57 protein-coding genes, 1 tRNA gene and 1 rRNA gene (1 of these 59 running past the window's edge) are annotated in these 57,671 nt (G+C 41.2%); 55 read left to right on the top strand and 4 right to left on the bottom strand.

Features of this window, described 5'->3' with window-relative positions; all coding sequences use genetic code 11:
- Nucleotides 1-89 (top strand): 5S ribosomal RNA (rrf, locus tag CSV80_RS14715); the annotation flags it as partial.
- A 462-nt stretch (nt 90-551) separates the two neighbouring features.
- On the opposite strand, the gene CSV80_RS14720 is transcribed toward rrf, so the two are convergent.
- Together CSV80_RS14720 and CSV80_RS14725 are read right to left on the bottom strand one after the other, a co-directional pair.
- On the bottom strand, nt 552-782 hold the full coding sequence (locus CSV80_RS14720) for a hypothetical protein (protein ID WP_099671439.1): 231 nt from the start codon (nt 780-782) through the stop codon (nt 552-554).
- Between the two features lie 234 nt (nt 783-1,016).
- Nucleotides 1,017-1,400, bottom strand: coding sequence for a helix-turn-helix domain-containing protein (locus CSV80_RS14725; RefSeq protein ID WP_158231923.1), 384 nt, complete (start codon nt 1,398-1,400; stop codon nt 1,017-1,019).
- A gap of 929 nt (nt 1,401-2,329) precedes the next feature.
- Between CSV80_RS14725 and CSV80_RS14730 the strand changes: the two genes are divergently transcribed.
- The 15 genes from CSV80_RS14730 (at nt 2,330) to rsmI (ending at nt 17,456) form a co-directional block, all read left to right on the top strand.
- Nucleotides 2,330-3,700: a polysaccharide deacetylase family protein gene (locus tag CSV80_RS14730; RefSeq protein WP_233201610.1), complete on the top strand. Its 1,371-nt coding sequence runs from the start codon at nt 2,330-2,332 to the stop codon at nt 3,698-3,700.
- An 18-nt stretch (nt 3,701-3,718) separates the two neighbouring features.
- The gene (locus tag CSV80_RS14735) at nt 3,719-5,038 is read left to right on the top strand and encodes a nucleotide sugar dehydrogenase (protein ID WP_099671442.1); all 1,320 of its coding nucleotides are present in this window, start codon (nt 3,719-3,721) and stop codon (nt 5,036-5,038) included.
- A gap of 15 nt (nt 5,039-5,053) precedes the next feature.
- Nucleotides 5,054-6,850, top strand: coding sequence for a glycosyltransferase family 2 protein (locus CSV80_RS14740; RefSeq protein ID WP_099671443.1), 1,797 nt, complete (start codon nt 5,054-5,056; stop codon nt 6,848-6,850).
- Nucleotides 6,851-6,882: 32 nt separating this feature from the next.
- Nucleotides 6,883-8,610: a polysaccharide deacetylase family protein gene (locus tag CSV80_RS14745; protein WP_099671444.1), complete on the top strand. Its 1,728-nt coding sequence runs from the start codon at nt 6,883-6,885 to the stop codon at nt 8,608-8,610.
- Nucleotides 8,611-8,643: 33 nt separating this feature from the next.
- A complete protein-coding gene (locus tag CSV80_RS14750; protein ID WP_099671445.1) occupies nt 8,644-9,918 on the top strand; it encodes a helix-turn-helix domain-containing protein in 1,275 nt (424 codons plus the stop codon).
- 419 nt (nt 9,919-10,337) lie between these two features.
- Nucleotides 10,338-11,762, top strand: coding sequence for an aminotransferase class I/II-fold pyridoxal phosphate-dependent enzyme (locus tag CSV80_RS14755; protein WP_099671446.1), 1,425 nt, complete (start codon nt 10,338-10,340; stop codon nt 11,760-11,762).
- A gap of 15 nt (nt 11,763-11,777) precedes the next feature.
- On the top strand, nt 11,778-12,419 hold the full coding sequence (gene tmk / locus CSV80_RS14760; protein ID WP_099671447.1) for a dTMP kinase: 642 nt from the start codon (nt 11,778-11,780) through the stop codon (nt 12,417-12,419).
- 53 nt (nt 12,420-12,472) lie between these two features.
- Nucleotides 12,473-12,802: a cyclic-di-AMP receptor gene (locus tag CSV80_RS14765; protein ID WP_029054849.1), complete on the top strand. Its 330-nt coding sequence runs from the start codon at nt 12,473-12,475 to the stop codon at nt 12,800-12,802.
- A gap of 17 nt (nt 12,803-12,819) precedes the next feature.
- Nucleotides 12,820-13,260, top strand: coding sequence for a YaaR family protein (locus CSV80_RS14770; protein WP_029054850.1), 441 nt, complete (start codon nt 12,820-12,822; stop codon nt 13,258-13,260).
- A 68-nt stretch (nt 13,261-13,328) separates the two neighbouring features.
- A complete protein-coding gene (gene holB, locus CSV80_RS14775; RefSeq protein WP_099671448.1) occupies nt 13,329-14,339 on the top strand; it encodes a DNA polymerase III subunit delta' in 1,011 nt (336 codons plus the stop codon).
- Nucleotides 14,332-15,159 (top strand): PSP1 domain-containing protein, encoded by an 828-nt coding sequence (locus CSV80_RS14780; protein WP_029054852.1) that lies wholly within the window; start codon nt 14,332-14,334, stop codon nt 15,157-15,159. The genes holB and CSV80_RS14780 overlap by 8 nt, the downstream gene beginning before the upstream one ends.
- 13 nt (nt 15,160-15,172) lie before the next feature.
- Entirely contained in the window at nt 15,173-15,532 is a 360-nt protein-coding gene (gene yabA / locus CSV80_RS14785; RefSeq protein WP_029054853.1) for a DNA replication initiation control protein YabA, read from the top strand.
- Between the two features lie 55 nt (nt 15,533-15,587).
- A complete protein-coding gene (locus CSV80_RS14790; protein ID WP_099671449.1) occupies nt 15,588-16,331 on the top strand; it encodes a tRNA1(Val) (adenine(37)-N6)-methyltransferase in 744 nt (247 codons plus the stop codon).
- The gene (locus CSV80_RS14795; protein WP_099671450.1) at nt 16,318-16,581 is read left to right on the top strand and encodes a GIY-YIG nuclease family protein; all 264 of its coding nucleotides are present in this window, start codon (nt 16,318-16,320) and stop codon (nt 16,579-16,581) included. The genes CSV80_RS14790 and CSV80_RS14795 overlap by 14 nt, the downstream gene beginning before the upstream one ends.
- Nucleotides 16,581-17,456, top strand: a complete 876-nt coding sequence (rsmI, locus tag CSV80_RS14800; RefSeq protein ID WP_099671489.1) for a 16S rRNA (cytidine(1402)-2'-O)-methyltransferase — start codon at nt 16,581-16,583, stop codon at nt 17,454-17,456. The genes CSV80_RS14795 and rsmI overlap by 1 nt, the downstream gene beginning before the upstream one ends.
- Before the next feature lie 45 nt (nt 17,457-17,501).
- Here rsmI and CSV80_RS14805 read toward each other — a convergent pair whose 3' ends face one another.
- Nucleotides 17,502-17,777 (bottom strand): transition state genes transcriptional regulator AbrB, encoded by a 276-nt coding sequence (locus CSV80_RS14805; protein ID WP_029054857.1) that lies wholly within the window; start codon nt 17,775-17,777, stop codon nt 17,502-17,504.
- Between the two features lie 267 nt (nt 17,778-18,044).
- On the opposite strand from CSV80_RS14805, the gene metG reads away from it, so the two are divergent.
- From metG to CSV80_RS14965, 32 genes are all read left to right on the top strand, one after another.
- Nucleotides 18,045-20,039, top strand: a complete 1,995-nt coding sequence (metG, locus tag CSV80_RS14810) for a methionine--tRNA ligase (protein WP_099671451.1) — start codon at nt 18,045-18,047, stop codon at nt 20,037-20,039.
- 457 nt (nt 20,040-20,496) lie between these two features.
- Complete coding sequence (locus CSV80_RS14815; protein WP_099671452.1) at nt 20,497-21,264, top strand: TatD family hydrolase; 768 nt, start codon at nt 20,497-20,499, stop codon at nt 21,262-21,264.
- A gap of 132 nt (nt 21,265-21,396) precedes the next feature.
- A complete protein-coding gene (locus tag CSV80_RS18120) occupies nt 21,397-22,662 on the top strand; it encodes a G5 and 3D domain-containing protein (protein ID WP_304442301.1) in 1,266 nt (421 codons plus the stop codon).
- Between the two features lie 133 nt (nt 22,663-22,795).
- Nucleotides 22,796-23,362, top strand: a complete 567-nt coding sequence (gene rnmV, locus CSV80_RS14825; RefSeq protein ID WP_099671454.1) for a ribonuclease M5 — start codon at nt 22,796-22,798, stop codon at nt 23,360-23,362.
- Nucleotides 23,355-24,248, top strand: a complete 894-nt coding sequence (gene rsmA / locus CSV80_RS14830; protein WP_099671455.1) for a 16S rRNA (adenine(1518)-N(6)/adenine(1519)-N(6))-dimethyltransferase RsmA — start codon at nt 23,355-23,357, stop codon at nt 24,246-24,248. Before rnmV ends, rsmA begins: the two co-directional genes overlap by 8 nt.
- 143 nt (nt 24,249-24,391) lie before the next feature.
- Nucleotides 24,392-24,658, top strand: coding sequence for a biofilm formation stimulator Veg (gene veg / locus CSV80_RS14835; RefSeq protein ID WP_029054863.1), 267 nt, complete (start codon nt 24,392-24,394; stop codon nt 24,656-24,658).
- Nucleotides 24,659-24,799: 141 nt separating this feature from the next.
- Nucleotides 24,800-24,973 (top strand): small, acid-soluble spore protein, alpha/beta type, encoded by a 174-nt coding sequence (locus CSV80_RS14840; protein WP_029054864.1) that lies wholly within the window; start codon nt 24,800-24,802, stop codon nt 24,971-24,973.
- A gap of 358 nt (nt 24,974-25,331) precedes the next feature.
- Nucleotides 25,332-26,378 (top strand): S-layer homology domain-containing protein, encoded by a 1,047-nt coding sequence (locus tag CSV80_RS14845; RefSeq protein WP_099671456.1) that lies wholly within the window; start codon nt 25,332-25,334, stop codon nt 26,376-26,378.
- A 127-nt stretch (nt 26,379-26,505) separates the two neighbouring features.
- The gene (locus tag CSV80_RS14850; protein ID WP_233208492.1) at nt 26,506-26,739 is read left to right on the top strand and encodes a hypothetical protein; all 234 of its coding nucleotides are present in this window, start codon (nt 26,506-26,508) and stop codon (nt 26,737-26,739) included.
- A gap of 29 nt (nt 26,740-26,768) precedes the next feature.
- Nucleotides 26,769-27,836 carry an NAD(P)H-dependent flavin oxidoreductase gene (locus CSV80_RS14855; RefSeq protein ID WP_099671458.1) on the top strand — a complete coding sequence of 356 codons (1,068 nt, stop codon included), beginning with the start codon at nt 26,769-26,771 and terminating at the stop codon, nt 27,834-27,836.
- Nucleotides 27,837-27,850: 14 nt separating this feature from the next.
- Nucleotides 27,851-28,201: a DUF2200 domain-containing protein gene (locus tag CSV80_RS14860; protein ID WP_029054868.1), complete on the top strand. Its 351-nt coding sequence runs from the start codon at nt 27,851-27,853 to the stop codon at nt 28,199-28,201.
- A gap of 191 nt (nt 28,202-28,392) precedes the next feature.
- The gene (ispE, locus tag CSV80_RS14865) at nt 28,393-29,259 is read left to right on the top strand and encodes a 4-(cytidine 5'-diphospho)-2-C-methyl-D-erythritol kinase (RefSeq protein WP_099671459.1); all 867 of its coding nucleotides are present in this window, start codon (nt 28,393-28,395) and stop codon (nt 29,257-29,259) included.
- A 58-nt stretch (nt 29,260-29,317) separates the two neighbouring features.
- Nucleotides 29,318-30,160 carry a pur operon repressor gene (purR, locus tag CSV80_RS14870; RefSeq protein ID WP_099671460.1) on the top strand — a complete coding sequence of 281 codons (843 nt, stop codon included), beginning with the start codon at nt 29,318-29,320 and terminating at the stop codon, nt 30,158-30,160.
- The gene (locus CSV80_RS14875; protein ID WP_099671461.1) at nt 30,148-30,522 is read left to right on the top strand and encodes a RidA family protein; all 375 of its coding nucleotides are present in this window, start codon (nt 30,148-30,150) and stop codon (nt 30,520-30,522) included. Before purR ends, CSV80_RS14875 begins: the two co-directional genes overlap by 13 nt.
- A gap of 254 nt (nt 30,523-30,776) precedes the next feature.
- Nucleotides 30,777-31,064 (top strand): septation regulator SpoVG, encoded by a 288-nt coding sequence (gene spoVG, locus CSV80_RS14880; RefSeq protein WP_099671462.1) that lies wholly within the window; start codon nt 30,777-30,779, stop codon nt 31,062-31,064.
- A 476-nt stretch (nt 31,065-31,540) separates the two neighbouring features.
- A complete protein-coding gene (gene glmU / locus CSV80_RS14885; protein WP_099671463.1) occupies nt 31,541-32,899 on the top strand; it encodes a bifunctional UDP-N-acetylglucosamine diphosphorylase/glucosamine-1-phosphate N-acetyltransferase GlmU in 1,359 nt (452 codons plus the stop codon).
- A 27-nt stretch (nt 32,900-32,926) separates the two neighbouring features.
- Nucleotides 32,927-33,880 carry a ribose-phosphate diphosphokinase gene (locus tag CSV80_RS14890; protein WP_099671464.1) on the top strand — a complete coding sequence of 318 codons (954 nt, stop codon included), beginning with the start codon at nt 32,927-32,929 and terminating at the stop codon, nt 33,878-33,880.
- Nucleotides 33,881-33,961: 81 nt separating this feature from the next.
- On the top strand, nt 33,962-34,591 hold the full coding sequence (locus CSV80_RS14895; protein ID WP_099671465.1) for a 50S ribosomal protein L25/general stress protein Ctc: 630 nt from the start codon (nt 33,962-33,964) through the stop codon (nt 34,589-34,591).
- 80 nt (nt 34,592-34,671) lie between these two features.
- Entirely contained in the window at nt 34,672-35,238 is a 567-nt protein-coding gene (pth, locus tag CSV80_RS14900) for an aminoacyl-tRNA hydrolase (RefSeq protein ID WP_099671466.1), read from the top strand.
- 53 nt (nt 35,239-35,291) lie between these two features.
- Complete coding sequence (locus tag CSV80_RS14905; RefSeq protein ID WP_099671467.1) at nt 35,292-35,510, top strand: anti-sigma-F factor Fin; 219 nt, start codon at nt 35,292-35,294, stop codon at nt 35,508-35,510.
- A 103-nt stretch (nt 35,511-35,613) separates the two neighbouring features.
- Nucleotides 35,614-39,147: a transcription-repair coupling factor gene (gene mfd / locus CSV80_RS14910; RefSeq protein WP_099671468.1), complete on the top strand. Its 3,534-nt coding sequence runs from the start codon at nt 35,614-35,616 to the stop codon at nt 39,145-39,147.
- Nucleotides 39,148-39,230: 83 nt separating this feature from the next.
- Entirely contained in the window at nt 39,231-39,767 is a 537-nt protein-coding gene (gene spoVT, locus CSV80_RS14915) for a stage V sporulation protein T (protein WP_029054878.1), read from the top strand.
- Nucleotides 39,768-40,342: 575 nt separating this feature from the next.
- The gene (locus CSV80_RS14920; RefSeq protein WP_099671469.1) at nt 40,343-41,548 is read left to right on the top strand and encodes an NAD(P)-dependent malic enzyme; all 1,206 of its coding nucleotides are present in this window, start codon (nt 40,343-40,345) and stop codon (nt 41,546-41,548) included.
- 109 nt (nt 41,549-41,657) lie between these two features.
- Nucleotides 41,658-41,927 (top strand): hypothetical protein, encoded by a 270-nt coding sequence (locus CSV80_RS14925; protein ID WP_099671470.1) that lies wholly within the window; start codon nt 41,658-41,660, stop codon nt 41,925-41,927.
- Nucleotides 41,928-42,060: 133 nt separating this feature from the next.
- Nucleotides 42,061-42,654, top strand: coding sequence for a sporulation membrane protein YtaF (gene ytaF / locus CSV80_RS14930; protein WP_099671471.1), 594 nt, complete (start codon nt 42,061-42,063; stop codon nt 42,652-42,654).
- Nucleotides 42,655-42,705: 51 nt separating this feature from the next.
- Nucleotides 42,706-44,298, top strand: a complete 1,593-nt coding sequence (locus CSV80_RS14935) for a putative polysaccharide biosynthesis protein (protein WP_233201612.1) — start codon at nt 42,706-42,708, stop codon at nt 44,296-44,298.
- 5 nt (nt 44,299-44,303) lie between these two features.
- Nucleotides 44,304-45,764 carry a bifunctional methyltransferase/pyrophosphohydrolase YabN gene (gene yabN / locus CSV80_RS14940; RefSeq protein ID WP_099671473.1) on the top strand — a complete coding sequence of 487 codons (1,461 nt, stop codon included), beginning with the start codon at nt 44,304-44,306 and terminating at the stop codon, nt 45,762-45,764.
- Entirely contained in the window at nt 45,761-46,051 is a 291-nt protein-coding gene (locus tag CSV80_RS14945) for an RNA-binding S4 domain-containing protein (protein WP_099671474.1), read from the top strand. Before yabN ends, CSV80_RS14945 begins: the two co-directional genes overlap by 4 nt.
- A gap of 164 nt (nt 46,052-46,215) precedes the next feature.
- On the top strand, nt 46,216-46,512 hold the full coding sequence (gene yabP / locus CSV80_RS14950; RefSeq protein WP_029054884.1) for a sporulation protein YabP: 297 nt from the start codon (nt 46,216-46,218) through the stop codon (nt 46,510-46,512).
- Nucleotides 46,509-46,994 (top strand): spore cortex biosynthesis protein YabQ, encoded by a 486-nt coding sequence (yabQ, locus tag CSV80_RS14955; protein ID WP_099671475.1) that lies wholly within the window; start codon nt 46,509-46,511, stop codon nt 46,992-46,994. Before yabP ends, yabQ begins: the two co-directional genes overlap by 4 nt.
- 29 nt (nt 46,995-47,023) lie before the next feature.
- Nucleotides 47,024-47,437: an FtsB family cell division protein gene (locus CSV80_RS14960; protein WP_099671476.1), complete on the top strand. Its 414-nt coding sequence runs from the start codon at nt 47,024-47,026 to the stop codon at nt 47,435-47,437.
- A 121-nt stretch (nt 47,438-47,558) separates the two neighbouring features.
- Nucleotides 47,559-47,984, top strand: coding sequence for a S1 domain-containing RNA-binding protein (locus CSV80_RS14965; protein WP_029054887.1), 426 nt, complete (start codon nt 47,559-47,561; stop codon nt 47,982-47,984).
- A gap of 532 nt (nt 47,985-48,516) precedes the next feature.
- On the opposite strand, the gene CSV80_RS14970 is transcribed toward CSV80_RS14965, so the two are convergent.
- Nucleotides 48,517-48,590: transfer RNA gene (locus tag CSV80_RS14970), tRNA-Met, on the bottom strand.
- Nucleotides 48,591-48,798: 208 nt separating this feature from the next.
- Here CSV80_RS14970 and CSV80_RS14975 point away from each other — a divergent pair.
- The 7 genes from CSV80_RS14975 to cysK all read left to right on the top strand — a co-directional run.
- The gene (locus CSV80_RS14975) at nt 48,799-51,198 is read left to right on the top strand and encodes a SpoIIE family protein phosphatase (protein WP_051210614.1); all 2,400 of its coding nucleotides are present in this window, start codon (nt 48,799-48,801) and stop codon (nt 51,196-51,198) included.
- 35 nt (nt 51,199-51,233) lie between these two features.
- Nucleotides 51,234-52,643, top strand: a complete 1,410-nt coding sequence (tilS, locus tag CSV80_RS14980) for a tRNA lysidine(34) synthetase TilS (protein ID WP_099671477.1) — start codon at nt 51,234-51,236, stop codon at nt 52,641-52,643.
- Between the two features lie 19 nt (nt 52,644-52,662).
- Complete coding sequence (gene hpt / locus CSV80_RS14985; protein WP_085132333.1) at nt 52,663-53,205, top strand: hypoxanthine phosphoribosyltransferase; 543 nt, start codon at nt 52,663-52,665, stop codon at nt 53,203-53,205.
- Between the two features lie 131 nt (nt 53,206-53,336).
- Nucleotides 53,337-55,349 (top strand): ATP-dependent zinc metalloprotease FtsH, encoded by a 2,013-nt coding sequence (ftsH, locus tag CSV80_RS14990; RefSeq protein ID WP_099671478.1) that lies wholly within the window; start codon nt 53,337-53,339, stop codon nt 55,347-55,349.
- Nucleotides 55,350-55,488: 139 nt separating this feature from the next.
- The gene (locus CSV80_RS14995) at nt 55,489-56,253 is read left to right on the top strand and encodes a type III pantothenate kinase (protein WP_099671479.1); all 765 of its coding nucleotides are present in this window, start codon (nt 55,489-55,491) and stop codon (nt 56,251-56,253) included.
- Nucleotides 56,254-56,265: 12 nt separating this feature from the next.
- Nucleotides 56,266-57,135, top strand: a complete 870-nt coding sequence (hslO, locus tag CSV80_RS15000; RefSeq protein ID WP_099671480.1) for an Hsp33 family molecular chaperone HslO — start codon at nt 56,266-56,268, stop codon at nt 57,133-57,135.
- 300 nt (nt 57,136-57,435) lie between these two features.
- On the top strand, nt 57,436-57,671 hold the beginning of the coding sequence (gene cysK / locus CSV80_RS15005) for a cysteine synthase A (protein ID WP_099671481.1). Its footprint extends 691 nt past the window's final position; the window shows 236 of its 927 coding nt (coding positions 1-236); the start codon lies at nt 57,436-57,438; its stop codon lies off the right edge, out of view.

The following is a 57,671-nucleotide window of genomic DNA, read 5'->3' on the forward strand; positions in this document are numbered from 1 at the left end:
CCCGTTCCCATACCGAACACGGAAGTTAAGCTCTTCAGCGCCGATGGTAGTTGGGGGTTTCCCCCTGTGAGAGTAGGACGTTGCTAGGCACGAAGCCATTCCCTTTGGGGAGTGGCTTTTTTGTGTTTTATAATAGTGGAAAGAGATTGAATTGAGGATGATGTATTTGTACTTTACTCACTCATAGATCTGGGTTACTCGCTCTATTTATCATGATTAACGCTCTATTGTACTGCTTAACTGCTCAATGTATCAGGGGTAGTGCTCTATCGTTCCACTTAACCGCTCAAAGAGTCACGACGAGCGCTCAATCACTCTGCATAATCGCTCAATGAATAATAACCACCGCTCTATCACCCCGCTATACCACTTAATAAACCTCATCAACTACTCTACCGCTCGAGCACCATCCTCCATAACCATTACCAGTATTCTAATATGAAGTAAAACAGGCTAGAGAATTGAAACAATAATAATAGAATCCATGTCATAAAGCCCATGGATTAGATGGTAAATATCTCTATTCAATTAGATTGAAGCTGGCTCACTAATCATACGGAATAGTATATATCATCTTCACTTTCATAGCGTACAGCAATGGAATGCCCATTGTCTGATTGGAATTTAAGTGCGGTAGTGTCTAGGTCACCAGTAAGTATAGAAAACGAATGTCGATCTTGTTGGGAGGGTAGAAGAGAATAGTGGATAATATCATGGATAAGAGAAGACATTTCTTCGTACGATGTAAAAATATAATACCCATTGACCATATATGCCGGCATACTGCTCATCTCCTAAATAAATAGAATGAAGACACGAGCGACGGGAAAGGAAAAGTAAATAATTATCTATTCAGCAAGTACTAGAGCGCTGACTTCAAAGTATAAAGCCCGAAGTATACTATATGAATCAACAACTATACATGTGGATAGAAAAATCATTCTACAGTTATTATATAGTAGACTTATATAAAATACTATTGAGTATTGTCGGAAAATTTAAAATGGTAAAATAGATTATTTTTTTAAATTGTACATAGTTTGCATGAATGCTAACAATGCATTTTTATCTGTGTCAGATAACCTTATACCGTTGAAGGATATTTGTTCTTGCAATAAATTCTCTAGTTCAAGTTCTTGAGACGGCTTATTATTTTTAGATGAAGAGATAGCTTGATTTACTGTTCCATTAGGCAGATAACCTGCCAATATTAATAACTCATTTTTATCTGCTTCTAACGCTGCCGCTAGTGCACAAATCGTTTCACGAGAAGGGTTATATCTACCTTTTTCCAATGAAGCGATGAAAGAGTAGCTCAGATCAGCTAGGTCTGCCAAATAACGTAAAGTCATTTGTCTCTGTTCACGTAATTTTCGTAGGCGTTTTCCAAATTCGTTCAAATAGATCCTCTCCTTAGCCATTTGTAATTTAATATTGAAGAGTATGTACTACTATCATAACCTATATATTGATAAATAACAGAAAATACTGGAATGAATTTTTTAGGTAAAAAGACTTCACTTGAAAATGCACAAAACGTTGAAAAAAATAAATTTGAAAGACTATACTACCAAAAAACTAAGTAGAAAAGAAGTTGAATATTTCACTACTACTAAACCGTATTTTATGCTATATAACCATTTTACACAATTTCTATATGTACTTCTATACTCCATGTACCTCAGTTTAGTAATTTATAGAGTAATATCCAACATATTAACCGAAATTAAAGAATAACAAACTTCTCTGTTCATTTCATATTAAAATAATTGGTGCAATTAACTAATAAATGTGTTGACAAAAAGTACAAAACAACATATTATGTGTTGTGAGGCTGAACAAAAGTTTTTTTGCTCAATTTGTTTAGAAAAACAACACATAATTAATTACTGAAGAGGGGGTAATAAATAACCTTATTAAAATTGAAAACAACCTTGTACTATGTGAATGTCTATTCTTACATCTATCTGAATGTACTAAGTTCACAGTTCAGTTCCAATGAAGAGCTAGTGGTCTAAGGCATGAACGATAGGTATTGCAATGAAATAATAGTTATAAGATCTGTAACATAAATCAAATGTACTAATAAAATATTATATTAGCAGCTCTGAATTTCCTATTAACATGAGTCGATTAGAATACTTCCTACAAACTCTGAACTATATATTCAAGTCTTACGTATAAAAGTCTCAAAATTATGATGATACAGAAAGTGTAGGTGTTGAGAATGCGTTATGAAAATTGGAAATCTCATAGGCTTAGCAAATTAAAATCTACTTCGCTACTGTTACTTCTCAGTTCTTTATTAGTGGTAGGAGGATGTTCACCATTGTTTGGTGGTGAAAAGAGCGGTGATTCAGCAGCGGTTGCGCTAGCCAGTGAAAAGATAGATCCATATGTGGGTGAGAAAAGTGAAGTTCTTTCTTATGTATGGACTACTAGGAAGGAATTATCTCTTACATTTAACGGAATGGCTGACAAAAAGACGATGGTTTCACTTTTGGATGCACTAGAGCAAAACAATATTCCAGCCACATTCTTTTTGCCGGGCATTCGGGTAGCAGAAGAGCCTGAAATCGCCAAAATGATTTTAGATCGTGGCCATGAAATTGAAAACAACACACTAAATCAAAAGGATCTTCGCAATATAAGTTATGAGCAACTGTATAGAGAAGTCAAGCTCAGTAATGAAGTAATTCAGAAGGAAACCGGTATAACGCCTCGTTATGTCAGAACGAGGTCAGGTGAATACAATGAGGATCTTCAAGCCATAACAGCACAGCTTGGCATGGATGCGGTTATCAATTACACGATCAACCCACGGGAAGGGGATATGCAGAGTGCTAAATCAATCGGCGAATATATTGAAAGGTATATAACACGCGGGTCTATCATTTCCATGCATACGGATATTAATCCTGAAGTTGTTGGTGCTATTCCGTATATCGCGAAAGCCGTTGAAAAAACAGGTTATAAATTAATCCCACTAAAAGAACTTGTTGATAGAGGTACTAAGCGTAAGCCACTTGAACAAATCGCAGGTTATGATGAAATTAAAATTAATCCAAACTATAGAGATGTTAAACCAAATATCTTCTCTGATGCTCCTACGGAAGAAAAAGTGATCGCACTTACGTTTGATGACTGGGCAAGCGATTACACAGTAACAAAGATTCTCGATATTTTGAAAAGGGAGAAAGTGCCTTCCACGTTCTTCTTGATTGGTAAAGGTGTAGAGAAGAATCCAAACTTAGCACGCGCTATTTATGAGCAAGGCCATGAAGTTGCAAGTCACTCTTACGGCCATGAGGTAGTAACAGGGATGACACCTGAAGAACTACAAGAGGATTTGGTTAAAGCGCATAAAGTGATTACAGAAGCGATTCAAGCGAAACCGACTATGCTGTTCCGTCCTGCTACTGGTGAAATAGATGAAAATACAGCAAAAATTGCAATGGCGACAGGTTATAAAAGCATTGCGTTATACGATGTCACACCATTTGACTGGGATACAGCAAACGATGCCGATGAAATTGTCAAACGTATTGTCAACAAACGGGGAGATGGAAGTGTCATTGTACTTCACATCTTGGATGGCACGCAGACGATTGAAGCCCTTCCTAAAGTTATCCATACATTACGCGAACAAGGCTACACATTTAAACACATGACAGAATTAATGCGAATGAAGAATAACTAAAAGATGGAGATGGTATGAATGGCTAATTCATTATACGAGCAAATTATGTATAAACAAGAAAAGATTGCAGTCGTTGGTTTAGGTTACGTCGGACTGCCAGTAGCTATCGCTTTTTCTGAAGTGGCTGATGTAATAGGATTCGATGTCAGTGAAAAAAAGATTGAACAGTTACTTGCTGGAATTGACGTAACAGGTGATGTTGGAGATGAACGAGTCCGTGATACGAGCATGTTATTCACATCAAATGAAAAGGACTTGCAAGAAGCCAAGTTTTTTGTCGTGGCAGTTCCAACACCTATTCAGGCTGGAAATCTTCCCGACTTGAAAGCTCTTCAGTTGGCCAGCCAGGTGGTAGGACGAAATATGAGGAAGGGATCAGTCGTAGTCTATGAGTCAACTGTATATCCCGGAGTTACAGAGGAAGTGTGCATACTTGAACTTGAAGCTGCATCCAACCTGAAATTTGGTACGGATTTTACAGTAGGATATTCACCAGAGCGCATAAATCCAGGTGATCAAGTCCATCGATTGGAAAACATTATTAAAATTGTCTCTGGCAGTGATGAGGAAACACTAAATACTGTAGCAAGTGTATATGAAATGATTATAAATGCTGGCGTATACCGTGCGGAATGCATCAAAGTAGCGGAAGCTGCAAAAGTTATCGAAAATGCACAGCGGGATATTAACATCGCTTTTATGAATGAACTCTCCATGTTGTTCAATCAAATGAAAATCGATACGCAGGCGGTACTGCGTGCAGCAAAAACGAAGTGGAATTTCCTACCGTTTTCTCCCGGATTAGTAGGCGGTCACTGCATAGGAATTGATCCTTATTATTTAACGTATAAAGCAGAGGATTGCGGATATCGATCTAAAATACTACTAGCAGGGCGCCATATCAATGATTCTATGGCAGCGTATATTTCCCAGCAAATACTCAAGACTCTTGTACAGCAGAAAGTGAATATGAACACCATCAGGGTAGGTGTACTAGGTCTTACTTTTAAAGAAGATTGTCCTGACTTCCGTAACACAAAAGTACTCGATATTATCAAGGAATTAAAGGAGTACGGAATCGATCCAATTGTCGCAGATCCATTGGCGGATCCCCAGGCGGTCAAAGAACAATGTGACATCACACTTGCCTCCATTGATGAATTCAAAGACTTGCACGCAGTGATCGTGGCAGTACCACATGAAACATACAGGGGGCTTATGTTGGAAGATTTTCAGCAAATGTTCAAAACAGAATCTACTCAATTACTGGTAGATATAAAAGGTATCTTTAATAAAAAAGAATTTGAAGACCAGAATATTCGGTATTGGAGTCTATAAGAAAGGTGTGGAATTATGGTGAAAGAAATATCAAATGCCAAAACAATAGGTAGATACACTAGTGAATCGACCCTTCTTCCAAACATTCCAATACTGCAAAGAGATGAAGAAGGAAAAATAATCCAAGCAAATCGACTGTTGAAGGATTCCTACTCATGTGATTTCAACGTAATAATGAAAGATAAAAAAGTCGGTAGCAAAATGAAAGTGAAAGCTATTGAAATATCCAAAAAAGAGCTGATTGTGGACTTCGACTCGTCCATGAATTCACTGAAGGCCGGCGATGTCGTAAACTTACGTTTTAAAATACCTAAAGGAACGATGGAGGAAGAATACGAGTCGACGGTGAGAATTCGAGGAACAGTTAGTTGGCGGGAAGTGAAGATGCCGAATGACGAAATCACTTGGAAGCTGGTCTTCAAATTCGTTCAGTCACTGGATTCTTACTTCCAGCGAGTAAAGTGGAGATTTATTACTACCTTCACACTTGCCAGTCTTTTACTTGTCTCATTCTTTATTGTATTAATGCGCTTTGAAAGTCTAGTCTATTTCAAGTTTAATAAGTTCATTTATTTCTATAGTCTGATTGCAGCTACATTTTTGCTAACCCGGTATATATTTGGTGCTTTCTATAGGAATGTACCAATTAACTCTAATTATCGTCCAGGTGTTTCTATTATTATTCCGGTTTTTAATGAAGAAGAGTGGATTCAAAAAACGATATACGGTTGTCTGAATCAAAACTATCCAATCGATAAACTAGAAGTAATCGTCGTCGATGATCAGTCTACGGATCTCACGGTAGAAAATATTTGGAAGGCAGTAGAAAAGTTAGAAAGTGAAGACGAAGTATACAGAATTAAAGAACGCTTACAAGTATACGTGATGCCGAAAAATGGGGGGAAACGGAAGGCATTAGTAGATGGTGTCGCAATGGCCAAACATGATCTCGTCGTTTTTGTCGATTCGGATAGTATCTTGAAACCTAATGCTATTTTGAATTTAGTCCAGCCGTTTCAAGATCCTAAAATGGGGGGAGTCGCAGGGAGGACAGATGTTGAAAATAAATATACAAACAGTATTACTAAATTACAAGTCGTACGTTATTACATTGCTTTCCGCGTCATGAAAGCAGCCGAATCATACTTTGACTGTGTCACTTGTTTATCGGGTCCACTGTCTTGCTATAGAAAGTCTTTAATTATCGAAAACCAAGACAATTGGCTAAATCAAACTTTCTTAGGACAGCCAGCAACATTTGGTGATGACCGCAGTATGACCAACTATATTCTACAAACACATCGCACGGCATACCAAGACAAGGCAATTTGTTCAACAGTTGTACCTGATAAATTTGGTGTGTTTTTAAAGCAGCAAATGCGCTGGAAACGCTCTTGGTTGCGTGAATCACTACGAGCAGGAACATTTATTTGGAAGAAGGAAGTATTGATGGCTCTGTTCTTTTATGTGGGTCTGATTGTACCAATTGCAGCACCGGTTGTCGTACTATACAACTTAGTCTATGTGCCGCTGTTTCATGGAATAGTGCCCACAACTTTCCTGATGGGACTATTTCTTATGGCCTTTATGATGAGCGCCACCTACTTGTTCTTTAAGAAAAGCAGTCTGTGGGTCTTCGGATTTGTCTTTGTTTTGATGTATGAGGCTGTTCTATTGTGGCAGATGCCTGTTGCATGGGTGACATTTTGGAAGTCAACTTGGGGAACGCGCGATACGCCACAGGATATTGAAGCGCGTGAGAAGAAGTTGGGAAAGAAGCAGAAAAAGGATCCTCTAACTATCAAATCATAACTATATGTATTTGTAGACAAGGAGAATGACATATGAAACGAAAAAGTAATGAAATATTAGATTATGAAAAGAAGAATCGACATAAAGTCAGACGATCAATTTTTCAATTGTGTATTTTGTTGGTTATTGTTTTCCTTGTGTTCCAAACGTTTGTCGAAATGAATCATTATGATGCATCAGACACTAAAGAGTGGAAGAACAAGCGAGGTTTTATTGCTCTTTCGTATCCAGGAGTATCAAGGGATGGGTCTGACTCTCTATTTGCAAAAAAACAATTGCAACAACAACTGGAAGCATTGATGGAACAAGGATACGAGACAATCTCTCAACAAGATATTCTAAATTTCTACAATAACAAGAAACCGTTGCCTGAAAAAGCATTGTTCCTTGCCTTCGAAGATGGACGTACGGATACGAGTGTATTCGTTAATCCACTGTTGAAGAAGTATAACTACAAAGCGACATTGCTCTCTTTTACCAACAAATTAGACGAGAACGATAAGCGTTTTCTTCAACCTTCACATCTAAAACAGATGCAAAATAGTGGCTTTTGGGAATTAGGTAGTAATGGTAACCGTTTAACATACATTAATATCTTCAATAAAGAGGGGACATTCTTGAATATTCGAGATGACGAAGAAATACTGAGTAAAGACGAAATCAATTCGTACAATCACTTTTTAATGGACTTCATTCGCGACCAGAACTTGATTCCGAGTGAGAACCGAGTGGAAATGGAGAAGCGCATTACAAATGACTATGAAGAGATGCGTAATGTGTATCAAAAACAATTGGGTACTATGCCTGGCGTCTACATGATTATGCATGCAAACGGTCTGTATAATACAGCAAATAAATTGGTTACAGAAGTCAATGACAAAGAGATTAGAAAGACATTTGATATGCACTTCAATCAAGAAGGGGATGCATACAACACAAGAGATAAAGAACTATATAATCTAAGCCGCGTGCAGCCAAAGACATCTTGGTCAACGAATCATTTACTCATGAAGATTCTAAGTGATACAAATCAAAAAGTAGATTTCGTAAAAGGTAATGAGAAACAAGCCAAACAGTGGAAGACAATTGAAAGCGCAGCGGAGTTTCATGATAATACAATCACTCTTACTTCAAAAGCAAGAAAGCATGGAAAGTTGGTACTGACAGAAAGCACCAACAAGGATATACAGTTCACAGGAAAAGTGGGAGGTACTGCTGAAGGCCAACAATCCATATACTTACGACGTAGTGATAATGGCGATTCATATGTAAAAATAGCATTTGAAAACGATCAACTAGTGATTGAAGAAAAGGTGGCAGGGCAGTTGAAAGAGTTACTTGCAACAAAACCAATTCCGAAAGTCACAATGAAGCAAATAACGGATCAAGATAAAACTACCTCAGAAATAGAAGATAAAGCACAACGACAAAAATTATTTAATGAAAAGAAATTAATAATTGAACTTCAAGATAATAAATTAAACATCTGGCTGAATGACAGAAAGGTCGTCAATAAGCTAGTCGTCAATCGAGAGATCCAAGCTGGAAAACTAGCACTAGGTTCTACATCGATACCAGGAGAATTTAATGATCCAATTCATGATGCACAGTTCAGTGATGTGACGATTGCTTCTTTGGCTAACAGCGATGTTGCGCAGACGATATTATTTACAAATGAAATACAAAAACCACAGCAACTAATGTATACGTTTGTTGGATCAATTAAGTCGGCAATGAACTGGGTAGTTGATAATTTCTAATATCTGGCATGAACTGAAAAGGCGGAGATTTCATTGCTTACTAATAAAAAAATATTACTCATTGTAATTTCCTGTTTCTTTGTTAGTGGATGCCAGGAAAAAAAGCAGCAAACTATGGATGTATCAGTTCTAGATGAATTGGAATTTTCAGCTTGGGTGACGGAATGGCAATGGCAAAGTGGTGTGGAAGACCTCCGACAAGTTCAAGGTGTAGATAGGGCACAGGTTTTTGCAGCCTATTTTGATGAAGAGGATCACGTGTACTTGCGAGACAAAATGGACGATGCTATTGACGCTATGAAGAAACTATCAAAGGAACGTAATATACCTCTCGATTTAACGATTGTAAATGACCAGTTTCTACCTGATGGAACAGTCGTGCACAAAGATTCTGAGTTAATTGGACGCTTGGTAGAAACACCAGAAAGTCGCAAAAGACATATTGATAATATTTTGGAATATGTCGATGCCTATCAATTTGAAGGTCTAGAAATAGACTATGAAAATATAAGTAAAGAAGACCTACCCAACTTGCTTCAATTTTATAAAGAGCTATATGACGTTCTTCAAGCACAAGGAAAACCGTTACGTATTCTATTGGAACCAAATTTACACGTGGAACAATATAATTTTCCGGTAGGACCAGTCTACGTCATGATGGCATATAATTTATATGGAGGCCATTCGGAGCCGGGTCCGAAAGCAGATGACGAATTCATCCGAATAGTAGTGAATAAAATGAAAACTCTACCTGGCCAACCGGTTATCGCCCTATCAACTGGCGGTTTTAGTTGGCTGCACGGAAAAGATGAGATGAAAACCCTAACTGAAACAGAGGCAGAAGATCTTGCTGAGAAAAGCAAAGTTATACCTATGAGAGATCCATCCAGTGGCGGTATGTACTTTGATTACCAGGATAAACATGGTGAAACGTTCACTGTTTGGTACGGAGATCGGCAGACTTTGTACCAATGGATGAAAATTGCAGCCGAAGAGGGGCAAATGAGGGTTTCATTATGGCGAATGGGTGGAATGGAAACATCCACATTGGAGTTCCTGAATAAAGCAGTCAATTACAAAGCGAGAGTGAGAGGAGAAAATGGGATGTTTGCCAATCATATAAAAGAACTCAGGAAAGAAATGAACCTGACGCAGGCTGAACTGGCTGAGCGGGTAGGCATCGGGCGTACAGCATTATCCAAAATAGAGAATGGAGCTTACTATCCAAGCGCTAAAACAATGAAGAAAATTTCAGATGTGCTCAATAAACCAATCGGAGAAATATTTTTTAATACAAATATTTCGTGAGGATACACAGATCGCTATGAATGCTTTAACAAAAGATATGTGGAGCAACTTTTCAAGCACCATATATCTTTTATTATGGCGGCATCGATCCTAGATACAACGAATCAAAGAATATACGACACATTTCTAGTGAATTAGGAAAGTCTCGTTCGCTTGAAGAATCTGAAGGGGATTTTTTATAGAGAGTGATATAGAAGGAGATATACATTATCACGATCCTTCCTTGTCGCTGTCGTGTTACAAGCAATATTACAGAAAACACATTCAGAGAAGTCTGTAGTAGTACTACATAAAAAATAACCGAAATACACTTACAGCAATTACAGCTGTAAGTATGGGTTCATACAAATAGCGATTCTCCTTTACTCAGGAGTGTCGCTTTTTGCTATACTGAATGAAAGTAAAGGAGTGCGTAATAGATGAAGTATCAAGAGCGTCCACTTGTGCAAGCTTTGCAGAATTTCCATGACCGGAGTCCTGTGTCATTCCATGTGCCTGGACATAAAGGTGGCGCATTATCCGATTTGCCAGTTGCTGTGCGTCAAGCCCTTGCATATGATTTGACGGAACTGACAGGACTCGATGACTTGCATGAAGCGACAGGAGCGATTAAAGAAGCAGAAGACAAGTTGGCATGTCTTTATGGAAGTGAACGGAGTTTCTTTCTGGTGAATGGTTCGACTGTAGGAAACCTGGCTATGCTGTATGCAACAGTTCAGCCTGGAGACTTGGTAATGGTACAACGTAATGCACATAAATCTATATTCAATGCACTGGAACTGACAAGTGCGAATCCAGTGTTTCTATCGCCAGATTGGGATGAACAGACGCAAACCGCTGGAACGGTTTCCTTGAAGACTGTAAAAGAAGCACTCGCACAGTATCCCGACGTAAAAGCAGCCGTTTTTACCACGCCTACTTATTACGGAATAATAAATAGAGATCTTAGACAGATTATAGAAGTATGTCATAGCTATAGTATACCAATTCTCGTTGATGAAGCGCATGGAGCACACTTTATAGTACATGACGCATTTCCAAAGAGCGCACTTGAACTCGGAGCAGATCTGGTCGTTCAGTCTGCGCATAAAACATTACCGGCGATGACGATGGCATCATTTTTACATATACGTTCAAAATTTGTAAAGGTAGAAAGAGTAGCACATTACCTCCAGATGTTACAGTCAAGCAGTCCATCTTATTTAATGATGGCATCTTTGGATGATGCAAGGTATTATGCAGAGACGTATGATGAAAAAGACTATGATAGCTTTCAATTGTATAGAAGGAATTTAATTCAAGGTCTATGCAACATGGCGCAGGTCGAAGTTGTGGAAACTGACGATCAACTGAAGTTGCTCATACGCGCAGCAGGTCATACGGGATACGTCTTGCAAGAGGCATTGGAGCAGCAGGGCATTTATCCTGAGTTGGCGGATCTATACCAAGTGTTGCTTGTACTGCCATTGGTGAAAGCAGGGGATGAAGAATATTTCGGTGACGTGGTGGACAAATTTAAGAAAGCGATGGACTGCGTAGCGAAGAAAGAGATTACCTCAGTACGGATCAATAACTCTTTGTCAAACAGTTCTCCATCATCGGTAGTATATACAGCAAATCAGCTTCATACGATGGATATGGAATGGGTAAGTATGCAGAGCGCAATTGGAAAAGTGGCAGCGGCCGCAATTATTCCGTACCCGCCAGGCATTCCACTTTTATGTGCTGGAGAGCGTATTAACCAAGAACACATGGTACAAATATACGATCTATTAATGGCCGGTTGTAGATTTCAAGGAGCCATCAATCGAGAGATGAAACAAATAAAAGTAGTTTTTGAATAGATAGGGGAAAAGAAGATGACAGGATTATTCATTAGTTTTGAAGGGCCGGAAGGGGCTGGTAAAACTACCGTATTGCAAAAAGTAGCAGAGCGCTTAATGGCACATGGAGAAGATGTGGTTATGACACGAGAACCGGGTGGAATTCCTATTGCAGAAAAAATTCGAGAAGTCATCTTGGATTCAACTCACAGTGCGATGGACGGCAAGACGGAAGCGTTGCTGTATGCGGCTGCGCGTAGACAACATTTAGTAGAGAAAATTATACCTGCTCTGAAACAAAATAAAATTGTATTATGTGATCGTTTCATTGACAGTTCATTAGCATATCAAGGATTTGCACGTGGACTAGGCGTAGATGAAGTACTAGCAATCAACTTGTTCGCGATTGAGGAATATATGCCCGATTGCACAATATTCTTCGATGTGCCACCTGAAGTAGGATTAACTCGGATATGGAAAGACAAAGATCGTGAACAGAACCGTCTGGACTTGGAAACGCTGGAGTTTCATGAGAAAGTGTACAAAGGCTATCTGGAAGTGATACTAGGGAATGAAGGGCGAATCCAGGTGGTGGATGCACAACTATTACCAGCACAAGTAATTGAAAATGTTTGGCAAATTGTAAGTTCAGAAGTCAACTTACATAAGAATCCATGATATAATAAAGAAGAAATATATTTTTTTAAGAAATCGGAAAAGGGGAGAGTACTTTGAAACTGATTGTAGCAGTGGTACAGGACCAGGATAGTAACCGATTATCTTCTGCATTGACTAAAAGTGATTTTCGGAATACAAAATTAGCCAGTACAGGTGGATTTCTTCGCGCAGGTAACACAACGTTTCTAATGGGTGTGGAGGATGACTTAGTCTCCAAGGCATTGGATTTAATTCGTGATAATTGTCGTTCTCGCGATCAAATGGTCGCACCAGTTTCACCAATGGGTGGTAATGCTGATTCATATATTCCGTACCCAATCGAAGTTGAAGTAGGGGGAGCTACTGTATTTGTCTTGCCAATTGAACAGTTCCACCACTTTTAATCTAGAGGTGAATGCTGATGAAAGTCAATGGTGAATACCGTACAGGATTGGATAAGTTACCTCCTGATCCCCTTCGGCATACACAAGGTAATGCCAAATTTGGACAAATGGTAGAAAAACAAGGATTGCGTCTGCAAGGAGAACAGATTACACGGTTGTTTGGGGACATCTCAAGTGCCGGGGATCGACTCGCAAGATCTCGGAATTTACGTGATATGGCGAAGTACAAGATGCTAATCAAACGTTTCTTGAAAGAAGCAGTAGATTCAGGTATTGAGTTAACACAATCTCATACATGGAACCAATTCGGTGAAGGTCGCCGGTTGAATCTTGTCCAAACAATAGATGAAAAACTAATCGCGTTGACGGAAGCGCTGTTGGATGAAGAAGAATCATCCATTGATTTACTTGCCAAAATAGGTGAAATCAAAGGTCTTCTTGTCAATTTATATACGTGATCCCGTGCCGCAATCATATGTAGCACGGGGTTTTTTGCAACATCTTTACCAACTAAGGAGGGGCTTGCATGTCACAGAAGTTGCACGACCATGCATTGCAGTCTCAGAAGCAAGTTATTGATAGACTAACTATGATTCACAAAAGACAGCGTATTGGACATGCCTATATATTTGATGGTTCAAATGGTGCAGGAAAAGAAGCGGTTGCGCAATATTTTACGAAATTATTATTATGTATGGATCCAAAAGAAAATGTTCCATGTGAAACATGTCACTCGTGTAAACGTATAGAATCGGGTAATCATCCAAATGTAGTACTAATCAGACCCGATGGACAGGACATCAAAAAGGATCAAATGTCTGAGTTGATTATGAAAATGACGAAAAAAGGATATGAAGAAGGACGGAAAGTATATGTGATTGTGAATGCGGAAAGAATGAATTCTTCAGCAGCCAATACATTGCTGAAGTTTCTAGAAGAACCTGAAGGAAACGTCACAGCTATTTTGCTTACAAACTCCTATCCATCCATATTGCCGACAATTCAATCACGTTGTCAGCGGATTTCACTACAGTCGATGAATCGTCAAAATAGTATTGAAAGTCTCGTAGAAAAAGGAGTTACAGCCTCTATGGCATCCACTGTAACGATGATGACAGCAAATGTCGAAGCGGCTTATGAAATGGCACAAGAAGATTCCTTTGTACAGAGACGGAGATTAGTGTTAAAATTAGTAGAGGCAATTGAACAGCGAACTCCAGGTGAGGCATTGTTGTTCATTCAGACAGATTGGATGCCTTTCATGAAGGAGAAAAGTGATTGTGAACAAGGACTCGATTTACTTCTCTTTGCATACCGTGATATTGTGGCGGTCAAAGCAGGGTTGCAGTCGACTATATCCTATCCCGATCAATTGGAAGTCTTCACAGGACATTCTGTCAAAAATACTTATAGCAGTTTAACTGTTAAAATAGATGCCGTCTTGCAGGCGAAAAAACGATTGCATCAAAATATGAATCGTACGCTTTTACTAGAACAATTGGTGCTTACTATGCAGGAGGGGTTATTGTTTGTTTAAAGTCGTAGGCGTCCGCTTTAAAAAAGCGGGAAAGTTATATTATTTTGACCCATTGGATATGCCGATTGAAATTGGCGACTATGTTATTGTGGAAACCGCAAGAGGCGTAGAGTACGGTAAAGTAGCCAGTCGAAGTAATGAAATAGATGATGAAGATGTCGTCTTGCCACTGAAAAAGATCATTCGTCTTGCAGATGAGGGTGATCGTGAACGTGTGAAAGAAAATGAGCAAGAAGCAAATGAAGCATTTGATGTCTGCGTAGAAAAAATTACAGAACATCAATTGGATATGCGTTTAGTAGATGTAGAATATACATTTGACCGAAATAAAATTGTGTTTTACTTCACTGCTGAAGGTCGTGTGGACTTTCGTAATCTAGTGAAGGATCTTGCCGCCATTTTCCGGACGAGAATTGAATTGCGCCAAATTGGTGTACGAGATGAGGCAAAAATGCTAGGCGGTATTGGACCGTGTGGTAGAATGCTTTGCTGTTCAACATTTTTAGGTGATTTTGAGCCGGTATCCATTAAGATGGCAAAAGATCAAAACCTTTCGCTGAACCCATCGAAGATTTCCGGTCTATGCGGTCGCTTGATGTGTTGTCTGAAGTATGAAAATGACGCATATGAAGAAGCAAAAGCGTTAATGCCTGATCTTGGTAAACAAGTAATTACACAAGATGGAGTAGGAAAAGTAGTCGGACTGAACTTATTGGAGCGTGTGCTTCAAGTGAATATACCAGCATTTGAACGAGTAGTAGAATATGCGTGGAGCGAGATTGAGGACTTACAGAAAGAAACAGCTCAATTGACTAAATGATGAGGTGGAACAGTTGAAAGAAGTGAACTTTCTTGACAGGGTAATGGAGTTTGAACAACAGTTGGATTCTATGCAAAAACAATTCAGGGAACTCATTGGATTTGTTGCAAAGATGACTGAAGAAAACCACTCGCTTCGTCTGGAAAACCATCATCTGCGAACGCGACTCGATGAAATCGATAAGATTACACAAGAAATAGAAGAGGCCGCGCGTGATGAACGTCCAAAGAAGCTTGATGTGGGCGAAGGCGTAGACAATCTGGCTCGCTTGTACAATGAAGGTTTTCATGTGTGCAATGTACATTACGGCAGTAGCCGTAAAGGTGAAGATTGTCTATTCTGCCTGTCATTCTTAAATAAACAGAACGGTTGAGAGGTCAATTCCTATTTTTAGGTATTGGCTTTTTCTTTTGAATGAAGGAGTGTAGATTGTGGACCTACAAAGTGATGAACGACTGGATTATTTATTAGCAGAGGACTTGCGCATCATTCAAAGTCCTTCTGTTTTTTCCTTTTCATTAGATGCAGTGCTGTTAGCACGTTTTGCCTATATGCCGTTTCGTGGTGGAAAAATTGTAGATTTGTGTACGGGTAATGGTGTAATTCCTTTGTTCTTGAGTGCTCGTACAAAAGGCGAAATCATTGGTATTGAATTACAAGAACGCTTAGCGGATATGGCGCAGAGAAGTATAGCGCTTAACGGTCTAGAAAAGCAGATTACGATTGAAAATGGGAACGTCATAGGTATTGCGAAAAAAATTGGTTATGAGTTGTATGATGCCGTTACATGCAATCCGCCTTATTTCCCGGCAAATGAAGCAAGTGCTAGAAATAAAAGTGAGTATTATACGATTGCTAGGCATGAAGTGGAGCTGACATTGGATCAAGCGGTGAAGTCTGCAAGTGAGTTGTTGAAACAAGGTGGAAAAGCAGCGTTTGTTCACCGTCCCGGTAGACTTCTCGACATCATTACATCGATGAGGCAGTATCGTCTAGAGCCAAAGCGCATTCGTTTCGTCTATCCGAAAGAAGGAAAAGAAGCGAATACACTATTAATCGAAGCCATTAAGGATGGAAAACCTGATCTGAAAATCCTACCTCCTTTATATGTCTACAGCGAAAATGGAGAGTATACAGAAGAAGTGAGGCAGTTATTGTATGGAGCAGAATGAACACTTCTTCTATGTTCTGACATGTAATGACGGATCGTATTATGCTGGATATACAAATGATTTAGAACGACGCTTGCGTGTACATAATGAAGGAAAAGGTGCAAAGTATACGAGAGGGCGCCTGCCTGTAAAATATATTTATCAAGAATCATTTGAAACGCAGCGACAAGCGATGCAAGCAGAATATCAGTTTAAGCAATTAACCCGAAAGGAAAAAGAACAGTATATAAAAAAGGAGCGGTCCATATGATTACGTCACAAAAGAGTGCCGAAGCAACAAAGTTCGGGAAGTTGTTCATTGTAGGCACACCAATCGGCAACCTCGAAGACATGACATTCCGTGCAGTCCGCATCTTACAGGAAGCTGATTATATTGCGGCCGAGGATACGCGTAATACGATCAAATTATGTAATCATTTTGAGATTACTACACAATTGATCAGCTATCACGAACATAATACACGTGTGGCGGGAGAAAGAATTATAGAACACCTTCAAGATGGGAAAGATATTGCTATTGTCAGTGATGCAGGAATGCCATGTATTTCAGACCCTGGTGCAGATCTTGTGGAACTAGCGATTGAACAGGGAATCGCTGTCGTTTCCGTTCCGGGACCGAACGCAGCTGTTACAGCATTAGTAGCTTCAGGCATTACACCGCAACCGTTTCTGTTTTTTGGGTTTCTATCGCGCCAAAAGAAAGAGCTAAAAACACAGCTGGAGAAATTACAGCGCTATGAAGAAACATTATTATTTTACGAGGCGCCACATCGTTTAAAACAGACATTGCGCAGTTTAGCAGAACAATTTGGGGACGAACGAAAGATTGTGATGGCTCGCGAATTGACGAAACGATTTGAAGAGTTGTTGAGAGGGACAATTGCAGAAGCAGTTGAGTGGGCAGAATCTAATGAAATTAGAGGCGAGTTCTGTTTGGTTGTGGAAGGTAATGAGAATGTGCAACACGAAGTCGCGACTGCTTGGTGGACAGACTTATCGATTAAGGAGCATGTCGAACATGTAATAGAAGAAAAGGAAATTCGTTCGAAAGATGCGATCAAGGAAGTGGCGGATATCCGTGAGTTGAGTAAACGGGATGTTTATCAGGCATATCACGTAGAATAAGACAAAAAAATCCTGAACGCGTAAGCGATCAGGATTTTTTACAAATCAATTGATTTTATTTTGAATTTCATCCATCAATTGTTTTGCGCCTTCAGGACTCAAAATTAACTTACCGTCGATCAGACGAAGGTTATCATCTGACACTTCTCCTGTAATAGAGCATGTCATATTCGGCATGTACTTTTTCAAGATAATTTTGTCGTCGTCCACGTATATTTCTAGCGCGTCTTTTTGCTCAATACCGAGCGTACGACGAAGTTCAATCGGGATCACAACGCGGCCTAGCTCATCAACTTTTCGTACAATTCCAGTAGACTTCATGAAAAAAATTCCTCCTACACTCCTGATTTAGCATTCGTCAAAATTCGACATATTTCTCTTGTCTGTTAAATATCATACCAACTCTTCCAATAATCGTCAATCATCATAACTCAAATAAACACTATTAATTTTTAATAACTTTTTGACAGGTAAAAAATGAAAGATGTTGAAGGTATGAGGATTGCAGTCAGTGAGCAAGCTGAAAGAAGTTATAAAAACATACGGGTTCGGAGGAGAACATGGCACTTTTGTGCAACATCCTATAAAATGAATATATACATTAATTATTTGGAGGAATTACGCGTGGAGAATCAATCTAAAACATTTTACATCACTACACCTATTTATTATCCAAGTGGGAAATTTCACATAGGAACGGCATACACGACAATCGCATCGGACGCAATGGCGAGATATAAGCGTTTACGTGGCTATGATGTCAGATTTCTAACTGGAATGGACGAGCATGGCCAGAAAATTCAAGAAAAAGCGGAAGAAGAAGGCCTACCTCCAATTAAATATGTCGATGGCATTGCAGACATCGCGAAAGATTTGTGGAAACTGATGGATATCTCTTATGATGACTTGATCCGTACGACGGAAGATCGTCATAAGACAATCGTTGAAAAGATATTTAAGAAGTTCCTCGATAATGGAGATATTTATAAAGGACAGTATGAAGGATGGAAATGTGTTCCGTGTGAATCGTATTTTACCGAGTCTCAATTGGTAGATGGAAACTGTCCAGACTGTGGTCGTCCGGTTCACCGCGTAGAAGAAGAGTCATACTTCTTCAATATGAAAAAGTATGCAGACCGTCTTCTAGCGTATTACGAAGAAAACCCTACATTTATTGAACCTGAATCACGTAAAAATGAAATGATCAATAACTTCATCAAACCAGGACTTGAAGATTTATCTGTTTCCCGTATGTCATTCGACTGGGGAATTAAAGTGCCTGGAGATCCAAAACATGTGATTTACGTTTGGGTCGATGCATTGACGAATTACATTACAGCACTCGGTTATATGTCCGATGACGAGTCTTTATTCAATAAATACTGGCCTGCGGATGTTCATGTGGTTGGGAAAGATATCGTTCGTTTCCATACGATTTATTGGCCAATCTTCTTAATGGCACTCGATTTACCGTTGCCGAAGAAAGTATTTGCACATGGTTTCATCATGATGAAAGATGGCAAAATGTCGAAGTCTAAAGGCAATGTCGTCTATCCAGAAATGCTCGTTGAACGCTATGGCCTTGATGCTACACGTTACTTCTTGCTTCGTGAATTACCATTTGGTCAAGACGGTGTATTTTCACCGGAAGCATTTGTCGAGCGTATTAACTATGACTTGGCGAATGACTTAGGGAACTTATTGAATCGAACAATCTCTATGATTAATAAATATTTCGATGGTGAAGTCCTGACAGAAGGTCTTGTACCGACTGAATTTGATGCACCGTTACGCGACATGATCCAGCACACAGTGAAAAAATACGAGACATCTATGGAAAAGATGCAATTCAGTGTCGTACTTTCCGATGTGTGGGCATTAATTTCTCGTACAAATAAATATATCGACGAAACATCTCCATGGGTATTGGCAAAATCAGAAGAAGATCGCATGAAATTGGCGTCGGTTATGTACCACCTGGCGCTATCGCTTCATCATACAGCGGTACTTTTGCAGCCATTCATGACAAACGCACCAAAACAAATGGTAGAACAATTGGGTCTATCTGAAGAGTCATTGGGCTGGGTTACATTAGATGAAGGCTACGAGATTCCTGCAGGCACGACTGTCATCAACAAAGGTGTTCCGATCTTCCCGCGTTTAGAGACAGAAGTAGAAGTCGAGTACATCCGTAAACAAATGGCAATCACAGCACCTGCTGAAGTAGAAGAGAAAGTGGAAGAAGTGAAAGAAGAAACAAATGAAATTACGTTTGACGCATTCATGAATGTAGACATGCGTGTAGCAACTGTCACGGCGTGTGAAAAAATGCCAAAAGCCGACAAGTTGTTAAAGCTACAAGTGGACTTAGGCTACGAGCAGCGTCAAGTAGTGTCTGGCATTGCGCAGCATTACAGCGCTGAAGACGTAGTAGGCATGAAAGTAATCGTCGTAGCAAATTTGAAGCCGGTTAAACTGCGCGGAGAATTATCAGAAGGTATGATTTTAGCAGGCGAAAAAGATAGCGTGCTAAAACTTGCGACAGTTGATCCTGCATTAGAGAATGGTGCACAAGTAAAATAATTAATCACGTAATAAAGCTGTCATTAGAAGTTGGAATCAACGACTTCTCGTGGCAGTTTTTTTATTTTAGGCATCATGTAAGTGATTGGAGAGTAGGATGCGGAGTTATGTTGTTGTTGCGCATGAGTGATTAGTGCTTGTTGTGTAATGGTTTGGTTAGTTGATGAGTAAGAAGGAAAGTAGGGCAGTAGGGCTGTATAATAATTATCTTCACTTTGGTAATCGCGGTAGGCTTACGTATCCACTTAGCTTTATTTGATGTCACAATTGTTACATCAAACCTATAAAAGCTAAAAGTTTTCCACGCACCACCTACTAGTTGCGCATGTCTGGTAGTAAAGCATTTTGAACACGGTAGACAGAATAGACAAACTCTTTGTTACACAACTGTAATACAAATGAGATGAAAGACATAATCAAAGCTACTAGAATAGAAAACAGTGTTAGGAGAGATACTATGTTTATTGATACACATGTTCATTTAAATGCAGATCAATACGAAGAAGACGTGGAAGAAGTCATTCAACGTGCAATTGATGCAAACGTAGAAAAAATGGTCGTAGTTGGGTTTGATACGAAAACTATTAACAAAGCCATGAAGTTAGTAGAACAATACCCATTCATCTATGGAGTGATTGGTTGGCATCCTGTTGATGCAGTAGATTGCACAGAAAGTGATCTGAACTGGATCAAGGAGTTGTCGGCTCATCCGAAAGTCATCGGCATTGGAGAAACCGGTCTCGATTACCACTGGGATAAATCACCAAAAGATATACAGCAAGAGTTATTCCGTAAGCAGATACGACTGGCAAAGGAAGTAGAATTGCCAATCATTATTCATAATCGCGACGCAACAGGCGACGTAGTTCGTATTCTACAGGAAGAAAATGCAGCGGAAGTCGGTGGGATTATGCATTGTTACAGCGGTAGTGTTGAGACAGCTGAACAATGTATAGAAATGAACTTTCTTATTTCGCTAGGCGGACCTGTGACGTTTAAGAATGCTAGAATGCCGAAAGAAGTAGCAACAGAGATTTCACTCGATAAGCTACTGATCGAAACGGATGCACCATATTTAGCACCGCATCCTTATCGAGGGAAGCGCAATGAACCGTCCTATGTCACATTAGTGGCGGAGGAAATTGCGCGGTTGAAAGAAGTGTCGGTTGAGGAAGTAGCAAAGCAAACGTCTGCAAATGCATTACAACTGTTTAAGATTCAGTGAACGACATATGTCAATTATTTGTCTATTAAAACTGAAATATCTCTAGCTATAAACGGTTAGTAGTTTGGAAGTTTGACAGTGTAAATTAAACGCTATATACTCAGCCGAGTAATGAAAGGGGAAATTCTTAACATGTTTCAGAAGAACACTAAGTTTATGCGCATTGGAATTTTATTTATGGCAATGGCATTATTCGTAGCAACAACGTCACTCGTATTGATTGACGGAAAAAAGAAAAACATTTCAATGGACCTTAATGGCAAGCAAATAGAATTACGTACAGCAGCAGCTACAGTGGGAGAAGTACTAGCGGCTAATGACGTAAAAGTACAAAAACATGATCTAGTAGAACCGACAGTTAACACACCGCTTGAAAACGATACAGAAATCAAATGGCAAAAAGCAAACAAAGTAATAATTGATGTAGATGGTGAGACTCAAGAACTTTGGACAACAGAAGCTACCGTAAATGATGTACTTAAAACAGCGGAGATTGAAGTTGCTACACATGACGAAATCGAACCGGCTCTAGAAACCAAAATTACAGAAAACCAACCCATTGCAATTGCTAAAGCATTCCCTGTCACTGTCAAAGACGGCGGTAAAGAGCGTACAGTATGGTCAACTCAAACTACAGTAAGAAAGTTTTTGACAGACCAAAACATTCGACTTGCAAACTTGGATAAAGTAGAAGGCGATACAAGTGCAAAGTTGACAGCATCTAATGCAGTGGTTAAAATTGCACGTGTAGAAAAAATCACGGATGTAGTTGAAGAAACAGCAGACTTCAAAACTAAAAGAAAAACAGATATGACTATGCTTAAAGGTAAAGAAAAAGTTGTCACTAACGGTAAAAAGGGTAAACTACAAAAGAAATTCCAAATTACGAAAAAGAATGGAAAAGTAGTTTCTCGTGAATTAGTTGGTAAGACGATGGTAGAAGAACCTACACATAAAGTTGTTCATGTAGGAGCTAAAGCACCAAAAGTAGAGGTAGCGACTGCAGCTCCAGCAAAAGCATCTACAAATGCAACGGCAAAATCTTCCGGTACACCAGCAAAAGCGCAAGTAGCAGTATCACGTGGTACTAGTAGCGAGCCAAGCGGTGGAAAAGAATTCTATGCGAACGCAAGTGCATATACAGCTTATTGTAATGGATGTTCAGGAATCACAGCGACAGGTATTAACTTGCGTGCGAATCCGAATATGAAATTAATCGCAGTTGATCCACGAGTAATTCCACTAGGCTCTAAAGTTTGGGTGGAAGGCTATGGTTATGCAATCGCAGGAGATACAGGTGGCGCTATCAAAGGAAACCGTATCGATTTACACATGCCTACAAAAGAAGCGGCTTACTCATTTGGCCGTCGTCAAGTAAAAATTAAAGTCATTAACTAATAATAGTGTACCGATAAGGGGAAGAAAACTCTTCCTCTTATCGGTTTTTTTCCGTTTCCTACCGGTATGGTGTACAGAATTGAAAAAACACAGTAAAATAGAAAGAATGATATCGTAAGAAAAGAGGAATATTGTGAATATAGAAGAAGTAGTTGTGGTGGAAGGGAAGTCTGATACTGTAGCTGTCAAACGCGCGACAGGAGCGGATACGATTGAAACAAATGGGTCGGCAATTTCAGAAAAGACGATTGAGCGGATTCGTCACGCACAACGGACGCGTGGAGTTATTGTCTTTACCGATCCAGACTTCCCAGGCCGACGTATTCGAGCAATTATCGAAGAACAGATCCCCGATGTAAAACATGCATTTTTACCGAAGAAAGAAACTATAGCGAAAAATGGACGTGGAGTAGGAATTGAACATGCGAATGACGAAGCAATTCGTCAAGCATTGGCTTCTGTTTACACGGTGAGTGAGCATACAATAGAAGAGATTCCGATGGCAACATTACTAGAAGCCAGATTAATCGGTCACACTGACTCCAGAAAGCGAAGAGAACGTCTGTCGGAGTTATTGCATATTGGGCAGGTAAACGGTAAAGGATTGAAGAAACGACTGGAGATGTTCCGGATTTCTGTCACCAAGTTAAATGAAGCGGTACAAGTTCTCGACGAGGAGGAAATGAAAACAGATGTATAAAGACATAGCAACGCCAGTGAGAACGAAAGAGATTTTACAGAAACACGGATTTTCATTCAAGAAGAGTTTAGGTCAGAATTTCTTGGTGGATTCGAACGTACTGCATAATATCGTCTCTTGCGCAGTGATTACGAAAGACACAGGAGTCATTGAAGTAGGACCGGGAATCGGTGCGTTAACAGAGCATCTCGCACGGCAGGCAGGGAAGGTTGTAGCATTTGAAATAGACGACCGCCTGTTACCTGTACTCGAAGATACGATGTCACCATATCCAAATGTCACCGTGATTCATCAAGACGTACTCAAAGCGGATATTCATCAAGTAATTGAAGAACAGTTCGCAGACTATGAAGACATCGTAGTCGTGGCCAACTTACCGTATTATATTACAACGCCGATCATCATGAAGTTCCTAATGGAAAAAGCACGCGTAAGCCAGCTTGTCATTATGATGCAAAAAGAAGTAGCAGATCGAATTACAGCAGTACCAAGCACGAAGGCATATGGCTCGTTATCAATCGCTGTCCAGTATTATATGGATGCAGAAGTATCTATGATTGTACCGAAGACGGTGTTCATTCCGCAACCGAATGTAGAGTCAGCTGTTCTTAGTTTGACGCGTAGAGAAGAGCCACACGCTCCTGTGGCGGATGAAGACTTCTTATTCACAGTGACACAAGGATCGTTCTTGCATCGCCGCAAGACACTGTGGAACAACCTCCAGTCCTCACTCCCTGAAGGACAGGAAAAAAAGGAATTGATTCAGCAAGCGTTTGTTCAATCAGGTATTGATCCGATCAGAAGAGGGGAAACATTATCGATACCCGAGTTCATCAAACTGGCTAATGCACTATACCCTCACTTTGGCAAGCTAAAACCGGAATAAAATTAATGACAATTTCATATGAAAAAATAGTGAAATTCATCATAAAGTTATTGACAAAGACATAGACAAACTGTTAAAATAAAAATTTTGTTGACAAACGCATGTAAAAATGTTATGCTTGTATTTAGTGAGGTGTAAGTAACATGCCAAAAACATTAGCAGACATTAAAAAGTCACTGGACGCTCATTTAGGGAAACGTCTCCACTTGAAAGCAAATGGTGGTCGTAAGAAGACGATTGAACATGCTGGAGTTTTGCGCGATACGTATCGTGCCGTTTTCGTAGTAGAGTTGGATCAGGATGACAATGCGTTTGAAAGAGTTTCTTACAGCTATGCTGATATTTTAACCGAAGCGGTTGAAATAACAGTCCTTGATGGTTCGGACCAAACGGCCTTTATCATCAAATAATTTATTATGCTATTTTAATTTATTCTCTAGTGAATCCGCCGGAATGTTCTGGCGGGTTTTTTTATTATGTTACATAAATGAAGTGTAATTTACCCTTAACGGCATACACTACATATGTCAGCCGAAAAGGAGGAAACTATAATGGCGAGAAAAGGCGTCATGTCAGATCAATTGAAAGAAGAAATCGCGAAAGAGCTTGGCTTCTATGATGTAGTGCAGAAAGAAGGCTGGGGCGGTATTCGCTCACGTGATGCTGGAAACATGGTAAAACATGCAATTGAAATGGCGAGTAGACAAGTGGAGGAGAAGAAGTAATCCAACTAATGTCCGTAGAATCCAAAACAGGCTGACAAAAGTAACTGCAAAGGCGAAATGGCTTTGCAGTTCTTTCTACTGTTCAATCATAATTTTTAGCCTTCTTATACAATTGAATAAAAAATGTACAGGATCATCTTTCTACTTGACTAGTCTAGAAACAAGTCAAATAGAAAGGTGTAGTATTGTGATCCCTAGAAAAGTGATTTGTATTAGTATATATGCATGAATTTCAATTATTTATTTAGCGAATTTAATCCATTTGTGTAGTAATGCAATATGTTTTCGCGTATTTATCATTTTAGCTAATTGACGTGATATAGTCATTACATCTTATGGAAAAAGGGGATAAATACGCATGAAAAAGGTTTTTGCAATAATTTTAATACTCGTATTGACGTTTTCAGTAGCTCCTAAAACACAAGCTTCTTCTAAAATGTTTACAGACGTACCGAAAAATCATCCGAACTATACTGCTATTATGTATTTATTGGAGAATAAAGTGATTGAGCCTAGTGCGCGCTTTGGGTTGAATGATAAAGTGACACGCGAAGAAGTCGCCATCATGGTGGCTAAAGCGACAGGGTTGGATGGAAAGAAAGCAAAGACGAAATTTAAAGATGTTCCTGCGAGCAGGTATTCCTCTGGTTACATCAACTCTGCTGTGAAAGAAAAAATCATCAATGGCTATCCTGATGGTACGTTCAAGCCTACGCAAAAGGTGACACGTGGTCATATGGCTGCCTTCATAGCGAACGCGTTTAAACTGACCAAAGAAAAAGACATTCGATTTAAAGATGTATCGAAGGGTTCTACGGCGTATAGTGCCGTGCGTAAACTGGCTTTTGAAAATATCACCTCAGGCTATCCTGACGGTACATTTAAACCGAATGAAACATTAACTCGTTCGCATATTGCTGCATTCGTAGCAAGAGCTATGGATCCTGCGTTCCGACCTGTGCCCCCAGTTATGGTGACAAGAGGAGTTCACTTTGGAATGGATCCAGCTCAAGTGATACGTGTTGAATCAAAGTCGCCTGCAATATTGCTTTCGAATTTACGTGAGGGAAATAAACGATTATTGATCTATCGGACTACAAAGTATAATTACTATACAGATTTAATTTACTACTTCGAAAACAATAAGTTACAATTCATAACCTATGACTTTATGGGTGGAGAAGATACCTATCATACTTCAGATGAAATGTTTGCGATGTACAATGAATTAAACGAGCATGCACAACGTGAGTTTGGAGCGGACTATTACTCTGACACGGACTATGAAACTACGTTCAATTCAGGGTGGGAAAAGACTGGTTATGTGGTGATACTAACAGTGAATGATGACAATGTAAGTACAGCGGCGAATTTAGTGTACCTACCCAATTCAATGATAAAATAATATGTACAATACCAGGGTTGCAGAATGAAATACATTTGCAGCTCTTTTTCTATTACTTAGAACGAACAAGGCAGCACCAATCTTCTATGATTTACGTTATGATGGAAAGACTATTCTCTAGGGGCCTTTGGTAGAACCAGAAAACGGGGGTGGGAATGTGATGAAAGGAAATGTAGGCAGGGCATTACTCGTGGGTGTCTTTGTCGGTATGGTTAGCTTGTTCAAGGAATTACTTAATCCTGACATGCATTCACTTTTATCGATTTTACTCATGCTTCTGGCCGCAATAATCGGTTATTGGCTGGGAAATAAAATATTAATGAGACGTAAGGGAGAGAAGAACAACAACGCTACTATGTAAAGTACACATTGAAGAGGGGGTTCAACAAGATGTGGAATAACAATAAGGTAACAAAATCACTTGGAATTACATACCCAATCATTCAAGCGGGAATGGCTGGCGGTACGACCACACCTGAATTAATAGCTGCAGTATCCAATGCGGGGGGCCTGGGCACGCTCGGGGCAGGCTATATGAAGGCAGAAGATATGAGAGAAGTAATAAATAAGATTAAGAAATTAACGAATCAGCCTTTCGGGGTCAACTTGTTTATTCCCGAGGTGTCACAGATATCCAAGGATAAGATTAAAAAGGCCAATGAATTATTACGACCTTATCGTGAAGAGTTACACGTGGCTGAGCCTGAAGTAAAGGAAGTCTCTACGGCAAATTTTGATCAGCAAGTGGAAGTCATAATTCAAGAAGAGATAGCGGTCTGTAGTTTCACATTCGGCGTACCTTCAAAAGATATTGTCCAACAACTACAGAAAGAAAACATCATCGTGATGGGGACTGCTACAACTGTAAGAGAAGCAATTATCAATGAAGAGTGTGGGGTTGATATGGTTGTCATGCAAGGAAGCGAAGCGGGGGGACATCGTGGTACATTTTCAGGAAGCTTCAGTGATTCCATGATCGGAACGATGTCGCTTGTTCCTCAGGCGGCAGATCATGTACACATTCCGGTTATTGCTGCTGGAGGTATTATGGACGGAAGAGGTGTCTTAGCAGCTCTTACACTCGGAGCACAAGCGGTTCAGATGGGGACCGCATTCGTAACGGCTGTTGAAAGCGGAGCGACAACACAACATATCGATGCCATTCTCAAAAGCACGGAAGATCAAACTGTTATTACATCCGTATTTAGCGGTAAACCAGCAAGAGGCATTCAAAATGACTTTATCCACGAAGTAAAACCTTATGAAGAAGAACTGCCGGATTATCCTATCATGAACGCATTAACCACAGAAATTCGTAGTGAAGCTGCCAAGCAAAATCGACCCGAATGGATTCACCTTTGGAGTGGACAGTCACCTCGCTTAAGTACTAGACAACATGCCGCGGCTTTACTGTCGGACATCGTTCTTCAAGTAGAAAATATAATGAGTAATAGATGATCGGAGGGTGAACGATGACTACACATAAGATTTATACAATGAGTTTCGCCAAGGTCTATCCGCTCTATATTAAAAAAGTAGAGAAAAAAGGACGCACAAAATCGGAAGTCGATGAAATCATTCGTTGGTTGACGGGATACAGCCAAGAAGAGCTGGAAGTACAGTTGGAAAAGCAGACAGACTTTGAAACTTTCTTTGCGGAAGCTCCGAAGTTGAATTCTTCACGGGCGCTAATCAAAGGTGTTATATGTGGAGTTAGAGTGGAAGAAATAGAAGAATCAACGATGCAGGAAATACGTTATTTGGATAAGCTGATTGATGAGTTGGCAAAGGGGAAAGCAATGGAAAAGATCTTGCGCAAATAACAAATGAAATTCTATTCGTTCAAAAATAGCTGTAGGAAATCATCTGCTACAGAACTATGGTACGGAAATTGACGTAACAAAATGAACTGCAAAGCCATTGCAGTTCTTTTTTTTATTTAATCTCCTTATGTTCTATTCATTCTGTGGTAATATATGAGCAAGAACAATGCAGTGGGGAGGGAGCTTTTATCATGATTTACGAAAAGGCGCCTGCGAAAATCAACTTAACATTAGATGTGTTGAGCAAACGGCCGGATGGCTATCATGATGTCGAGATGATTATGACAACGGTTGATTTAGCTGACCGTATTTGGCTCCGTCCTACGACGGACCAAGCCATTACGATTCAGTCATCTCATCGATTTGTGCCGAATGATCGCAAAAACTTGGCGTACCAAGCAGCGGATTTATTGCGCAAACGCTATCGCTTGGATTATGGAGTTGAAATTACTCTAGATAAGAATATCCCAATTGCAGCAGGATTGGCTGGTGGAAGTTCAGATGCAGCTGCGACTCTTCGTGGATTAAACCGTCTATGGGAACTCGGATTGTCTTTGGATGAGCTGGCTGTCCTAGGTGCAGAAATTGGATCAGATGTATCATTTTGCGTATATGGTGGCACTGCCATTGCAAGAGGGCGAGGGGAAGACATCACACATCTACCTGCTCCACCTAACTGCTGGGTCGTGCTGGCGAAACCGACAATCGGTGTATCGACTGGCAATATTTATGGACAGTTAAACTTGTCTTCTATTACGCATCCGCAAACAGAGCGTATGATGGAAGCATTGCAAGAAAGTAATTATGACAAGATGTGCGTATCGCTAGGGAATGTGCTTGAGCCTGTGACGATGGGTCTTCATAAGGAAGTTGTCATACTCAAGGAGCAAATGGAGCGTTTTGGAGCAGACGCTGTTTTAATGAGCGGTAGCGGTCCAACTGTATTCGGGCTGGTGAAACATGAATCGCGTGTGCCGAAAATAGTAAATGCCTTGAAAGGGTTTTGCCAAGATGTACATGCCGTGCGTATGCTTGGGGAACCTATTGTAGTTGATTAATGCCGGACGATTATGATAATCTACTTATAAATCATTCGGATTTAGGAGTCGGTATTATATGAAATGGAAAAGAAGTGAAAGGCTTGTTGATATGACACGTCATTTGCTGGAAAATCCACACACACTCATTTCTTTGACGTTTTTTTCGAACCGGTATTCAGCCGCCAAATCCTCAATTAGTGAAGATCTTGGTATTTTGAAAGAGACATTTGAAGAAAGTCGCACGGGTCGTCTAGTGACGATTTCAGGTGCTGCTGGCGGTATTAAATATATCCCGTTAGTCGGTCGTGAGGAAATAAAAGAAGTCATTCATTCATTAATGAATGAACTAAGAAAATCAGATCGACTACTTCCTGGCGGTTATCTGTATATGACGGACTTGTTGGGAAATCCCCGTTTTCTCGATCGAATTGGCAAGGTGATTGCGACAGCTTTCTTTGATAAAGAAATTGACGTAATTATGACGGTTGCAACGAAAGGCATTCCGATTGCCCATGCGATTGCCCGTCATTTGAACGTACCGGTCATCGTGGTGCGACGAGACAGCAAAGTGACGGAAGGTCCTACTGTCAGCATTAATTACGTGTCTGGTTCTGCACGCAGGATCCAAACAATGGTGCTGTCAAAGAGAAGTATGCAGAGCGGTCAAAAAGTATTGTTGACAGATGATTTTATGAAGGTGGGCGGCACGATGCAGGGCATGAAAAGCTTGCTTGAAGAATTCAACTGTGAACTGGGTGGCGTGGCGGTCTTGGTAGAAGCCGAACACCTCGAAGAAGTTCTGGTAGATGATTATCTTTCATTAGTAAAATTACGTGCAGTCGATGAGAAACACCGTAAGATCGAGTTGGAAGAAGGAAATTATTTCACGAGAGGCGGTAATGAGTTATGGAATATGTAAAAACAGAACAAGCACCACAGGCAATTGGACCTTATTCACAAGCAGTAAAAGTGAATGGTGTAGTGTACACGTCAGGACAGATTCCTTTGACACTTGCAGGCGAAGTGATAGGTGGCGGGATAGAAGAACAGACGAACCAAGTTCTTCGGAATTTGAGCAAAGTACTGGAAGAAGCAGGTTCAAGTTTACAAAAAGTCATTAAAACGACAGTGTTTATTCAAGATATAAATGAATTTGGAGCGTTAAATGCCATTTATGAAGAACACTTCGGAGAGCATAAACCAGCTCGCTCGACAGTAGAAGTGGCCCGTCTTCCAAAAGACGTACGAGTAGAAATCGAAGCGATTGCGCTTTGTGAGTAATTGAATGTGAAGCCCGACATGATCTAGTCAAGATCGTGTCGGGTTTTTCTTGTTAGTAGAAAGTGATTAGGATGAAACCAGCTGCAAATATGAAGTAATATACAAATATTAAAAAATTCACAAAAGATTCTATTTTCATTTGGTATGAAAACTAGTATTATAGAATCAGCACCAGTATTATGGTTAAAAGAGTAATCATGCCAACTAACCTAGAATACGTTTAGTGTGAAAACGACAACAAGGGAGTGGGGAAAATGGAGATCACAGATGTGAGATTACGCAAGGTAGACACGGAAGGTAGAATGAGAGCAATAGCCTCCATTACGCTTAACGATCAGTTTGTCATCCATGATATTCGAGTCATCGAGGGGAATGACGGATTATTTGTGGCAATGCCGAGCAAACGCACACCGGATGGGGAGTTCCGCGATGTGGCGCATCCGATTAATTCGGATGCACGGACGAAAGTACAGGAGTCCATCCTGGCGGTTTATCATCAAGTAGATGAACAGCGAGGGGAATTGCAAGAGGCTGTTCTATAATTTTATTACCTTAGAGTAAGCGTTTCCATACGTCGTATTCATAAAAAGGCCATCTGTTTGAGTAGATGGCCTTTTTGTCATTTTGAAATGGAAATTTAGAAGCCTGCATGGATATCGGGATAAAGATTGGTGTTGATCTTGAACTTACGTAAGTTAAAATACAACAATAATTCACATACTACCTACAGTGAGTAAAAAAGCAACCTCACTTTTTTACTAAGGTTAAAGCGTCCGCCAACTGGAGCTTCCATCCCCGCGTACTTACTTACTAATTAACTCACCGTTGCAATAACCAGTTAGTTTGAACGTTTCGTCAATATGTACCTACCTTTTTTATTTCTATACCCTTATAATCACAAAAAGATTAACAATCATAAAATAAAGTTGTGTAATTGTCAAGGGGATATGCTTGAAAAAATCAATGGTTTCCGATATAGTCAATTATGAATTTATCAAACAAGGATGGAGGCTGACAGATGACAAATACATATGCGATTGTCCTAGCTGCAGGACAGGGCACGCGAATGAAGTCGGATCTTTATAAAGTACTTCATCCAGTCTGTGGCAAGCCGATGGTTGAGCATGTGATCGATCACATTCGCGATCTCCGCTCAGATCGGATCGTCACGATTGTCGGTCACGGTGCCGAGATGGTAGAGCAAACTTTGGGCGGCAAAAGTGAATACGCTCTGCAGGCAGAGCAACTAGGCACTGCACATGCCGTGCAGCAAGCCGAGAAGGTACTTGCGGATCTTGATGGCACAACACTGGTTGTCTGCGGTGACACGCCATTGATTAGCACAGAAACGATGGCAGCGCTCCTTGCGCATCATCATAAAACAGAAGCCAAGGCGACAATACTTACTGCAATTGCAGATGATCCAACGGGTTACGGTCGCATCATCCGTGCCGATAACGGTGACGTAGTGCGAAACGTCGAACATAAAGACACAAACGACGAAGAGCGTCTTGTTAAGGAGATTAATACAGGTACGTACTGCTTTGACAACCGGGTGTTATTCGACACACTAAAAAAAGTGAACAATGATAACGCACAAGGCGAGTATTATCTCCCAGACGTATTAGGAATTTTAAAATCTGAAGGACAGCGAATATCAGCTTATACGACACCGGATTTTCATGAAACACTAGGCGTTAACGACCGCGTGGCACTGGCACAAGCTGAAAAAAGTATGCGCCAACTGATTGCGGAAAAGCATATGCGTAACGGTGTCACAATTATTAGCCCTGAGCAGACAGTGATCAGTGCAGAAGCTGAAATTGGCCGTGATACTGTCATCCAACCTGGCGTCCTCATTGAAGGAGCTACAAAAATCGGCTCACAATGTGTCATTGGTCCTAACAGCCATATTCAAAACAGTACGGTGGGCGATCACACAACGATTCATTCTTCTGTTGTTCGTGATAGTATAGTTGGAAATCAGACAGCAGTCGGTCCTTTTGCACACTTACGTCCTGAAACACAGCTTGGTGATCATGTCAAAGTAGGTAACTTTGTTGAGGTGAAAAAATCTCAGCTTGGTGATGATAGTAAAGTTTCTCACCTCAGCTACATAGGGGATACAGAAATTGGAAAGAATGTTAACGTTGGCTGTGGTACGATTACTGTGAATTACGATGGAAAAAACAAGTACAAAACAGAGATAGAAGACAATGCATTTATTGGCTGCAATGCCAATTTGGTCGCACCAGTCACGATAGGAAAGAATGCGATTGTGGCAGCGGGATCCACAGTCACAAAAAATGTTCCGGAAAATTCACTTGCAATTGGACGCGTTCGGCAAGAGAATAAAGAAGGATACGTAAAAAACTAATCTTACCCAACCAACAGGAGGGCCATCATGGCAAATCAATATCCAAACGACAAACTGAAAATATTTTCTTTAACTGCGAACGAACCACTTGCAAAAGAAGTAGCAGATCAAGTCGGGCTTCCGCTCGGCAAGCTCTCAGTCAAACGTTTTAGTGACGGAGAAATCCAAATCAATATCGATGAAAGCATCCGTGGCTGTGAAGTATTCGTTATTCAATCTACTTCTAATCCGGTCAACGATAACTTAATGGAACTTCTCATTATGCTAGATGCCTTAATGCGTGCATCTGCGCGTACGATTAACGTGGTCATGCCATACTACGGGTATGCACGTCAAGACCGTAAAGCGAGTTCACGTGAACCTATAACGGCTAAATTAGTTGCAAATTTACTAGAAAAAGCAGGTGCTGATCGTGTAATCGCAGTAGACTTGCATGCACCACAAATTCAAGGTTTCTTCGATATTCCAATTGATCATTTGATTGCAGAGCCAATCTTAACGGAGTATTTCCAGGGTCAAGGATTAGATGATCTTGTTATCGTTTCACCCGACCATGGTGGTGTAACACGTGCACGTAAAATGGCGGATCGTATGAAGGCACCCATTGCTATTATCGATAAGCGTCGTCCGCGTCCAAACGTAGCGGAAGTAATGAATATCGTTGGCAATGTAGAAGGGAAAACGGCCATTCTAATTGATGATATCATCGATACAGCCGGTACTATCACGATTGCCGCGAGCGCTCTAATTGAAAGCGGAGCAAAAGAAGTGTATGCTTGTTGTTCACACCCTGTTTTATCCGGACCAGCGATTGAGCGCATTAATAATTCTAAAATCAAGCAATTAGTGATTACGAATTCTATTAAATTGCCGGAAAGTAAACAATCTCCAAAAATCAAACAGCTATCGATTGCGCCTTTGTTGGCTTCAGCAATTATTCGTGTGTTTGAGAACAAGTCTGTAAGTACATTATTTGAGTAATAATAAGTTAACGAGTACCTTCGGGTATTGAAAATTTAAGGATTTATAAAAAACTTTTTGATGGGATAGGTGACTATACAAATGAGCACAATTATGTCCAATTTAAGAGAAACTGACAAGAACACAGTAAGTGAATTAAGAAAAAGCGGATGGATTCCTTCCGTAGTATACGGCTATGAAACAGAAAGCACTCCAATCGCAGTAAAAGAGCGTGATCTTCTAGACACACTTCGTGAAACAGGAAGAAACGGTGTTATCAAATTGACTGTAGATGGCAACGACAAAAACGTCGTATTAAACGATTACCAGGCTGATGTATTGACTGGATTCCTTACACACGCTGACTTTTTAGCGATCAATATGACGGAAGAGCTTGAAGTAGACGTAGCGATTAACCTTGTTGGAGATGCGCCAGGTGAAAAAGCAGGCGGAACAATTCAACAACCGGTATGGGAAGTTACAATTCGCGTAAAGCCTTCTGACATTCCTGATCATATCGACATAGATGTTTCAGAACTTGAAATTGGTGAAACAATTCTTGTTGGAGATATCCGCGACAAAGTGAAGTTTGAAATCGTAACTGAAGACGAAGTAGGATTAGTAACTATTTCTGCACCACGTACTGAAGAAGAATTGGAAGCATTAGATGAAGCGACAGAAAACACTGGAGCTGAGCCGGAAGTAATCGGTGAAGATAAAGAAGAGAAATAAGTTACAAAATGGGCGCACGAGTTTGAACCGTGCGCTCCTTTTCTATGTTTATATATCATTTAGAAAAGGAAGAGAAGAACATGAAATTACTAATTGGTCTCGGAAATCCCGGGAAGAACTATGAAAACACGCGTCATAATATTGGCTTTCAAGTTATCGATGAATTGGCTAAACGATGGCAAGCTCCAGCATTCCAGCAAAAATTCAATGGTCAATTTACGACTGTCCATACAGTTGAAGGCAAAGTGATACTATTGAAACCGATGACCTATATGAACTTGTCCGGAGAATGTGTCCGTCCTTTGGCGGATTATTTTGAAGTGGACAATGAAGAAATGGTCGTGTTATACGATGATTTGGATTTACCTGCCGGCAAAATCCGACTTCGTCAAAAAGGCAGTGCGGGCGGTCATAATGGTATGAAGTCACTCATTGCACATCTAGGTACTACTGAATTCAACCGCATTCGAATTGGCGTTGATCGTCCAATTGGTGGGATGAAGGTCGCTGACTACGTCTTGTCTCCTTTTAGCAAGGACGAGCAACCATTGATTGAGGACTCGATTCAAAAAAGCGCAGATGCCTGTGAAGAATGGACGACAAAAAAACTACCATTCCTTGAAGTGATGAATAAATTTAACGGGTAAGCATAATATATCAGCACTTTGCCTATACTTTGAAAAAGGAAGGTGAAGAGAATATGATCCGTTATTCTTGTAATCACTGTCATACGGAAATCGGTTCCATTCCATTTGAATCGGTCAAGGATACCCTCAGTCAAATAGACGGTGAAGATAAAAGTTCATTTTTGACCGTAGATCCGGATGGTGGCCTGCATATACGATGTATTTGTGAACACTGCGAGCAATCCTTGCAGACGTTTCCGAATTATTACACCTTAAAAAAATGGTTACAATAAGTAACAGATGCTTTGGCGCTGATAGCCAAAGCTTTTTGTGCATAAAACATTCTGTTCAATATAAAGAGATAGACTAATTTAAGAGATAAGGAGGAATAGTCGAGTGGGAGTAATAGAACAGCTTTTTCTAGAAGAGAAAGAGATTCAAGGCTTGCTGAACGACTTGGAAGACGGGCAGGACCAGCAGTTGATCACAGGTCTTTCGGGCGGATCCAAAGCAGTTTTCTTTAAATTGATTCAGCAATCACTGACACGTCCTGTCTTGATTGTTTCGCCAAATATGCTTCAAGCACAGCGAACGTATGAAGACTTGAGCAAGTTGGTCGGCGACAAAGACATTCACTTATACACCGCAGAAGAACTTGTTGCTGCAGACTTTTCATTTGCAAGTTATGAACTGCGTGCCGGTAGGATTGATACACTGGATCACATGGCGCGTACAGGCAGTGGTATTTATATTACACCGGTTGCAGGGTTGCGGAAATTGTTGCCGTCAAAGGAACGGTGGTTGGCGCATTACGTAACAGCTTCAACAGATGAAGAGATTGATATAAGCAACTGGCTAGAAAACCTAGTATCCATGGGCTATATACGAAAAGAACTGGTGAGCGCACCGGGTGAATTTGCGTTACGCGGTGGAATACTAGATATTTATCCGCTAACGATGGCAGAACCTGTCCGTATTGAGTTATTCGATACGACGATTGATTCCATTCGGACATTTTCAGCGGAAGACCAGCGTTCAACAGGCAAATTGGACTCCATTACGTTATTGCCAGCGACCGAATTCATCTGGACGCCTAATGAATTACAGCAAGTTTCAGAAAAAGTGGAGCAAGCGCTTGGTGATAGTTTGAATAAAATCAAAAGTGAAGAATTGCAGCAGCAACTATTGATGACAATCATGCAGGACATCGGCATGATGAAAGACGGAATTGTGCCAGACACGATGAAGAAATACGCTTCATTTTCTACTGAAGCGAGCGCCATGCTGACTGATTATTTCCCTGCAAATGGTGTCATACTATTTGACGAGCTAGGGCGAATACAAGAATCTGTGGCTACTTTGGAATCCGAAGAACAGGAATACCAGCTTGCCATGCTTGAAGATGGAAAAATGTTGCATGACACGAAACTCGCTTGGAAATACGAGCAAGTACTTACGGATATTAGTCAACAGCGACTCTACTTATCTCTGTTTACACGTACAGTACCTGGTTTTACTATCAAGAAGTCTATTTCGATTTCCTGTAAGCCAATGCAACAGTTCCACAGTCAGATGCCACTGTTGAAAAGTGAAATAGAACGCTGGAAACAAGGGAACTATAATGTCTTTCTATTGGCTTCTTCAACTGAGAGAATGAAGAAAATTCAAGAGATTTTACGAGAGTATGATATAGAAGCAACGATAGATGGCAAGCCTAGTAAAGAAGGTGTGCTGTCCATTATAGAAGGGGATTTGTCAGCAGGGTTTGAATTGCCGTTTCAGAAACTTGCAGTTATTACAGACACTGAATTATTTACTGGTAAGCCGAAACGAAAAGCGCGTCCGCCTAAACTAACGAATGCTGAACGCATTAAAAGTTATTCGGAGATCAAGCCGGGCGACCATATTGTCCATGTTCATCATGGTATTGGGAAATACTATGGCGTAGTTACACTGGATGTTAAAGGCATCCAAAAAGACTATCTGGATATTCGTTATCGCGGCGAGGATAAACTCTTCGTGCCAGCCGATCAGATTGATTTAATCCAAAAATATGTTGCCTCCGGAGAGAAAGAGCCGAAGCTACATAAACTTGGCGGTACGGATTGGGTCAAAACAAAACGAAAAGTCACAGCGGCCATTCAGGATATTGCGGATGACTTGATCAAGTTATATGCCAGACGGGAAGCGGAAAGAGGCTTTGCATTCAGTGAAGATGATGATTTGCAGCGTTCATTCGAAAACGCTTTCCCTTACGAAGAAACACAGGACCAGTTACAATCCATCAATGAAATTAAGAAAGATATGGAAAGTGTACGGCCTATGGACCGATTATTATGCGGAGATGTAGGATACGGAAAAACGGAAGTTGCGATCCGTGCAGCATTTAAAGCAGTGACGAACGGTAAACAAGTGGCGTTCTTAGTGCCAACTACCATTCTGGCACAGCAACATTACGAGACGATGAAAGAACGTTTTGCAGATTATCCTCTGACGGTTTCAGTTCTTAATCGTTTCCGTTCTAAGAAAGAGCAAGATGAAACGATTAAAGGGGTGAAAGCGGGTACTATCGACATTGTCATCGGTACACATCGCTTATTGTCAAAAGACGTAGTTTATCAGGACCTTGGGCTTCTCGTTGTTGATGAAGAGCAACGTTTTGGTGTAACGCATAAAGAAAAGTTAAAGCAATTAAAAAATAACGTGGACGTACTGACATTGACTGCAACACCCATACCAAGGACTTTGCATATGTCGATGGTTGGAGTGCGCGATTTATCTGTAATTGAAACACCACCAGCCAATCGTTTCCCTGTCCAAACATATGTCATGGAACATAATGGTGGGCTCGTTCGTGAAGCGATTGAGCGGGAAATGGGACGCGGCGGACAGGTCTTCTATTTATATAATCGCGTAGAAGATATGGATCGTAAAGTGCAAGAAATTCGTGACTTGGTACCAGAAGCGCGTATCGCCTCTGCGCATGGTCGGATGGGTGAGGCGGCTCTCGAAGCGGTAATTTTGAGTTTCCTCGAAGGAGAATTTGATGTGCTCGTTACAACGACCATTATTGAAACCGGAATCGATATTCCGAATGTCAATACGTTGATTGTCCATGATGCAGACCGAATGGGGCTATCACAACTTTATCAATTACGTGGCCGGGTCGGTCGTTCTAATCGCGTAGCGTACAGCTATATGCTTTATCAGCGTGACAAAGTATTGACGGAAGTTGCCGAAAATCGCTTGCAAGCAATCAAAGAATTTACTGAGCTTGGTTCAGGCTTTAAAATTGCCATGCGTGATCTATCCATTCGGGGTGCAGGAAACTTACTTGGTTCGCAGCAACACGGATTCATTGATTCTGTTGGGTTCGATCTCTATTCGCAGTTATTACAAGAAGCAATAGAAGAAAGACAGACGGGTGTCGTGAAAGAAGACAAGGTGGATGTCGAAATTTCCTTGCCTATCAATGCTTACCTTCCAGAATCATACATTCAAGACGGTTATCAAAAAATTCAAATGTATAAACGCGTAAAAGCCATTACGGGCGATGAGGATTATTTGGAACTTGTCGACGAGATGATAGATCGTTTTGGTGATATGCCATTCGAAGCGGACTTATTACTCCGTGTTGGACGTATGAAAGCGTGGGGACGTGACGCAGGTGTACTATCCATTAAAAATGTACAAGGTATAGTGGAAATCCGCTTGTCAGCAGAAGGAACTGCTCGTGCTGACGGTGCAAAGCTGATGGAACGTTCGTTGAAGTTTGGCCATGCGGTTGGACTGACAATTGACAACGGTCAAATTATTGTAACCGTGAATGAAAAGAAGTCTAATCAGTTTACGGAATTCGATATGGTAGAAGATATGGTACACACGATGCAAGAAACTGCAAAGGAAGTAGAATCTACAGATGCCTTGTAACACCTCGATTGCATAAAATGACCAATGTTGATGCATACTGTTCTCAGAAATACATTTAATTTCGAGAAAGTGAGGCATTATACATGAAAGCAACGGGTATTGTCCGCAGAATTGATGACTTGGGAAGAGTAGTTATACCAAAAGAAATTAGAAGGACACTTCGCATTCGTGAGGGGGACCCTCTGGAGATATTCACTGATCGAGAAGGGGAAGTCATTTTAAAGAAGTATTCACCTATTTCAGAGCTTGGCGAATTTGCGGTGGAATATGCAGAATCACTTTATGAAACGATTGGTACTCCTGCGCTAATTAGTGACCGCGACGAGATGCTAGCGGTAGCAGGTCTTGCCAAGAAAGACTATATGAATCGACAGTTGGCCCCGATGTGCGAAGAAATCCTTAACGGCCGATCTACTGTCATAGAAAAGCATGAGAAGACGGTGGAATGGGTGCCAGGTCAAGTGGAGCAGGTTAAATCTTATTGTGTTGTACCAATTATTACAAATGGCGACGCGATCGGTGCAGTCTATTTGCTATCAAAAGTTCATTTTGTTGGAGAGGTCGAGCAAAAAGCAGCAGAGATGGCAGCCAATTTCTTGGCAAAACAGATGGAAAGTTAAACGGATTTAATAAAAGTATTAAATTTTTAACCAAAACTCACAGTAGATGAATCTATTGTGAGTTTTTTGATATGTAATTCACTAAAAATGTAATTCGATATGCTGTTTTCAGATGAATGACAAGTAGAGAAAATTTATTTGACCTATAAATTGTAATAAACACAAACGATAAACTTACATATAATCCCTATTAAGGAGTTTGTATGGTAGAAAAGATTTCAATATTTTTCATCAATTAAAAAGTGAAATATTTCACATACTACATACATAAATCGCTTTTTGGGATCGCTTTTCTTTACGTGAAGCATTTCACAAAAGCCCTTAGTGAAGGGCTTCACAAGGCATAAATTGAAAAGTGAAAGGTTTCACATACTACGAAAAAGCATAAATGTCAAAACTTTTTTAAAAATATTTAAAAGCTATGAAAAACCCGAGATAGAAGTAATGTAACCGCTTACGAATTTTCAATTTTGGGAGTTGGTAGAAAATTGATGCTTGTGTTTACTTTGCGTTTGCGCTTATAATCACTACCAACACGAATGAACAACAAAAAACCAGACAGGGAGAGCGATATTATGAACAGGAATTACAAATCTTCTTTACACATGCATCAAATTCACAATGGAAAAATGGAAGTCGTTTCGAAAGTACCGTTAGAGAATAAAGAGGATTTAAGTTTGGCGTACTCACCAGGAGTTGCTGAACCTTGTGTAGAAATCGCTCGAGACCCATCTCTTGCATTTGAATATACAATCAAAGGGAATTTGGTTGCGGTTGTGACAGATGGAACGGCTGTACTTGGACTCGGAGATATCGGTCCTGAAGCATCTTTGCCGGTAATGGAGGGAAAGGCTTTATTGCTGAAGCAATTCGCAGGGATCGACGCATTCCCAATTTGTCTAGATACAAAAGATGTGGATGAAATTGTAAACATCGTAAAGGCGATAAGCCCGACATTTGGGGCTGTAAACCTCGAGGATATCTCTGCTCCTCGCTGTTTCGAAATTGAACGGAGACTACGTGAAGAATGTAGTATTCCGATCTTCCACGATGATCAGCATGGTACAGCAATTGTAGTAGGTGCAGGATTACTAAACGCATTAAAGGTAGTTGGAAAAGAAAAGGAAGAAGTAAAAATCGTTTTGAACGGTGCGGGTGCTGCTGGAATTGCGATTACTAAACTATTATTGAGTATGGGCTTCGAAAACATTATTATGTGTGATTCAAAAGGCATTATTTATGAAGGCCGCGAGAATGCGATGAATGACGTCAAGCATGAAATGTCACGCATCACGAACCTCGAGAAAGTCGAAGGTTCCTTAGCAGAAGCAATGAAGGGTGCAGACGTATTCGTCGGTGTATCTGTTGCGAACTTGCTGACGAAGGAATTGATTGCACTGATGAATACAGATCCAATCGTATTTGGACTGGCGAATCCAATGCCAGAGTTGAAGCCTGAATTGGCAGACGAATATGGAGTGCGTATTATTGCGACGGGTCGCTCTGATTATCCTAACCAAGTCAACAATGTCTTGGCATTCCCTGGAATCTTCCGTGGAGCACTGGACGTTAGAGCGACAGAGATCAATGAAGAGATGAAGCTTGCTGCGACATATGCGATTGCAGATTTAATCAACGATGAAGATCTACGCGATGATTACATCATTCCGGATCCATTTGATGACCGTATCCCAACAATTGTTGCACATGCAGTAGGAAAAGCTGCAATGCGCACAGGCGTATCCGTTGCAAAGGAACTGATTTTACCTAATCCCAGTTGAAGATGAATGATGAAACGTCTTTCCTATCAAGCACAGGGAAGACGTTTTTTATTTTATAAAGTGAGTGATTGAGGAGAAATGAGCATGGTTCGATGTTTTAGGTGGACTCTTGGTCATTGGTTCGAGGATTATTGAAGTGGGCGAGGGTGACGGCGCTCATCAATTCTCACAAACGCTCATAGTTCATGTTTATCCGCTCTATGATGCGCGGCTTCCGCTCTATCTACATGCACAACCGCTCTATCACAATCTGCAACCGCTCATACTTGCCGCGCAACCGCTCAAAGCGTTTACGATCTTGTTTGGTCTTGACCTTAAACAAGTAAAAATCATCATAATTTCAGTCAATCCCTACAATAAAGTTTCAGGCTACTTGTAGACTGCGGCACAGATCCCACCCAGCCTCCCTTCGCCTGTGGGAAAAACTGATTCTTTTATGCGCCTAGCGCACACACGCCTCCCTCATAGTGCACGTATAGTATGATAAAACCAAATAGGCTGGAGGGAGCGGAATGACTTGGCTACTGATCGCAGGCTTTGCAATTTCATCTAGCATTGACAACTTTGGAGTCGGACTTTCTTACGGGGTACAGAGGGTCCGCATTCCATTCACGTCAAATGCACTCATTGCGGCAATTTGTTTTATCTTTAGTTTGATCGGCATCATCTCCGGTGCGTGGCTGGCCGAAATGTTACCAGGCATACTACCTGATCTCATAGCGTTTGCTGTACTTAGCGTCATTGGAATACGCATCATGATAATCGCCTTTCGTCAACAAAGAAAACATCAAGCGAATGTGTTCAGTGAACCGGAAAAGATGGATTTTGACGGATCTTCACATATTAGTCTTGGGGAAGCATTGCTACTCGGTATTGCGCTTTCTGCAAATGCATTAACGAACGGTATTGGAGCAGGTCTTTTGGCATTGTCGCCGATTGCAATCGCATTATCTGCGGCTGTTGGCAGTTATATAACGTTGTCTATTGGTGTGGGGTTGGGTGCGAAACTGGCAGGTGTACAAATTGGTAAGATGTCAGTAGGGCAGTTCGGAACATTCATGAGTGGTGTCATAATTTTATTGATTGCGGTCACACGTCTACTCTGACATGATGAGATGGTATACTAGAAATCATTATTGAGTGAAAGAGGCACGTATATGGCGTTGACTAAATGGAATATGAAGTCGTTTATGAAAGGCGCATCGATTTTAACTATTGCCGCTATCATCGTCAAAGTGCTGAGTGCGGTCTATCGTGTGCCATTTCAAAACTTAGTCGGAGATAAAGGATTCTATATTTATCAGCAAGTATATCCATTCATCGGTATATTTATCGTTTGGACGTCTTCGGGTTTTGCTGTCGCGGTGTCTAAGCTGCTTGCGGAAAGTAAAGGTCCTGGGGAGTCGCGTGGGATATTACGCGTGTCACTCGCCTATCTTCTCGTTTTATCTATAGGAATTTTTCTGTTATTGCGTTCTGGTTCATCTTTTTTTGCTGAATTAATGGGAGACACCGCACTGGCACCTGTTTTGCAAACCGGTGCGTATATTGTCCTCGTACTACCGTTCTTGGCTGTACTAAAGGGTGTCTTTCAATCGGAAGGGCAAATGATACCTGTAGCCATTTCAAACGTCTCAGAGCAGCTGTTCAGAGTAATCATTGTGCTGGCGGGTACGTGGATTGCAATACGTGCGGGAATATCGCTTTATAAAATAGGGGAAATTACAATGTGGGCGGCGATCGCAGGTGAAGTGGTGGGTGTCTTGATCTTGACGTGGTTTTTCCTACAACGGGAAAGTATGCCGGTAGATACTGTAAAGCCGTGGCGTGTGATCAAAGATCTGACCAAAATTAGCATCGGCGTTAGTGCAAGTTCATTAATTTTGTTAGTGTTTCAATTGGTGGATTCTTTCACGGTCTATAACGCATTAGTTGAAGCGGGTGCAATGAGTGAGGCTGCAATGGAAATGAAAGGCGTCTATGATAGGGGACAGCCGCTTGCGCAAATGGGTATTTTGCTTGCATCTACGTTGGCGTTGGCGCTCGTGCCGTTAATTGCGCACCATGCATCCAAAGGTGATGGACGAGGCGCGTTACCGTTCATTAGTTTGACGTTCCGGACATCTATTTTATTCGGCTGGGCTGCGACGATAGGATTGGTTCTCGTACTCCCTTTTGTCAATGAAATGCTGTTTCAAACACGCACAGGATCTGTCGCGCTAATCATCTTCTGTAGCCAGATTTTCTGGTTGTCGATTATTTTACCACTGACAGCTATCCTTCAAGGGAGCGGAAAAGTACGTGAGCCGCTGCTACTCATGTTGCTTGGCATCGTAATAAAACTGTTGACTACGCCACTGATGGTTCGACAGTATGGAATTGAAGGTGCCGCTGCATCCGGCGCTATTTCGTTCGCGCTCGTTGCTGTATTATTGATTATTTACTTTAAGAGATTTTGGAAGCTTCCGTTGGCTTCGCGACGTTTTTATACCGTGCTGATTAGCGCAGGCGTTGCAATGGCGGGGGTATTAATTCCTTGGATGCTCATAGCGCACTATTGGCTGTTTGACGGCCTACCCTCACGCGCAAGTTCAACGTTAACTGCACTGTCAGCTGTCGCCATTGGAGCAATCATATTCCTTTTCGTCATCTTGAAATCACGTATAATGAAGGAAAAAGAGTGGTACTTACTGCCCTTTGGAAAGCGATTGGCGACCGCTCAACTATGGCTAACTAAAAATAGAAGGTGAATTATGTGAATAAAATAACAGTTATCGGCCTTGGTGCGAGTGATTTAGAACAACTGTCACTAGGTACGTACCGATTATTGAAGCAAGCGAACCATCTCTATATTCGTACGGAAGAACATCCCGTTGTTGCAGAATTGCGTTTAGAAGGATTAAACATGGAAAGCTTTGATTCGATTTATGAAGCAAATGATTCATTTGAAGACGTCTATCAGCAAATCGTCGATAAACTTCTTGAACTGTGTGCGCAACAGCCCATTACATACGCTGTGCCAGGTCACCCGCTTGTAGCGGAACGTACGGTCCAATTATTGATTGAAAAAGAACGAACAGGTGAGATTGAGCTTCATATCGCAGGCGGCAGTAGCTTTTTGGATCCAATTTTTACGGCGCTGCGTATCGATCCGATTGAAGGTTTCCAACTGCTAGACGGTACGGACTTAAAACGGGACGACGTGCGCATGGATCAGCACGTATTAATTGGACAAGTGTATGATGCATTTGTCGCTTCTGATGTAAAATTGTCTTTGATGGAGAAATATCCTGATCATCACGTTGTCACAATCGTTACGTCGGCGGGTTCCCGAGATGAAAAACTGACAGAAATACCGCTATTTGAGCTTGATCGTGTAGTGACGTTGAATAATCTAACGACTGTCTATGTACCACCGCTACTAGATCACGAACAACGACTGAAAGAGTGGAGTTCATTCAGGGACATCATCGCCACGTTACGTGGACCAGACGGTTGCCCTTGGGACCGCGAGCAAACGCATGAATCATTGAAGCGCTATTTAATTGAAGAATCCTTTGAGTTAATTCAGGCCATCGATGAAGAAGATGATGACGCAATCATTGAAGAACTTGGAGATGTTTTACTACAAGTCTTCCTCCATGCACAAATCGGGGAAGACAATGGGTACTTCTCAATGGAAGACGTACTCGAAACTGTCGGGTCCAAAATGATACGACGTCATCCACACGTATTTGCGCAAACACAAGCTGACACAACCGAAGAAGTGTTGACGAACTGGCAAGCCATCAAGGAGATGGAAAAACCGAAACCTTCTACGCTGTTAGAAGGACAAGAACGTTTGGCATCTTCCTTGCTGACATCTTATAATTATCAAAAAACCGCAGCAAAAGTGGGATTTGACTGGCCTTCCATAGAAGGAGCTTTCGACAAGTTTCAAGAAGAGTGGATAGAATTCCAAGAAGAAGTGAAAAGTGGCGGGCCGGAGCAACAGCTAGATGAGCTTGGAGACGTGCTGTTCACTATCGTCAACATTGCAAGATTCCTAAAGATCTCACCAGAAGAGGCCATGTGGCACGCCAATGAAAAATTCAAATCTCGTTTCCAGTTCGTAGAGCAATCCGTGAAACAAGGAAGCGGAAAATTTGAAGACTATACATTAGATGAACTAGAAGAATTCTGGCAACAGGCCAAACGAAAGGAAGAATCCAAATGAGACTCGATAAATTTCTAAAAGTATCTCGCTTTATCAAACGCCGGACGCTTGCGAAGCAAGTGGCTGACCAAGGCAGAATTACGATTAATGGGAAAGTGGCCAAAGCGTCCTCGGTCGTCAAGCCGGGTGATGAGCTTTCAATCCGCTTCGGCCAGAAGATTGTCAATGCTACAGTAAATGAGCTGAAAGCATCGACTAAGAAAGAAGATGCAGCAGGTATGTATACGATCAGTAGCGAAGAACGCTTAGAGAAAGTGGAACTTGAATTTGTAGATGACGAAGAGTAAAGCTATGTAACGAAGAGGCAGCCTGACATCAGGTTGTCTTTTTTAATAGACAGTCCAAAGGGGGCTAGAATATAGGATTTGCACATCCGCTTTAAAACAGCTTGTCATGTTTGGCCAAGCCTCTGCATAGGATATGGGGAACGTACTAGAGAAGGGGGACGCATATGCAGATTCAAACAGACAGCTCGATGTATACTATTCCATCAGGAGACCACGTAGTGACGATGCGCAATCGCAAAAGAATGGACCTCACATCCGTGAAAACGATCGACCGCTTTGACCAGGAGGAATTTCTCGTTAGAACATCGCTGGGCGTATTGCAAATCCGTGGGGAGGAACTGCGTATTGTACATCTAGATGTGGACAAGGGCCTACTTACGCTTGAAGGTACTGTCCAAACACTTCAATACGATGACGAAGAAGCAGGCTCACGCAATTTCCTCCATAAATTATTCGGATGAGTCTATCCGTCCAGTTCTTCAGTCTATTGGCGATGATCGGGACAGGGATTACTGCTGGAATCGTAATGGATTTATTCGGAACCATTGTCGCCGCGTGCGATAACCGTTCGTTCATTAGAAGATGGGCATTCTGGTTGGAATGCCTTATCTGGATTGCGTTGGGAATGGTGTCGTTTTGGGTATTAATCATGGTACGCGACGGGGCATGGAGAATGTATGACCCTGTTGCACAGGTTAGTGGCCTGTTATTGTATGCAGCAATCTTCCATCATCCCGTGAGAATCATAGGTAGGCTACTGTTACTTGTGGTGCTTAGGCCGATTTGGCTCATCATTCGTCTTGTCTACCTAATGATTCAACGCATTTTCTATTTAATTTCCTCCATTCTGTCACTAATCACGTCACCGTTTATAAGATTAGTAAAGAACATAGGGAAATTCCTTCAAAATAAATGCAGAGTACTATATAATAGATTGCACTAGTAGAATTACGCCAGAAAGGTGTGTGCGCCATGAAAAAAACACAGAAGCCCTCAACAAAGAATGTGACATCAATCGATACAGACTATGTGCGCTCCATGCAAAAAAAAGAAAATTTTAAGAGAGCGCAACAAAAACGTCTGCGTAATCGGTTGGCTGTATTTTTTGTTATCGTCTGTGTGGTTGCTGGAAGTTTATTCAATATGAATGCAGGACAGAAAGAAATCCTGGCTGCCAAACATAAGGAAAAAGCCCAAGCAACAGCTACACTAGAGGATTTGAAAGAACAGCAAGAACAACTGAATAGGCAATTGATTCGTTTGGATGATGACGAGTACATTGCTAAACTCGCACGTAAAGAATACTTCCTGTCTGAGTCCAATGAGATCATTTTTTCCATTCCTGATAAGAAAAAAGAGTCAGAAAAAGACATAAGAAAAGAGTAGTCATGTTGACACTCTTTTTTTGTTGGCTATAATATAGGTAGGAGCCTGTAAAATACAGGCACTGCCAATATGGTTGATAGGCTTACGAGCCGCTTAAAACTTAAGGAGGAGCATTTTTTTTATGTCAATTGAAGTAGGCAGCAAGTTAGAAGGTAAAGTAACCGGGATCACAAATTTTGGGGCATTTGTTGAATTGCCAAGCGGATCCACAGGATTAGTCCATATTAGTGAAGTAGCTGACAATTATGTCAAAGATATTAATGATCATTTAAAAGTCGGCGATATGGTTGAAGTCAAAGTAATGAATGTGGGATCTGACGGTAAAATCGGGCTTTCCATCCGTAAGGCTAAACCTGAGTCAGAACAACGTCCACAGCGTCCACAACGTCCAACTAGACCTCGTCAAGGAAGCAAACCAAGCTTTGAACGACCAGAGAATTTTGAGCAGAAGATGGCAAAATTCATGAAGGACAGCGAAGAACGTCTAACTACCTTAAAGAGAGCGACAGAGTCCAAGCGTGGCGGTCGTGGAGCCAGAAGAGGATAACTTGCTGACTGATTCAACTGTAAACTAAAATTAGATGACATCCTATACGTATGTTCCGGACTATGGAGCATGCGTTTTTGTGTGTCTTAAAATGTATATGTTTTGACTGGCGTTGGGTATTCGAAGTAGTGAGTGTCATGCTTTGGACGCGCACAGGCACGTGGGGGATTACCTTCAGCCATGAGCCAGTTGTCTCATGCACACGGCCTAGCCAGCAGTTGTTAAGTAGTTATCAAATCAGGTAGTGGTTTGTAGAAGAAAAAGATCAGTGACTATACGATTCCATTTTTCTATCGTGGCAAAGCGAGTATTTGAACTGCACTACATACTAACTAACGAAGGTGCTGCCAATGATCGCCCCGCTTACTTAGCCGGTCAAACCGCCACCTTTGCATAATATAAGAAAAGCCTTCGTGAACCAACTATTACATGTCGATTCTTACTTACTATTCAAAAAACCAAGATACCTCCTGATCTCCCACATCAAAAAAACTCCCTTGCTTAAGCAAGAGGAGCCTTCGTGTTTTTATTATAGCGGCGGAGGGATTCGAACCCACGACCTTTCGGGTATGAACCGAATGCTCTAGCCAACTGAGCTACACCGCCAAGACATACGCACGTTGATATTATACAACTTCCAACGCAACGTCTCTTATCATACTAGGCATTTGAACAACTGTCAACACCTCTTTTGCTTAAAAATAAACATACGGAATACGTCGAAATGTTTTGTAAATATGCCGCCACGAACAGACAAAATTTCTCGCGAATCCCATGTATAGTTTTATGTAAGAGAACATAGGGGGTATGGGAAATGAAAATGATTGACAATATGGAGAGACCAATTGTGCAGATGTTCAGGGCGTACTGGCAAGAACTGATGAATAGAAAAGTATACTTGCTAACTGCTCTTCTATTCTTAGTAGGATCATTCTTTCTATCGCAAGCAGTAGTATTCGATATGGCAGTACCATTCTTCTTGCCGATTTGGGCGTTGGCTAGTATGCGTTACCGCCAACACATGATCTATGTATTTATAGGGGGTATGGCGGGCAGCGCGTTTCTTGGGGTGGGACAAGCTGTCATTCATCTAGCACAATTGTTACTGTTTCATTCAATCATTAAAATTCCAGTCGTGAAGAGATCCATTCCGATCGCTGTGGCAGGAGCAATGATTATACCGCAATTAGTTTGGCAACTTGTAAAGTACGGTGACGGGATGTTGCCTTTAGCGATTCAGTTGTCGATAGGGTTAGAAGCATTGCTTGCATTGTTCATGACAATTTTCATGTTACTAGCTTTTCCTTCTATAGAAAGAATGCTGTATGGACCGTGGAATCCCGAGCAGATCAGTGCGATGTGTATTGTGGGAGCGCTGGCAGCTACCGGGATGGGAGGATTCCAAATTGGTGCGGTATCTGTCGCGGGGGTCTTCTTATTTTTAGCGATATTTGTAGCCGCCGTAGTAGGGGGAGTACCGTTCGCTACAACTGTCGGTATGATTATCGCATTGATAATAGGTGTATCAGAGTTGTCCTTTACGGGCATGATGGCGTTATATGGTATGACAGGATTGCTAGCGGGTTCATTAAAACGCTTTGGAAAGCTTGGAGTCATCACTGGAAGTGTCTTTGTTTCGCTCTTTTTCCTTCTATATGATGCGACACTGCCTCTGGATACCGTTCACTTTTCCACGGTTGGTGCTGCGGCCTTACTGTTCATATTGATTCCTTCACGCAAATTAAGCCAAATACGACAAGTTTTATTGCCGAAACAAGAAGGAATATCCGAAAAACGACAGCAATGGCTGGCGGATAAACTAGATGGTCAGTTGGCGGAGTTCCAGCAATTTGCTCATTTCATGTCAACGCTCGTGAATGATCGTCTGTCTCCTGAAGAGGAAGTTGCGGCGACAAGTCAAGTGCCGTCTATTTGTCAATCCTGTTTTCGTTACCGAAAGTGTTGGGAGAACGAAGAGGACGGTATAGAACCATTGATTGATGAATGGGAAACAACCTATTCAGCAACGAAAAAGGCGGCTCGTGTACGAGTTGAACAGCAGATGAAGTACAAATGTCTACGATTTAAGGGACTAATGAATGAATTGGAAGAGAGAGGGGCCAATAAGTTATTGATGGGGCAGTTACAACATGGGCGAAAAATGTTAGCCCTGCAATTGCGCGATATGAGTACTCATATTGAAAAAGTTATGAGAGAGGTAAAGGAAGACCTAACTACGTATAAGTTGGCTGAAGAAGAGCTTGCGAATCGTTTACAATCACAAGCAATAGAGTTTTTCCAAATAGATATTTTATCCGAAGAACGGGGTGCCTGCAGAATTGTAATTTCTGTACCGGAAAAAAAGGCAGATTTTGAAGCAGAAACGACTGTTGGAGAGTATTTATTACTGCCGATCTTGGAGCAAATGTACGAAGAGCCGATGCATATTTCAAAATCGACTTATCAGCCGTTTCCATTTCCGCACGTACAATTGACCTTTAGTTCTGCCGTTCGTTTTTCGCTCGAATATGATATCGTCACGACGGCAGGAAAAGGATCGTTCAACGGTGGTGATGCGTATGAGTTATTCAAGATTCATGACGGATTGTCAGCCGTACTGTTATCAGACGGAATGGGACAGGATATCAATGCATATCACGAAAGTAGAAAGGTAATCCGACTGATGCGGGAATGCTTGGGTCAAAAAATGGATCCTGAAACTGCTATCCACACATTGCATTATATGATGGCATTGAATGGACTGGATGATATGTATGCAACGCTTGACTTGGCGTTAATTGATTTACAGGAAGGGCGACTGTGGTCGTGGAAAGCTGGTTCGATGAGTACTTACATTAAAAGAAGTGATGAGTGTATCCGGTTAGACAGCAAAACCGTACCATTTGGCTTCTTGCCCTCATTTTCAATAGAGGCAAAGAATGAAAAGCTAAAGTCGGGTGATATCGTCGTAATGACAACGGATGGAATATTTAATGGAGATATACCGCTTGATATCCAGGAAGACGTGATGAATCAAACGATAGAACGTTTTAAAGATATGGATTGCCGAACGATTGCCGATCAAGTAATGATGGAGATGGAGCGTGTATTTGAGTCAGTGGAAGATGATCGTACGATTCTTGTAATGAAGGTTGGCCATATTGTGCCTAAGTGGTCAAAAGCTAATAAGCAACCTCGAATCATTTCTAGCTAAACAATGTTAGAATAGAGAGAGGAGGGAGATGGATCATGAAAAGTTTGCAGCAAAAGGTATTGAAGTTTATCGACAAGCAAACGTTGATTCCTCCCGGCTCTCGTGTATTAGTCGCGTGTTCGGGTGGTGTGGATTCCATGGCACTGCTTCACTTTCTTGCGACGCATCAGCAGTCTTTGGTCATTGAAGTGGCGGCCATCCATGTAGACCATATGTTACGTGGAGTTGAATCTGCTGAAGATGCGTCTGTTGTGAAGCAACTGTGCAAGGAATTCGGGCTACCCTTTTATTCTGAACAAGTACCTATTCCGGCTATCTTAGAAAGCCAGGGCGGTAATATGCAACAAGTGTGTCGGCAACAGCGTTATGCGTGTTTCGAACAAACGATGGAAAGTGAGCGGTTTACCGTTCTCGCAACGGCCCATCATGCGGAAGACCAACTGGAGACAGTGCTGATTCAATTAAGTAAAGGGCAATCATTAAATGGTATGCCGATCCAGCGGTTGTTTCATTCGGGGAAAATTATACGTCCATTCCTTCCATTAAAAAAGAGCGAATTGTACATGTATGCGTCATATCACAAAATAAACTTCCGAGAAGATCCAAGTAATCAGCAAGATAATTATCTGCGTAATCGTATGCGGCATCACATACTACCAATCTTGATAGACGAAAATCCATCCGTCGCGGTCAACACAGTCCGACAAACAGAACAACAGCAAGCGGATGAAATGTTGCTGAATGAGCTAGCCGATCAACATTGGCGATCGATTGTTACGTATACGGATGAGCAGCTTCCCTCTTTTCAACGGGAGGCATTTCTTGCTATTCCCTACGCTTTACAAAAGCGCGTGATTCAACTACTATTAAAATGTCTAACTAACCCAGCAACAGAGAACGCTGAGTGGCATTTTGCATTAGTGGATGAACTGTTACAACACATTACGAACTCGGCTGGGAATATCACAATTGATTTGGCGTATGGCTATCGGTTTGTCAGAGAATATGATAAACTGCTAATTACAAAAATGGATATAGATACAGCGTCTCTTCGTCCAAAAGTACTTGCGAAAGGTACTTGGCATACGTGGGGGAATATTCAGTTTTACTGGCATCATGCCAACGCACATATGATCGAAGAACTCCTACCATCAGATGAGGTCAGGTATTTCCAATTACCTGAGTCAGAACTTCCGTTCACTGTACGGCTTCGGATGACCGGAGACAGAATGTTGATCAAAGGAATGTCAGAGACAAAACGTGTCAAGCGGATATTGATTGATGAAAAGATAGGAATTAGGCAAAGGCAACAGCAGCCTGTCATTACGACGGCAAGCGGTACTGTGTGTGCAGTACCCGGTGTACGGTACAGTGAGATGTTTTCACACCGCCAACTAGAAGGCGATTCATACATATGGATTACGCGAGAAGGCGAGACAAGATAAAATAGAGGGGGACGGGCCGATGATCGCGCAAGATATCGAGCATGTTTTAATTTCAGAAGAGCAACTAGAAGAGAAAGTCCGAGAACTGGGAGCAACATTAACTGAAGAGTACCGTGAAAAATTCCCATTAGCAGTCGGTGTACTTAAAGGTGCGTTACCATTCATGAGTGACCTGATCAAACGCATTGATACGTATATCGAATTAGATTTCATGGATGTTTCTAGCTATGGAAATGCGACAGTTTCATCAGGTGAAGTAAAAATCATCAAAGATTTGAACACAAGCATAGAAGGCCGCGATGTGTTGATTATTGAAGATATTATCGACAGTGGGAAAACATTGAATTACTTAGTGGAACTGTTTAAATACAGAAAAGCAAATTCTATCAAGATTGTTACGTTGTTGGATAAGCCGACAGGACGTAAAGTAGATTTAAAAGCAGATTACGTAGGTTTTGATGTACCAGACGCATTCGTAGTGGGTTATGGGTTGGATTATGCGGAGAAATACCGCAACTTACCGTATATCGGCGTATTGAAAAAGGAAATCTACTCTTTCTAACAGGAGTGTAATGAACCGGATTGAAGGCTGTTTTTCTTAAGGCATTTCTTTTGTTAAGTAGTGTCAATCTATGCTAAAATTTACAATAGTTTTCTGTTTAGTTTTTGTTGAATGAGATGAGGAGGCTTGGGATGAATCGAATACTTCGATACTTTCTTTTATATGGATTAATCTTCCTAGCAATAATGGGGATTTTCAGTTCGCTTAACAATCCAAATCCGAAGATGAAACCAATTCGGTATGATGAATTCGTCACAGCGCTGGAACAGGGGAAAGTTGAAAATGCAACTTTTCAGCCATTGCAGCTTGTGTATGAAGTAAAAGGGGAAATGGCCGGCTACGAAAAAGGTGAAACTTTCGTAACGAATATTCCGGAAAATGATATGGACAGTATTGGTGAGATTGTCAAAACGACAAGTACCGAGATTGACATCCTACCGCCAAAAGAAACAAGCGCGTGGGTATCGTTCTTTACAGGACTCGTACCATTCATAATTATTATTATCCTTTTCTTCTTCTTGCTGAACCAATCACAAGGCGGCGGTGGCGGCAAGGTGATGAACTTCGGGAAAAGTAAAGCGAAACTGCAATCAGACGATCGAAAGAAAGTACGTTTCAATGATGTTGCAGGTGCAGATGAGGAAAAAGCTGAGCTCGAAGAAGTCGTGGACTTCTTGAAAGATGCCAGTAAGTTTGTGGAGTTAGGTGCACGAATTCCAAAAGGGATTTTGCTAGTAGGACCTCCAGGTACAGGTAAAACATTGCTTGCACGTGCAGTTGCAGGTGAATCAGGTGTACCATTCTTCTCGATTTCAGGTTCTGATTTCGTAGAGATGTTCGTAGGTGTGGGTGCTTCCCGAGTGCGTGACTTGTTCGAGAATGCCAAGAAAAACTCACCATGTATTATCTTTATCGATGAAATTGACGCGGTTGGACGTCAACGCGGAGCCGGCTTAGGCGGCGGTCACGACGAGCGTGAGCAAACGTTGAACCAGTTGCTAGTAGAAATGGATGGCTTTGAAGGAAACGAAGGTATTATTATCGTTGCTGCTACAAACCGTCCGGATATTTTAGACCCGGCACTTCTTCGTCCGGGACGCTTTGACCGTCAAATTACGGTTGGTCGTCCAGATGTTAAAGGAAGAGAAGCTGTGTTGAAAGTTCACGCGCGTAACAAACCGCTTGATGAAACAGTTGATATGAAAGCTCTTGCTCAACGTACTCCAGGATTCTCTGGTGCAGACCTTGAGAACTTATTGAACGAAGCGGCTCTTGTAGCAGCGAGAAGAAATAAACAGAAAATCGATATGTCCGATATTGATGAAGCAACGGATCGTGTTATTGCAGGCCCTGCGAAAACAAATCGCGTCATTTCGAAAAAGGAACGAAACATCGTCGCGTTCCACGAAGCGGGTCACGTAGTCGTGGGCTTAATGCTTGATGACGCAGAAATCGTCCATAAAGTAACTATTGTACCTCGTGGGCAGGCTGGCGGATACGCAGTTATGCTTCCGAAAGAAGATCGCTACTTTATGACAAAACCTGAACTCCTCGACAAAATTGCAGGTCTTCTAGGTGGGCGTGTATCAGAAGAAATCGTCCTAGGCGAAGTATCAACCGGTGCACATAATGACTTCCAACGTGCTACGGGTATTGCCCGTTCAATGGTTACAGAATACGGAATGAGCGATAAAATCGGTCCGATGCAGTTTGGTCAGACGCAAGGCGGTCAAGTATTCCTTGGACGTGACTTCAACTCTGAGCAAAACTATTCTGAAGCGATCGCATACGAGATTGACTCTGAAATGCAAACAATAATTAAAGAACAATACGAACGCACAAGACAAATTTTGACTGAAAACCGAGATTTGCTTAATCTGATCGCTACGACTTTATTGGAAGTCGAAACGTTGGATGCGGAACAAATCAATCACTTGAAAGATCACGGTACATTGCCTGACCGTCCATACGAAAACAACGATGGTAGTAATGTTGACAAGAAAGTTGTAGAAGAATCCCCTGTGGAAACTACAACTCCGGATAGCACGGGTGCACCATCTGACCCGTCAATCGGTGACTTGCCAAGTGAAGGTGGAGCGGTAGATAAGACGCTGCCATCTATTGACGAAGAACGCAGAGACTAAGCGAACCCAACAGCCGACTGTATACAGTCGGCTGTTTTCTTATGAAGGGGAAGTGCGTTCGGTACACATTCACAGTATCTGCATGTGAAATTATGATATGATGTACGGGAAAAAGTCAAAGTAAGAGGGGACAGCGACTATGTTATTAGTATTAGATACAGGCAATACGAATATTGTGTTAGGTGTATATGAAGGGGATCAATTGATGCACCACTGGCGGATGGAAACCTATCGACATAAAACAGAAGACGAATACGCTATGCAAGTAAAGGCGATGTTCCAGCATGTGGGGCTTTCATTTACTGACATCACAGGCATTATTATTTCTTCTGTAGTGCCGCCTGTCATGTTCCCGTTAGAGCAAATGTGTAAAAAGTACTTTAATCAAAAGCCGATGGTCGTTGGACCGGGTGTGAAAACAGGATTAAATATTAAATATGAAAATCCCCGCGAAGTTGGTGCGGACCGAATTGTTAATGCGGTGGCAGCCATTAGGGAATATGGTAGCCCGCTCATTATCGTAGATTTTGGAACGGCGACTACGTATTGCTATGTTAATGAACATGGCGAATACATGGGCGGATCTATTGCGCCTGGTATTAAGATATCTATGGAAGCATTGTTTGATCGTGCCTCTAAATTACCGCGCGTTCAACTCGCTCGGCCGGAGCACGTAGTAGGTAAAAATACGGTTGCTGCCATGCAGTCGGGTATAATATTTGGATACGTTGGCCAAGTAGAAGGAATCGTCAACCGTATAAAAGAAGATTGCGAAGTACAACCTACTGTGATCGCAACAGGTGGGATGGCGGATTTAATTGCATCTGAAACCAAAGTGATTGATATTGTGGATGACTTCCTGACGCTTAAAGGATTACATCTGATTTATGAAAGAAATTTGTAAGGAGAGAATAAAATGACAACAGATTATTTAGTAAAAGCATTAGCCTTTGAGGGGCAAATTCGTGCATATGCAGTACGTTCAACAGAAACGGTAGGAGAAGTGCAACGTCGTCACCAAATGTGGCCGACAGCGACTGCTGCTCTTGGGCGTACAATTTCAGCAGCGGTCATGATGGGTGCCATGTTAAAAGGCGATGACAGCATTACGGTGAAAATCCAAGGCGATGGTCCACTAGGTCCGATTGTTGTGGATGCTAATGCAAAAGGAGAAGTTCGTGGTTATGCAACGTACCCACAAACGCACTTGCCATTGAATGAGCAAGGGAAATTAGACGTTCGTGGAGCAGTGGGTACGGAAGGTATGCTGTCTATCGTAAAGGATCTTGGGTTGAAAGATTACTTTACAGGGCAAGTACCGATTATTTCCGGGGAAATTGCTGAAGACTTCACCCACTATATGGTAGTATCTGAACAAGTGCCATCGGCTGTTGCTTTAGGTGTACTCGTTGATCCGGATAACACAGTTAAAGCGTCAGGCGGATTTATTCTGCAAGTCATGCCAGGAGCTACGGAAGAGACAATTGAATTGCTGGAAGGAAGAATCGCAAACATGACGGCAATTTCCACTATGATTGACAATGGACTGACACCTGAAGGAATCCTAACAGAAGTACTAGGTCAGGAAAACGTAGAGTTCCTCTCTAAAGTAGATGTAAAATTTGACTGTGAGTGTTCCAAAGAACGTTTTAGCGAAGCGATTAAAGGGCTTGGAGCTGTAGAAATCCAAGCAATGATCGATGAGGACCATGGTGCAGAAGCCCAATGCCACTTCTGTTTAGAAAAGTATCAATTCACTGAGCAAGAACTACAAGAATTACTATGAGTAGAATCTGATGTATCCACCCGTTGCCATTCGCCTTTTGCGGTAGCGGGTTATTTAATAATCTATGCAAATTTATAAATTTACTATAGAAAGCGCTGCCAATATCCGCACAAGTATTGTAAGCATAAATGAATACAGACTTGTATATACATCGACAAAGGACTTCCCGTTCAACCTGTTTTTGCGGGAAAGTGATAAACCGTAATCTTCTGAATGATATTATTGACAAGTGAAATAGAAGGTAGTAACATTAAGTCAATAAAACATATTAAAATACTGGGTATTAGGAGCGGATGACAAATGAGTAGAGTGGGAAATTCAGTTATTGATTTAGTAGGTAACACACCGTTAGTAAAATTAAATCGTTTAACAGGTGCAGATGATGCAGATGTGTATTTGAAACTAGAATTTTTCAATCCTGGCTCAAGCGTCAAGGACCGTATTGCGCTTGCTATGATCGAGACAGCGGAAAAAAACGGTAAATTAAAAGAAGGTAGCACAATCATTGAACCGACAAGCGGGAACACAGGAATTGG

The sequence above is a fragment of the Sporosarcina sp. P12(2017) genome, assembly GCF_002743035.1.
In the GTDB taxonomy this organism is placed as follows: domain Bacteria; phylum Bacillota; class Bacilli; order Bacillales_A; family Planococcaceae; genus Sporosarcina; species Sporosarcina ureae.

Coding starts and splice junctions, on each gene's coding strand:
- holB (WP_099671448.1), top strand. CDS start 13,329: ATGTCACAGAAGTTGCACGACCATGCATTGCAGTCTCAGAAGCAAGTT.
- CSV80_RS14895 (WP_099671465.1), top strand. CDS start 33,962: ATGAGCACAATTATGTCCAATTTAAGAGAAACTGACAAGAACACAGTA.
- ftsH (WP_099671478.1), top strand. CDS start 53,337: ATGAATCGAATACTTCGATACTTTCTTTTATATGGATTAATCTTCCTA.
- CSV80_RS14965 (WP_029054887.1), top strand. CDS start 47,559: ATGTCAATTGAAGTAGGCAGCAAGTTAGAAGGTAAAGTAACCGGGATC.
- pth (WP_099671466.1), top strand. CDS start 34,672: ATGAAATTACTAATTGGTCTCGGAAATCCCGGGAAGAACTATGAAAAC.
- CSV80_RS14960 (WP_099671476.1), top strand. CDS start 47,024: ATGAAAAAAACACAGAAGCCCTCAACAAAGAATGTGACATCAATCGAT.
- CSV80_RS14855 (WP_099671458.1), top strand. CDS start 26,769: ATGTGGAATAACAATAAGGTAACAAAATCACTTGGAATTACATACCCA.
- ytaF (WP_099671471.1), top strand. CDS start 42,061: ATGACTTGGCTACTGATCGCAGGCTTTGCAATTTCATCTAGCATTGAC.
- CSV80_RS14975 (WP_051210614.1), top strand. CDS start 48,799: ATGAAAATGATTGACAATATGGAGAGACCAATTGTGCAGATGTTCAGG.
- CSV80_RS14720 (WP_099671439.1), bottom strand. CDS start 782: ATGCCGGCATATATGGTCAATGGGTATTATATTTTTACATCGTACGAA.
- ispE (WP_099671459.1), top strand. CDS start 28,393: ATGATTTACGAAAAGGCGCCTGCGAAAATCAACTTAACATTAGATGTG.
- yabP (WP_029054884.1), top strand. CDS start 46,216: ATGCAGATTCAAACAGACAGCTCGATGTATACTATTCCATCAGGAGAC.
- CSV80_RS14875 (WP_099671461.1), top strand. CDS start 30,148: ATGGAATATGTAAAAACAGAACAAGCACCACAGGCAATTGGACCTTAT.
- CSV80_RS14795 (WP_099671450.1), top strand. CDS start 16,318: ATGGAGCAGAATGAACACTTCTTCTATGTTCTGACATGTAATGACGGA.
- veg (WP_029054863.1), top strand. CDS start 24,392: ATGCCAAAAACATTAGCAGACATTAAAAAGTCACTGGACGCTCATTTA.
- spoVT (WP_029054878.1), top strand. CDS start 39,231: ATGAAAGCAACGGGTATTGTCCGCAGAATTGATGACTTGGGAAGAGTA.
- CSV80_RS14735 (WP_099671442.1), top strand. CDS start 3,719: ATGGCTAATTCATTATACGAGCAAATTATGTATAAACAAGAAAAGATT.
- CSV80_RS14935 (WP_233201612.1), top strand. CDS start 42,706: ATGGCGTTGACTAAATGGAATATGAAGTCGTTTATGAAAGGCGCATCG.
- CSV80_RS14890 (WP_099671464.1), top strand. CDS start 32,927: ATGGCAAATCAATATCCAAACGACAAACTGAAAATATTTTCTTTAACT.
- CSV80_RS14920 (WP_099671469.1), top strand. CDS start 40,343: ATGAACAGGAATTACAAATCTTCTTTACACATGCATCAAATTCACAAT.
- purR (WP_099671460.1), top strand. CDS start 29,318: ATGAAATGGAAAAGAAGTGAAAGGCTTGTTGATATGACACGTCATTTG.
- CSV80_RS14905 (WP_099671467.1), top strand. CDS start 35,292: ATGATCCGTTATTCTTGTAATCACTGTCATACGGAAATCGGTTCCATT.
- CSV80_RS14745 (WP_099671444.1), top strand. CDS start 6,883: ATGAAACGAAAAAGTAATGAAATATTAGATTATGAAAAGAAGAATCGA.
- hpt (WP_085132333.1), top strand. CDS start 52,663: ATGATCGCGCAAGATATCGAGCATGTTTTAATTTCAGAAGAGCAACTA.
- CSV80_RS14815 (WP_099671452.1), top strand. CDS start 20,497: ATGTTTATTGATACACATGTTCATTTAAATGCAGATCAATACGAAGAA.
- CSV80_RS14755 (WP_099671446.1), top strand. CDS start 10,338: ATGAAGTATCAAGAGCGTCCACTTGTGCAAGCTTTGCAGAATTTCCAT.
- tilS (WP_099671477.1), top strand. CDS start 51,234: ATGAAAAGTTTGCAGCAAAAGGTATTGAAGTTTATCGACAAGCAAACG.
- yabQ (WP_099671475.1), top strand. CDS start 46,509: ATGAGTCTATCCGTCCAGTTCTTCAGTCTATTGGCGATGATCGGGACA.
- CSV80_RS14805 (WP_029054857.1), bottom strand. CDS start 17,777: ATGAAGTCTACTGGAATTGTACGAAAAGTTGATGAGCTAGGCCGCGTT.
- rsmA (WP_099671455.1), top strand. CDS start 23,355: ATGTATAAAGACATAGCAACGCCAGTGAGAACGAAAGAGATTTTACAG.
- CSV80_RS14860 (WP_029054868.1), top strand. CDS start 27,851: ATGACTACACATAAGATTTATACAATGAGTTTCGCCAAGGTCTATCCG.
- CSV80_RS14945 (WP_099671474.1), top strand. CDS start 45,761: ATGAGACTCGATAAATTTCTAAAAGTATCTCGCTTTATCAAACGCCGG.
- spoVG (WP_099671462.1), top strand. CDS start 30,777: ATGGAGATCACAGATGTGAGATTACGCAAGGTAGACACGGAAGGTAGA.
- CSV80_RS18120 (WP_304442301.1), top strand. CDS start 21,397: ATGTTTCAGAAGAACACTAAGTTTATGCGCATTGGAATTTTATTTATG.
- tmk (WP_099671447.1), top strand. CDS start 11,778: ATGACAGGATTATTCATTAGTTTTGAAGGGCCGGAAGGGGCTGGTAAA.
- hslO (WP_099671480.1), top strand. CDS start 56,266: ATGACAACAGATTATTTAGTAAAAGCATTAGCCTTTGAGGGGCAAATT.
- CSV80_RS14770 (WP_029054850.1), top strand. CDS start 12,820: ATGAAAGTCAATGGTGAATACCGTACAGGATTGGATAAGTTACCTCCT.
- glmU (WP_099671463.1), top strand. CDS start 31,541: ATGACAAATACATATGCGATTGTCCTAGCTGCAGGACAGGGCACGCGA.
- CSV80_RS14845 (WP_099671456.1), top strand. CDS start 25,332: ATGAAAAAGGTTTTTGCAATAATTTTAATACTCGTATTGACGTTTTCA.
- metG (WP_099671451.1), top strand. CDS start 18,045: ATGAATATATACATTAATTATTTGGAGGAATTACGCGTGGAGAATCAA.
- CSV80_RS14740 (WP_099671443.1), top strand. CDS start 5,054: ATGGTGAAAGAAATATCAAATGCCAAAACAATAGGTAGATACACTAGT.
- CSV80_RS14995 (WP_099671479.1), top strand. CDS start 55,489: ATGTTATTAGTATTAGATACAGGCAATACGAATATTGTGTTAGGTGTA.
- CSV80_RS14840 (WP_029054864.1), top strand. CDS start 24,800: ATGGCGAGAAAAGGCGTCATGTCAGATCAATTGAAAGAAGAAATCGCG.